The sequence below is a fragment of the Verrucomicrobium sp. BvORR106 genome, from assembly GCF_000739655.1.
Lineage (GTDB): Bacteria > Verrucomicrobiota > Verrucomicrobiia > Verrucomicrobiales > Verrucomicrobiaceae > Verrucomicrobium.
In genome coordinates this window covers 55348-98281 of sequence record NZ_BATR01000016.1, presented here as the reverse complement: position 1 = coordinate 98281, position 42934 = coordinate 55348, and the positions used below count along the sequence as shown (strand labels likewise).

Below are 42934 nucleotides of genomic sequence, written 5' to 3'. Positions count from 1 at the left end.
ATGCTACGCGGTCTGTCTGGCCGATGGCAAGCTGCAGAGGGGCAGGCTGGCGGAGGGGAAGGGGAGGGTCGGCGATGCATCCGGCAGGCGAAAGCGGCGTCGAGCCGCACGCACTCCAAGACGCTGCCGCGTTGATTGGCCATGCCAGGCGGCTCTTGTGAGGTGCTAGAACCGGAAGGCGGCAGCAGCGAGGGTGGGGCTCACCTGGTTTTCAGCCTGCCTCAGCGTGGGAAGGTCCAGCGCGTTTCCTTCTGCCTGAACCCAACCAAAGTCGATGCAGTTGTCGACGTAAGGAGGCACTTATTTCCCGGTCTGTCGCGCTGCGGCGGGGGAGGGGATCAAGGGGCCAAGGTGTGCGCTCGGGCGGGTGGGAGCGGGGCGTTGGGCGTGAGCAGGTCAGTGGCCGGGAGCGGCGGTGCAGACGCTTCAGTTAGTGTCTCCTCACGTCGTCAGCTACATGGGCGTTGGGCGGTTGCCGATCAAATACCAGAGGGTGGACGCACAGGCTTCCGGGCACTACATCATGCTGCCTACGCTTGCGATGGGTTTGGTGTGTTTCCTTCTGTCTGAGCATGAGCATCGCCGGTCGTAGTTGACGACGTGAGGAGACACAAATTTCCCGGTCTGTGGGGATGTGGCGGGGAAGGGGAACAAGGGGCCAAGGTGTGCGCTCGGGCGGATGGGAGCCGGAGCGGGGCGGTGGGTGTGAGGAGGTCAGCGGCGGGAGCGGCGCTGCAGACGCTTCAGCTAGTGCCTCCTCACGTCGACAACTACACTGGCGTTGGAGATGCCTTGGCAGAAGGTGGAGCGCTGACCCCATTGCAAGCTGTGGCAAGCTGATGGCCTGCGGCAAACAGCTTCCAACAGCTCCACGAGCTCAAGTCTTGTGTCTCCCGCAACGCGGGTCACACCGCCCGGTCGTACAATTTCTCAAACACCTTCTCCACTCCTTCGGCGGCGCGCATGGGGTCCACGATGGTGATGCCGTCTGGGCCGAAGCGGGCGGTCACCGGGGCGCCGTTGCCTTCGTTGAGGTACTTGAAGTTAAGGTCACGAACCACGGCGGCGGCGTGCACAATCGCGGTGGTGATGCGGGCGTCCTCGGCGGTGGGATAGATGGGAGCCACTTCATCCAGGGTGGCCTCGTGGAACTTCACACGGCAGATGGCGGCGAGACCGACGGTGAGGCTGTCCACGCCGTAGCCCAGGTAGCCGCTGGTGCCATCGGGGCGGGCGACCTCGCGGGTGAAGTGGTTGTTGCTGGTGCGGGAGCCGCCGCCGGCGTTCCAGAAGCGGAAGCCGCGGTACTGCTGGTCGCTTTCCACCTTGCCATCGGCGCCGACGATTTCGTGGCCCTGGTTCACGGGCGCTTCGAAGTCGGCCGGGGTGATCCAGTTGTTGTGGAAGTTGATGCTCATGCCGTTCTCGAACTCCACGCGCACCTGCACGGCGTCATAGGCATTGATGCCATCACGCACAAGGCGCTTCTTCTGGCCCACGGCGGAGAGGGAGACGGGCTTGCTGCGATAGTAGCTGTAGATCAGGTCCGTCCAGTGCGGGCCCACGTAGCTGAAGGGATCGCTGCTTTCCACCCACTTGAAGGTGCTGGTGCTGACTTCCAGCGGTTCTTCCAGATAAGCGGTGCCGTAGAGCGGAGTGCCGATGCGATTTTGAATGTCGTTCTTGATGCGCAGGTGGTCGGGGTCGTAGCGCTTGTGCATGTCCACCGCGACCACGCAGTTCTTTTCCCGCGCGAGATCGATGATCTGGTCCGCCTCGTGAATGCTCAGGCACATGGGCTTCTCCGTCATCACGTGCACGCCCTTGGCCAGGGCGGCCAGGATAGGCTCGGTATGCAGATGGTCCGGCGTGGCCACGGCCATCACGTCCAGATCCGGGAAGTCGCGCAGGATGTCGTCCCACGGGGCTTCACCGTGATAAGCCTTGGGTTCGTGCCCGGTCATTTCCTTGAAGCTGGCCGCCGCCTTGGCCGCAGAGCCGGGCGAGCGGGTGGCCACGGCCACGAGGTCAAAACGAATGAGGGCAAAGTCGCGGCTCCAGGCATCCAAACCCACGCGGGCGAGCTGGCCGGCGATGCCGAAGCGCTGGAGGTCGGCATAGGCACGGGCATGCACGTCACCGCCGAACATGCCGGCGCCGACCAGGGCGATCTTGATGGTAGTTTCCATGAACGAGAGGGAAAGGCTGCGACCCGGGAGGGGGACGGTTCGGCATCTTCGATGAACTTGTGGCGGATTGCTCCTCGTTTCCTCCCGTCTTCAGATACAATTGTACCAGCCCGTTGTCATGCGGGCTCTTTGGTAAAACCGCAGGCCGGGGGAAATCTGCACGACTTTTTGCATTAGGCCGGGTTTTACCCGCCATGGCCCAGTCGGGCCGCGTTCACCCTCCCTGCCACTTCCATGCACCTCGTCACCTCGCGCACCCTTGCCACCCGTCGGCGTATCCTGGCCCAGCTTGCTGCCGGGGGCGCATTCTCCGCCGTGAGCGGCCTCTTCGCCGAGGCGCTGACGGTCACCGCCAAGTTGACGGAGGGGCCCTACTACCCGGCCAACACCCCGTTCAACAACATCCCGCTCGACAAAGATAATGACATGGTCCTGCTCAACGACAGCCTGACGCCTGCGACGGGTCTGGTCACCCATGTGGCGGGGCGGGTGCTGGATCGCAACGGCAATGCGGTGCGCGGCGCCTTGGTGGAGATCTGGCATGCGGATCACCATGGCGAGTACATCCAGAGCACGACAGCGGTGCGCAATCCCAAGTCCGACCCGAACTTCGCGGGCTTTGGCCAGTTTCTCACCGGCAAGGACGGCGCATACCGCTTCCGCACCATCAAGGCCGGGCTCTATCGCGGTCGCACGCGGCACATTCATGCGGCAGTGACGCTCCCCGGCGAGAAGATCCGTACCTGCACGCAGCTCTTCTGGGATGAGCCTTCCTATGATCTGAATGGGAAGCTCTGGGCCCAGCAGAATGACAACGACGGTGTGCTGCGCGGCGTGCGCGATGCCACACAGCGGGCGGCGCTGATCAGGAAGTTCAGCAAGGTGGCCGGAGCGGCCGGGGACGAGGAAAGCACGGTGTGGGACATCGTCATGGGCAGCGCGACCATGGAGCCATCCTATCCCAACACCCCCGGGGGTGAACTCATTGTTCCCGGTGAAGCCGTGGGTTCGTCGAAATCACGCTGGAAGATCGCCGTGCCCGCCTATCCCGGCTATGCCTATGAAGTCTATGCCAACCCCACGCACGGCACGCTGGGTTACGCGGCCCTGCCCTTTGCCCTGACGGCGGAAGGCAAGGTGGACCGCAACATTACCGTGGCGGAGAAGGAGGGGACGCTGACACTCTATGTGGACAAGCCCTCGGTGAAAGGGGCGTATCTCGTAGGGTATCGAGTTCCCGGAGCCAACCTCGGCACGCCATCAGGGCGCGGCATGGGGCCTGGGGGTGGCAGAGGACCAGGTCAGGGGCAAGGACCTGGGCCTGGGCCGCAGGGTGCCGGAGCCGAGCGTCCGCCGGGACGTCCGGGTGGAGAGGTCGGGGAGCTGTTGTTTGGAAATGGGCCTTTCTAAAGACGCCAGACTGCCAGACGCCAGACATCAGACCTGAGCTGTCGCATGAGAGGACACGCCCAGCGAAGCAGTCAGCAAACGGAGTGAGGGACATTCCTGTCCCGGTCGGTGCCGAGCGTCCCATGATGATGCCGACTCTTTGGCCTCCACCTAGGCGCCAGCTCAGGTCTGACGTCTTGTGTCTTCTAGTCTTGAGTCTCCTGCGAAGCAGGCGGACATTCTTGTCCCGGTTCGGGCCAAGCGTCCGATGACGGTGCATGCGCTTCGTCGCCTCCGTCCGTTGAACAACTTTCACCGAAGGTCACGCTGGGACGTGCGTCGGGACCGGGACTGGAAAGTCCCTCACTCCTGTTACTGATGACCGCGCCGCACTCAACCAAGCACCAAGCACCAAGCACCAACAAACCTTCCCCCTATTTCACCTCGAACGTCCTTCCATCCACGAGGCGATCATCCTGGAAAAGTTCCACCTTGAACTTGCCCTTGGGCAGGCCGTTTTTGGCTTTGAGGGTGGTGCTGATGGATTGATGGATCGTGGAGGGGATGGTGGCGGTGGCGATGACCTGGTCTTTGGCAGAACCAGCCTCGATGGCGGTCCAGACGAAGCGGATGCCTTTCACCATGGTGGGTTGTTTGAGCTCCCAGCCGGCGTGCAGCACCTTGTCCTGCGGGCTGAAGGCGGCTACGGTGGCGCCGGGGCCGCCGCGGCCGTCATCGGAGGAGAGCTTGAAGGAGGTGGTCTCCACCGTCTGCGTGAGGGCGGGGCCGTTCTTGATGGTGAACTTTTCGCGTGAGACCTCTTTGCCGTTCATGAGCAGCACGGCTTCATGCGTGCCAGCAGGCCAGCCGCCGTTGGGGATAAAGGAAAAACGGAAGGGGCAGCCGGTCTTGTTTTCCTTCAGCGTGATGCTGCGGGTGCCTTCGGAGTCGGTCATGCCGCCCAGCACCCAGCCCACTTCGATCCAGGTGGCCAAGCCGAGATCGGCGATGCCGCTGAAGACGACCTTGTCCTTGGTGTCGAACTCCCGCGTCACGTCCACCGGCTGGTTCTTGTCGTCCAGCCCCTTGGAGAGCGTGACAGATTTCAGCTCGCTGACGATGGCGTCCTTGGGCGGGCTCACGCGGAAGGGGAAGGTGCCCAGGGGCTGGCCATCCAGGGTGACCACGGCACTGTAGCAGTCGCCCACCGGCAGGGGCTGGTCATGCGTGAGGTTGAAGCCCGCGAAGGTGTTCTGCCCGGCGGAGAGCAGGATGCCCTTGTTCACCGTGGCCACATCCACCTCCGCCTCGGCGATGACGTTGTCGCGGAAGAGGAACTGCGTGGCCACCTTGCCGGTCTTGGGCCGGCCCTTCAGCTCCACGGAGAGGTAGATCGTCTCGTCCGGGTGGAAGGCTTCTGCCTTGTCTTTGGGAGCTTGTGAATCCAGGAGCCCATGGCAAAACGTAGCTGCTTTGAATGGAGACTCATCCCCAGAGGCGGCACCGGCGGCGCCCCACATCAATATTGCGGCAAGGACGGGCAAAAAGCTGCCATGGAGATTTTTCATGATCCGTTGTAATCACAACTTCGGCCTGCTGACAACTGACAAAGGCTTCTCCAAGTGCCGGAAGCGATTCGGCCCTGGAATTGCTACGACCTACTGAATGAATCCCACGGAAGAACCATCCCCTCCCCAGCCCCGCGTCGTCATCATCGGGGGCGGGTTTGGCGGGCTTGCTGCCGCCAAGGCGCTGGACAAGGCTCCGGTGAAAGTGACCCTGCTGGACCGGACGAACCACCACCTCTTTCAGCCGCTGCTCTACCAGGTGGCCACCGCGGCGCTCTCCCCGGCGAATATCGCCCAGCCGGTGCGCTCCATCCTGCATCACGCCAAGAACACGGAGACCATCATGGCCGATGTCACGGACATCGATGTGGCGCAGAAGGTCGTCACCGCCGGCGGGCAGAAGTTCCCCTTCGACTACCTGATCGTCGCCACCGGGGCCCGGCACTCCTACTTTGGCCACCCGGAGTGGGAGGCCTCCGCCCCCGGGCTGAAGACGCTGGATGATGCCCTGAACATTCGCCGTCGCCTGCTGCTGGCCTTTGAGCAGGCGGAGGTGACCACGGATGCTGCCGAGCGGGAGAAGCTCCTTACCTTCGTGGTGGTGGGCGCCGGTCCCACCGGGGTGGAAATGGCGGGCGCGATCAGCGAGATCGCCCGCGAGACGATGGTGCGCGACTTCCGCCACATCGATCCCCGCGAGGCCAAGGTGATCCTGCTGGATGCGGCGGACCGCGTCCTGCCCGTGTTTGACCCCAAGCTCTCCGGCAAGGCCCTGACCCAACTGCAGGATCTGGGCGTGGAAGTGAAGCTGGGCGTGGCGGTGCAGGGGCTGGATGACAACGGTGTCACCATCCCCGGTGGCTACATCCCCTCCCGCACGGTCATCTGGGCGGCGGGGAATGCGGCGTCTCCGCTGGTGAAACAGCTCCCAGGCGAGTTCGATCGCAGCGGGCGCATCATCGTGCAGCCCGAGCTGAACCTGAAGGAACAGGCGAACGTGTACGTCATCGGCGATACTGCTCACTGTCTGGGCAAGGACGGCAAGCCGCTCCCCGGCGTGTCCCCCGTGGCCATGCAGCAGGGGAAGCTGGCGGCGGCCAATATTCTGGCGCAGATCGCGGGGCAGCCGCTCAAGCAGTTCAAGTACTGGAACCGCGGCAGCATGGCCACCATCGGGAGGCATCGCGCCGTGGCGGATCTGCATTTCCTCAAGTTCAGCGGCTGGGTGGCGTGGATGGCGTGGGTCTTTGTCCACCTCATCTTCCTCATCGGTCTGCGCAGCCGGGTGCATGTCTTCTTCATCTGGGTGTGGTCGTACTTCACCCGGGATCAGGGCGCACGGCTCATCACGGGGCAGAAGAGCGGGGGCACCGGAGTCGATTCCTGATCAGGAAGTCCGGGCGGTGAGGTGAGGTGAGGCGCGAGCGGGACGGAGGAGTCAACACCTGCTGCACTCTGATCGGGGGCGGCAGGCGTAGTCCTTTATGGTAAAGAACCCCCCGCTTCCTGACAGCATGCCTTCCCTTTCTGACCTGCCATTTTCTGTTCTCGATCTCTCACCCGTCCTCCAGGGCGGCACCGTGGCGGAAGCCCTGGGCCGCAGTGCGGATCTAGCCCGTCATGCGGAGGACTGGGGTTTCCAGCGCTACTGGCTGGCGGAGCACCACAACATGCCCGGCATCGCCTCTGCCGCCACGGCGGTCGTGATCGGCCATGTGGCGGCGGCCACCAAGACCATTCGCGTGGGCGCGGGCGGTATCATGCTGGCCAATCATGCCCCGCTGGTGATTGCCGAGCAGTTTGGCACCCTGGACGCGCTTTTCCCAGGGCGGATCGATCTCGGACTGGGCCGTGCGCCTGGCACTGATCAGGTGACGATGCGGGCTCTGCGGCAGAGCCACGGCAGCAATGGTGAAGACTTCCCGCAGGAACTGGAGGTGCTGCGCAGCTTCCTGCGCCCCGTGCTGCCCGGCCAGAAAGTGCGCGCCGTGCCGGGGGCGGGGTCTCACATCCCCCTCTGGCTGCTGGGCTCCGGCGGTTTCAGCGCCCAGCTCGCCGGACAGTTGGGGTTGCCCTTTGGCTCCGCGGGGCATTTCTCTCCGGATAACGTCCTGCCGGGGCTGGAGATCTACCGGAACAACTTCCGTCCTTCTGGCTCGCTGGAGAAGCCGTACGCCCTGGTGTGTGTGAACGTCTTTGCCGCCGATACGGTGGCGGAGGCGGAGCAACTGGCCACGTCCCAGTACCAGGCCCACGTGCATCTGGCGCGGGGCATGCCGATGCAACTGCCTCCGCCGCTGGAGAATCGGGAGGAGGTGGAACTCGTGATGGGCACGCTGCACAGCAATCCCTTCCTGCGCGGGTCCATCATCGGCGATGCGGCCACGGTGAAGGAAAAGCTCATCGAGTACGCGGAGGTCACTCAGGCGGACGAGATCATGGTGCACTCCATGATCTTCAGCCATGAGGCCCGTCTGCGGTCCTACGAGATCGTGCAGCAGATCCGCCAGTCTCTGTGAAAAAAATAGTGCCGCATTGGAGACCCCCTCCAATGCGGCACTTCTCACACAACCGGTAGCTCACAACTACCAGTGATCTTTTTTTGGGCCGGACCAGGTCAAAACTGGCCGACTGGCTGAATTCATCAGTTGGCTTCGCCTTCAGGACGCTGGGGGCGCTGGCGGTTTCCGCCTTCTGCGCCTGCGCCTGCGCCTGCACCGCCAGGGCCACCGGCTCCGCCTTCAGGGCGGCGGAAGCCTTCGCCACGGCCTTCACCGCGCTGTCCGCCTTCGCCACGCTGGCCACCTTCACCGCGGCCACCGCCGAACTGCTCGCGCAGGCGCTGGGCAGCGGCATCCGCTTCTTCTTTGGTTACCTTGCCGTCTTTGTCGGCGTCCAGTTGCTCGAAGCGCTCCATGTTGCCGGCCACGTACTCGTCCTTGGAGACGATGCCGTCCTTGTTGGTGTCCATGCGCAGGAGGAAGTCGCCCATGCCCATGCCACCACGGCCGCCGCGACCCCCACCGGATTCACCGGGGGAGCGCTGACCCTGGCCAGGACCACCTGGGGGGCCGCCTTCGGGGCCACCCTGCGGGCGGCGGAAGCCTTCGGGACGGTCGCCAGGTGCGGGAGGGGCTCCTTCCGGCGGGCGGCCACCTTCAGGGCGGGGGCGGTTGCCTTCTGGGCCTGCTCCGGGGCCACCGGTGCGGCCAGCCTGGCGTTCGCGTTCTTCACGGAGGCGACGTCCGGCCTGCTCGGCCTCTTCTTTCTCCACGGAGCCATCGCTGTTGGCGTCCATCTTGCCGAAGCGGTCTTCCGCTTCCTTCACGGCGTTGGTGGTGAACTCTTCCTTGGAAATCTTGCCGTCGCCGTTGAGGTCCATCTTCTTCCAGGCCTCTTCCAACCGGGCGCGGGAGTCACCACCAGGGGCGCCGGGACCACCAGGACCTCCTGGGCCGCCGGGTCCGCCAGGGGGGCGGCCTTGGCCTTCACCAGCGGGAGGCGGCGGGGGGGCGTCCTGTGCCTGGGCCATCGTGAGGCTGAAGCTGAACGTGCAGCCCACGGCTGCGATCGCACTGAGAAGGATCTGCTTTGTCAGGGTCATCGTCTTCGTTGGTTTGATTTCGGTGTACACGGGGTGAAACAGACCCCCGCAAAAAAAGTTGCACGGGGTTGCGTGAGGTTTTTTGGGAATCGCAGCCCGCGATGCGGTCAGACACAAGATTTAGAGACAGAAGATCCAAGACTTGAGGGGGAGGTGCTTGATTTGGATGAGACGGGTGTCAGGGGAGGGTAGAAGAGCCTTGGGAGGCTGGCGGAAGGGGTGGGGGGCGAGGATGTTCGCCCGGCAGGCGAAAGCGGCGTCGAGCCGCCGGCACTCCAAGACGCTTCGCGACATTCGCCAGCGCTGGGGCAAACAAACCCCGCCTGGCACCTTCGATCCGCACGACAGTGTCTTGGAGTGCCGGTGGCTTGACACCGCTTTGGCACCTCTGGTGATGACCTAGAACCTGAGGACGGAAGCAGCGCGGTTGGGGCGCTTCTGGCTTTTAGCCTGCCTCGGCGGGGAAAGGTTCAGCGTTGTTCCATCTGCCTGAGCGCGCTCATAGCCGGTGTAGTTGACGACGTGAGGAGACACTAATTTCCCGGTCTGTGACGATGTGGCCGGAAAGAGGATCGAGGAGCCAAGATGGGCGCTCGGGCGGATGGGAGCCGGAGCGGGGTGATGGGTAGGTAGGAGGTGCGTGGCGGGATGATCGTTGTAGACGCTTCAGCTAGTGTCTCCTCACGTCGTCAGCTACGAACGGTGTTGGAGGTGGATTGACAGAAGGGGAGATGGTGTTGCCGATGATGGCTTGGGCAGGCTGATGGCGCGGGGACGTGCCTTTGTTTGTAGTTCAAACTTTAGTTTGCTTCAGTCTATGACAGACCTCCTGAGGCAAACTAAAGTTTGAACTACAAACAGCTTCCAGCAGCGTTCCGCTCATCATGAACATGGTCCTCCTATTGCCCTGGCATCTCATTGCCATCATGGGAGAGTCATTTGACGACCCCTCGATGGATGAGCCGTTCTCGCCGATGCTGCTCATGCTTCTGTTCACGCTGTTCCTGGCAATACTCGTCATCCTCGCCCTGGTGATCATCGTTATCGTGGTGACGGCATTGACAGCGCTGGGCATCGTGTCATCCTCGGCGCTGGCGGGTGTTTTTCGCCGCCGCTGGTCAACGGCGTTGCGGGCCTTTCACTATCAGCTTTGCGCGGTGCTTGGCGTGGCCTGCGGGATCGGATTGACCTGGAGTGTGGCCCGGCTGAACAATGTGCAAATCAGCGTGCGTGAGGTGCTCGCTGTAGGGGCTCTCGCAGGCCTGTGCGGCGGCATATTGATGGCATGGGCGATGGACCGGCTGGTCTGCATGATGCACCGCCGGAACTTTCCGGCGATGCCATCCGATGACCGATGAATTGCTGCGCCCAGCGCTGGCGGATCCCGTGATGATCTAGAACCGGAGGGTGCCAGCAGCGCGGGTGGGGCTCACTTGGCTTTTAGCCTGCCTCGGCGGGGAAAGGTTCAGCGTTGTTCCTTCTGCCTGAGTGCGCCCAAAGCCGCTGTAGTTGTCGACGTGAGGAGACACAAATTTCCCGGTCTATGGCGTTGCGGCAGGGCAGGGGATCAAGGGGCCAAGGTGGGCGCTCGGGCGGATGGGAGCGGGGCGTTGGGTAGGTGGGAGGTGCGTGGCGGGATGATCGTTGTAGACGCTTCGCGTGCTTCACACGAGGCACGAGACGCCAGACTTGAGCTGGCGCATAGGTGGATGCCAAAGAGTTGGCCACATCATGGGACGCTTGGGGCGGAGCGGGACAGGAATGTCCCTCGCTCCTTTTAATGACCGCTCCGCTGGGCATGTCCTCTCATGCGACAGCTCAGGTCTGAAGTCTTGTGTCTGGCAGTCTGGCGTCTGCTGCGAAGCAGCTTCAATCCCTCGAACCCGGCGTCAACTTCATCTCGACGGTCTGACCGTTGCGCTGCACCACGATGGTGGTCTGCTCGCCGATCTTCAGCTCGCCCATGATGTAGGTGTAGTCATAGATGTTCTGGATGTCTTTGTGACCCAACTTCACGATGATGTCCCCGGCCTGGACGCCGGCCTTGGCGGCGGGACCGACGGGGGAGACGCCGCTGAGTTTCACGCCTTTGATATCGCCCTGGGCGTAGTCGGGGATGGTGCCGAGATAGACGCGCAGGCCGGTGCGGGTGCCCTGGTTCTTGGGTGCCTCCATGGCGATGTAGTCCGGCACCTCATGCGTGGTGGAGAGGGAGCGGGCGACCAGGCCCATGAACTTGGCAATTTGAGCAGCCTTGTCGTAGTTGATCTTGTCCGCGGTGTCGGTGGGCATGTGGTAGTCCTCATGCGCGCCGGTGAAGGCGTTCAGCGTGGGGATGCCGCGGGTGTAGAAGGTGGTGGAGTCCGTGGCCAGGTGGGCGTCCGACTGGGCGCTGATGGGCAGGCCCAGCGGGGCGTTGCGTTTCTCTATTTCCTTGGTCCACACGCTGCTGCTGCCCACGCCCTGGAGGACGAGCGTCTTGTTGAAGCGGCCGATCATGTCCATGTTCAGGCACGCGGCGATCATGCCGGTGAGCTTGGCATTGGGGTCGCCCTTGATCATCTTGGCCAGGCTTTCCACGAAGTGGCTGGAGCCCAGCAGGCCCAGTTCCTCACCGGACCAGGCGGCGAAGAGGATGTCCCGTTTCATGTCCAGCTTGCCCTGCTTTTTCAGATCGGCCAGCCACTGGGCGATCTCCATCATGCCGGCGGTGCCGGAGGCGTTGTCGTCAGCGCCGAAGTGGACCTTGCGCAGGTCGTCGCCCTTGGCGCGGGAGTTGGAGCCGCCGCCGGAGCCGAGGTGGTCGATGTGCGCGCCGATGATGAGCGGGGCGATGTGGAAGTCGGGCTCGCTGCCCTTGCAGAGCATGCCCAGGACGTTGCGGCCGTTCTTTTTCTCCTGGGCGATGGCGATGTTCACGCCGAGCTTGAAGCCCTCGCAGTTGATGCCGCCCATGAGGTCGCCGGTGTCCAGCTTGTCCTGCAGGGCCTTCAGCGTCTTGCCTGCGCCGGAGAGGAGCTTGTCGCCCAGTGTGTCCGTGATGCTGATGGCGGCGAGGCCGGAGTCTGCCATGGAGGCGTCAAACGTGAGCGGGGCGAGCTGCTCCACCACCTTACTGTTGGGACCGCTCACCACGAGGATGCCGCGCGCGCCTTTTTCACGGGCGGTTAATGCCTTGAACCGCAGGCTGGCGAAGCGCATCAGCTCATTGCGGCGGTCCTGGGCCATGCCCTCGGGCAGGTAGCGGAAGACGAGCACCCATTTGTCCTTCACATCCAGGTGGGCGTAGCTGCTGTAGGTCTCCAGCTTTTTGCCATCGCTGGTGGTGGCGTTGTCCGGGGTCTCGATGCCGTACCCGGCGAAGACGATGTCTGCGGGATCGAACGCACCCGTCTTGGAGAAGGAGAGGGGGCGCCAGTCCTGGTCGGCGGTGAACTCCGTGGGGCCGTCCTTGCCGGTGAGGGTGAACTTGTTGCCCGGGGCCAGGGCCACGCCAGCGGTGAACTCAAAGTTGTCGTACCAGCCTTCTTTGTCGCCAAAGGGGACCAGGCCGATCTTCTGGAACACCTCGGCCACATACTCCGTGGCCAGGCGCTCGCCCTCTGTGCCCGTCATACGGCCGCCCAGCTCGCGGCTGGCCAGGTAGGTCACATGTTGTTTCATATCCTCCGGGCGGATCTCGCCCGTGGTGGTGGAGAGGTCCGGCTTGTTGGCGGGGGCGGGGGCGGCTCCGGCTTCATCCTTGGCGGCGACCGGGGCTTTGTTTCCTAAATCCAGCGCCTTGCGGGCGGCTTCGTCATTCCAGTCGGCCAGGTAGATCTGGCTCGCGCCGCCGGAGGTGCGGCCGCTGGTCCAGCTCAGCTTCTTGCCATCGGGGGCGAAGACGGGCAGGCCGTCGAACCCGTCCGTGGTGGTGATGCGCACCGGCTCGTGCTTGCCCGCCGCATCCACCGCGTACAGCTCGAAGTTGGCAAAGCCGTTCACGTTGTTCGTGAAGATCAGGTAGTCCCCGCTGGGGTGGAAGTACGGGGCCCAGGACATGGCGCCCAGCTTGGTGATCTGCTTCTGGTCGCTGCCATCGGCGTTCATCGTGTAGATCTCCGCGATGTCGCCTTTTTCATTGAACCGGCGCCAGCAGATCTTGCTGCCGTCGTGGCTGAAGAACGGGCCGCCATCATAGCCCGGCGTGCTGGTCAGGCGCTTCACGTCCGTGCCGTCCACGTTCATGGTGTAGATCTCCATGAAGTACTGCTTGTCGATCTTCAGACGCTCCGTGTCGGCGGGGCTGAGGGGCTCGCTGTAGGCGGCGCGGTTCGAGGCAAACACAATGCGTTTCCCGTCCGGGGAGATCGCACCCTCGGCGTCGTAACCCTCCTCCTTGGTGATCTGCTTGAGCGACTTGTCCTTCAGCGAGTAGAGGAAGAGGTCGTAGCGCTGGTCATAGTCCCAGGAGTAGCGGCGCACGCGGCTGCTTTCGCGTTCCTTGTACTCGGCGTCCTGCTTGGCCTTGGACTCCGAGTCGAGGTGCGTGGAGGCGAAGAGGATGTGGTCGTTGTCCGGGTGGATCCAGGCGCAGGTCGTCTTGCCCGAGCCCGGGGAGATGCGCTCCTGGTCGCCGGTCTCCAGGTCCATGAGGTAGATCTGGTAAAAGGGGTTCCCCGGCTCGCGCTCGCTCTGGAAGATCATCTTGGAGCCGTCCGCGTTGAAATAGCCCTCCCCGGAGCGTTTCCCCTCAAACGTGAGCTGCCGGATGTTGGAGACATAGGTGGACTCCGGGATGGCGGGCGGGGCAGGTGCGGCTGGGGCGGCCGGGGGCTGCTGGGCCACGGACAGGGCGGTGGCGGCGAGCGTGGGCAGGAGGACAGCGGGGAAGATTTTTTTCATGCTCGGCATGCCAGGGAGAGGGATAAGGGGAAAGGGAAGAGGAGTAAGGGGGTAGAAGACGGAATCTACTAGTACGCAGAGACAACGATCAACTCCGCGATGTTTGGCCAGAAAAGACGCAAGATTAGAAGACACAAGACGCAAGACATGACCGCTGCGCGGGGACGAAAGGCCGCCAGAGGGAGGATTTCAGGCCTGAGGATCGGGGGGGGCGGGGCAAACTCCGGCGGATTGAGGGGCAAGGCGGGGTTAAGGGAGGGGGCGGTGAGTGTGCGGTGATGTTCAGTGAGGTCCGCACCGCAGACGCTTCAGTTAGTGTCTCCTCACGTCGTCAGCTACATGGGCACTGGGAGACTGGCGATCAAACACCAGAGGGTTCACGTATAGGCCTCAGATCACTACATAGGCTGCCTACGCTCCTTTGGCTCTGCGATCGTCTCCCCTCTGCCTGAGTGCACCCAAAGCCAGTCGTAGCTGACGACGTAAGGAGACACAAATTTTCCTGTATGTGGCGTTGCGGCGGGAAGGGGATCAAGGGGCCAAGGTGTGCGCTCGGGCGGGCGGTGGGTGGCGGGATGATCGCTGTAGACGCTTCAGTAGGCGCGATCTCCTGTGCGTCAGCTCAGGTCTTGCGTCTTGAAGTCTGGTGTCTTCTGTCTCCCGCGCAGCGGGTCAGTCTTGTGTCTTACTACCGCTTCCTTTTCCCGCCAAACGGATCCGCCGGAGCCTCCACCTTCTCCACGCTGGGCAGGAACTCTTGGAGCACCTTCGCCAGTTGCTCGTACCCGGCGGCGCTGAAGTGGGTGCCGTCCAGAGTCAGCCCCAGCCTCCACCGATCCTCGGCATCGACGAACACCTCGTACACGGGCACGTATTTCACGCCCGCAGGCCAGGGGGCGATGGCGAGTTGGGCGTTCACCGCCTGAATGCTCTGGCGAAGTGGGCTCCGGGGCGTTTCTCCGCTGGGCGGAATGCCCAGTACGACCAGGGTCGCCTGCGGAGGCAGCTTGGGTTTGAGCATCGTCACCGCCTTCTGGATGGCCTGAACCACCTTTTCCGGAGGGTCGGGCTTTTCCATGCCGAGATTGTTCGTGCCCATCATGAGGAACAGCCGCTCTGTCCGGGCCCGGTGAAAATCCAGACGCTGGATGCGGAAGAGGATGTTCTCGGTGCGGTCGCCTGCGATGCCCAAGTTCAGAGGCTTGAGCTGACCCACGCTTCTGAACCAGGCAGACGATCCCGTGTGCAGCCAGAACTCCGTCAGCGAGTCGCCGAGGAAGCACACCCGCGCCGTTTGATTGGCCAGTTGCTGCTCCTGCTGCCCCATTCGGCGTTTCCAGTCGGCGTCTGACGGAGGCAGCGGGAGTTCTGGCTTCCGCTCAGGCGGCTGGGGGTAGTATGGATCCAGCGCCCGCAGCGAGAGCGGAAGCAGCAATCCGGCGATGGCAGAGGCTGCCATGCAGGCTCTTCCCAGTGTCAAAATCCATTGGCACCCCTCCCTCATCCCGCCAGTATGCTGGCCCATGCGTTACTGGCTACTCAAATCCGAACCGGACGTTTTCTCATTCGATCACCTCAAAGAACGCCCCAAGCGCACCGAACCCTGGAACGGGGTGCGTAATTATCAGGTGCGCAACATGATGCGCGATAACATGAAAGTGGGAGATCTCGGCTTTTTCTACCACTCGAGCTGCCCGGAGCCCGGGGTGGCGGGCGTGATCAAGATCGCCTCTGAGGCGCGGCCGGATCCCACACAGTTCGAGGTGGGTGGCGAGTACCACGACCCCAAGAGCAAGCCGGAGAATCCCGCGTGGCTGCTGGTGGATGTGGCCTGGGAGGCGGACCTGAAGGAGTTCGTCCACCTGAACGACCTGCGCGAGGAGCCCCGCCTGGCGGACCTGCTCATCCTGCGCCGGGGCAACCGGCTCTCCATCACGGAGGTGAGCAAGAAGGACTTCGACCTCATCTGCAAGATGGGCGGCGGCATCAAGAAATAACTCATCCCGCATGAAACTACCCGGCCTGCTGCTGGTCCTGCTGCTGTCGCTCGCCCTCCCGGCTTGCGACAGCCCGGACCACGCGGAGGCCCTGGCCCCGGGGTGGACGCTCTTTGTCGCCCCGCACCTGGAGCGCTGGCACGAGGCGGAAATGGCCCACAGCGGCGGCTTCACCCGGGAGACGGATGAATTTGTGCTCAAGGCGGGCAGCCCCATGACGGGGATCGTGTACCGCCACTGGAAGGCCGATGACCTGCCGGTGATCGACTACGCCATCAGCTATGAGGCCCGGCGGGTGCAGGGCACGGATTTCTTCGGCACCGTGACCTTCCCGGTCGGCAGCGTGGACCGGTGCGTGAGCTTTGTGCTCGGTGGTTGGGGCGGCTCCCAGGTGGGCATCTCCTCCATCGATGGCTACGATGCCTCCGAGAACCCCACCGGCAGCCGCCAGACCCTGGAGAACGACCACTGGTACCACGTCCGCATCGAGGTCCGGGAAAAATCCCTCCGGGTCTGGCTGGACGGTCGCCCCATCATCAATACCAACATCGCTGGGCGCCAGCTGAGCATGCGAGCAGGGGAGATTGATCGGTGCATGCCCTTTGGGTTCGCGTCGTTCCGGACGGAGGCGCGGCTGAGGAATTTGCGGGTGGAGAAGCTGCCAGTGGGCAGTAGGCAGTAGGCAGGGGTCAGAAGAGCTTCTGTATTCTCACACAAAGGCACGAAGGCACAAAGATCAGCTCCTGACATGGCTGGCGGGGATCTGTTCGTAGTACAAACTTCGACCTGAGCGGGGCTGGGAACCCCGCGCCTCCTTTTACTGACCGCTCCGCTGGGCGCGTTCTGTGACTCACACAGGCTGAAGCCTGGACTCCGTACTGTTTCAGGCCCAAAGCCTTGACGCACTGCCCACTGACGAACTGACGCACTGGTCGGGGGCGCAGACTCCCCCTGCGTCAGCTCAAGTCTTATGTCTTGTGTCTTCCAGTCTTCTGTCTCCCCGCGCAGCGGGGCTAAAAGATTGCACTTTCCCCCCAGCCCTTCCGTGCTAAACTCCCGTCCCCCGGTCCGTCCCGGTCTGGGCCACACACGTACTGAAGCAAATGGGCAAGACACTCTTCCAGAAAGTTTGGGAATCTCACTCCGTCGCTACGCTCTCCAACGGGCAGACGCAGCTCCTTATTGATACCCACCTGATTCACGAGGTCACCAGCCCCCAGGCGTTCGGCATGTTGCGCGATCTCGGCCTGAAGGTGGCCTATCCCCAGCGCACGTTCGCGACCGTGGACCACATCGTCCCCACCGACCAGCGTGAGGAGCCTTTCTCGGACTCCCTGGCGGATGCGATGATCAAGGAGCTCAACCGCAACGCCAAGGAATTCGGCGTCACCTATTTCGATCTGCGCAGCGGCAAGCAGGGCATTGTGCACGTGGTCGGACCGGAGCAGGGCATCACCCAGCCGGGCACCACCATCGCTTGCGGCGACTCCCACACCGCCACGCACGGAGCCTTCGGCGCCATCGCGTTCGGCATCGGCACCACCCAGGTGCGTGACATTCTGGCCACCCAGACCATGGCCCTCAGCCCCATGAAGGTGCGCCGCATCAATGTGGACGGCGAGCTCCGCCCTGGCGTGTATTCCAAGGACGTCATCCTCCACATCATCCGCCTCCTGGGCGCTGGTGGTGGCAAGGGCTACGCGTATGAGTACGGCGGCAGCATCTTCGACGGCTTCACGATGGAAGAGCGCATGACCGTGTGCAACATGTCCATCGAGGGCGGTGCCCGCGCCGGTTACGTCAATCCGGATGAGAAGACCTTTGAGTACCTGAAAGGCCGCCCGTACTCGCCCAAGGGCGAGGAGTGGGACAAGGCCGTCGCCGCCTGGCGCGCTGTCGCCTCCGATGCCGATGCCGTCTATGACGACGTGGTGAACATCCGCGCCGAGGACGTGCCGCCCACCGTGACCTGGGGCGTGAGCCCGGACCAGGCCATCGCCGTGAATGAGCAGGTGCCCACCGTGGAAAGCGGCACCAATCCCGAGCAGCGCATCTCCATTCAGGAAGCGCTGGAGTACATGAAGCTGGAAGGCGGCGCCCCCATCAAGGGCACCAAGATCGATGTCGCCTTCGTCGGCAGCTGCACCAACGGCCGTCTCTCCGACTTCCGCGAGGTGGCCCGCTTCCTGAAGGGCAAGAAAGTCGCTGGCCACGTGAAGGCCATCGCCGTTCCAGGCTCCCAGATTGTGGATGTGTTGGCCCGCCAGGAAGGCATCGACCAGGTCTTCACCGAGGCCGGATTCGAGTGGCGCGGCGCGGGCTGCTCCATGTGCCTCGCGATGAACCCCGACAAGCTCGTGGGCGATCAGCTCTGCGCCAGCTCCAGCAACCGCAACTTCAAGGGCCGCCAGGGCAGCCCCACCGGACGCACCATCCTCATGTCCCCGCTCATGGTGGCCGCCGCCGCCGTCACCGGTGAAGTGGCCGACGCCCGCGAGGTCTTCTCCCTCTCCGCATAAAGTTTGGGCCTTCTCCCTCTTCCCTTACCCCTTTTCCCTCTTTCACCCATGGCCCTTACGAAAGTCACGCAGATCGCCGGCACCGCCGTTCACGTTCCTGGCACCGACATCGATACCGACCGCATCATCCCCGCGCGCTTCATGAAGTGCGTCACCTTTGACGGTCTGGGCGAGTTCGCCTTCTACGACGTGCGGAAGAACCCCGATGGCACGGACAAGCCCCACCCGCTCAATGACGAGCGCTTTACCGGGGCGAACATCCTCCTCTCCGGCGCCAACTTCGGCTGCGGCAGCTCCCGTGAGCACGCCCCCCAGGCCCTCTACCGTTTCGGCTTCCGTGCCGTCATCGCGGAGAGCTTCGCGGAGATCTTCTTTGGCAACTGCACCACCCTCGGCATCCCCTGCGCTGTGGCCGCCCACAATGACATCGTCGCCCTGGCGAAGGAAGTGGAGCGCAACCCGAAGCTGGAAGTGACCGTGGACCTGCTCGAGGGCAAGGTCTTCTTCGAGGACCAGGAGTTCTCCATCATCGTCCCGCACACCGCTCGTGAGGCCCTCACGACCGGCCAGTGGGACCCCATCGCCGAGCTGCTGGAGAACAAGGACGCCGTGGACGCGAAGATCCGCGAGCTGGCCGTGGTGGCGTAGTCCCCACGCCCCTTCTTCTATCCTTTCTCCACGGCAAAGGCGGCATTCAGGCCGCCTTTGCCATTTGATCCGATCCATCCCTTTCTCGCTCCCAGTCTGAGCGGACGCCTCATCAGTCCTCATGAATTCCCTGTCGTCTGCCGAAACCATCCACGTCATTGGGCACCGCAATCCGGATACGGACGCCATCTGCGCCGCCATCGGTTACGCCGCCTTCCTGCGCGCCTCGCGGGATGTGGACGCCCGCCCTGCCTGCTGCGGGGAGATCAACGTGCGGACGAACTGGGTGCTCAGTGAGGCCGGGGTGGAGGCCCCGCGCCTGCTCATGGACGTGCGTCCCACCGCCGCCTCCGTCTGTCGGCGGGAGGTCGTCACCGCCTGCCAGGACGAGACGTTTCTCTCCGTGTACCGGAAGATGGTCGAGCATGGGTTCCGCGGCATCCCCGTGGTGAATCACGAGGGCGTGCTCGCTGGCATGCCCACCCTGCAGGAGCTGGCCCAGCTCTTCATGCCTGCCACGGCCAATGACGACGATGCGAACCGTCATGTCCGCACGAGTGAGGCCAATATGGTCGCCGCGCTCGATGGCGGCTTCCCCAACGGCCGCGCCCCGCTCGAGACCGTGGAGAACCTCATCCTCATGGTCGCCGGGTCCAGCCTGGAGACCTCCTCCACGCGCATGAAGCGCTTCCCCTCCCGCACCGTCATCATGATGGTGGGGGACCGCCCGGACGTGCAGCGCATGGCCATCCTCGCCGGAGTCGGCTGCCTCGTCATCACCGGCGGCTTCTCCGTGGGCGAGGAAATTGGCAAACTCGCCCGGGAGCAGGGCGTGCCTGTCATCGAGACCCGGTATGACACCGCCAGCGCCGCGCAGCTCGTGCGCTTCTCCCGCCCCATCGCCGATGCGTTGGACGAGACCTTCCTGAAGTTCAGCAGCAAGACCCCGCTCAAGGAGCTCATCGCCAGCGTGCATGACTCTCATCAGCCGCTCTTCCCCGTGGTGGAGGACGAGACTGGCAAGCTCCTCGGCGTCTTCTCCAAGTCCGACCTCGTGGACGTGCCGCGCACGAAGCTCGCCCTGGTGGACCACAACGAGTTCTCCCAGGCCGTCACCGGCGCTGATGAGGCGGACATCCTGGAGGTCATCGACCACCACCGCCTCAGCGGGAACCTCCGCAGCAAGGAGCCCATCCGCTTCATCAACGAGCCCGTGGGCAGCACCAGCACCATCGTGGCCATGATGTACCGCCTGCGGAACCTCGCGCCAGATCGCGCCACGGCCATCTGCCTCTGCGCCGGGATGATTTCCGATACGCTGAACCTGACCTCGCCCACCACGACGAATACCGACCGCGAGATCCTCTCCTGGCTCGCGGAGATCGGCGGCATCGATGTCGCCGCCTTCACCGCCGGGTTCTTCGCCGCCGGGTCCATGCTCCGCGATCGCCCCGCTGATCTGGCCCTGGAGTCCGACCGCAAGGAGTTTGAGGAAAACGGCTGGCGTCTCAGCATTTCCCAGATCGAGGAACTCGGCCTCGACGAGTTCTGGAAACAGGAAGCCGCCCTTCAGGAGGCCTTGGAGAAGGTCGTCGTCCAGCGCAAGCTCCACTTCGCCTGCCTCCTCGTGACCGACATCACCGAGCACGACAGCGTCCTCATCACCGCCGGCAACGACCGCGTGGACGACGCCATCGAGTACCCGAGGCTCAAGCAGCATGTCTTCGAGCTCAAGGGCGTGGTGAGCCGGAAGAAGCAACTTTTCCCGTACCTGAGCCGGGTGGTGGGCAAACTGACCGCGCCGACGCTTTAAGCGTCGGGAGTAAAAAGTGGAGAGTAAAAAGTGAAAAGTGGGAGCCCGCTGTGCGGGAGACTCATGCCCTGAATGCTGCCACCGGAGCGCTCAGTAAAAGGAGCGAGGGACATTCCTGTCCCGGTTCCTGCCAAGCGTCCCATGGCGTCGCCTTCCGCCCCAACGTTCAATCCTCCCGGGCTGTAGGCAACCCCTGACAATTCATCCTCACACAAAGGCACGAAGGCACAAAGATCTCCGCCTGCCTAAAGGAGGGGGGTCCCAGCCCCGCTCAGTTCGAAGCTGTTCGTAGTACAAACTTCAGTTTGCTCAGTACGCCTTACCCCAGATGCCCTGAAGCAAACTGAAGTTTGTACTACGAACAGAGCCCCGCCAGCCGCATCTCGAGCCCCTCTTTGTGCCTTCGTGCCTTTGTGTGAGAATCGAGAAGCCGCGCAGCGGGTCCCACTTATCCCTCTTCCCTCGTTTGCCCTTTTCCCTTCACCTTGATTGAATGAACTTCCGCCCAGCGCGTCGAAGTCCCAGAGTAACTCCCTCTTTCCCTCTCCTCTCAGGCCCGTCTAACGTTTAACTCATAACGTCTAACCTCTCACCGAACATGCCCCTCGCTCCCTCCTCGGCACAGGTCCTCGCACTGGCAGCGGCCACGCTGACACTCACGTTCGCGTTCCCCCCAGCCACCGCCTCTGCCCAGAGCAGCAGCCTGGGGGGCCGCTCCCGCCTGGCTGCCAACACGGAGCCCGGGGCCATGTACATCGAGGACATCCTGCCCAAGCCCGTGCGCCTCACCGTCGCGGGTGAGTCCGTCATCTACTACCAGCTCGACCTCCAGCGTCCCCTGGGCGCGATGGCCCCCGGCACCACCGTGCAGCTCGTCGCCATGGCGGAAGATCTCTACAAGGTCCGCGGCCGCGCCCGCCACGGCGATGTCGCCGGTTGGATGAAGATGAGCGACCTCAAGTCCGCCGACCCCAAACTGGCCGAGAAGTTGAAGGCCTTCTTTGAGCGCCAAAAGGCCGTCGATGAGGTCATCGCCAACAAGCAGGTCGCCCTCGGCATGACCGTGGATGAGGTCAAAACCTCCCTCGGCAACCCCACCCGCAAGTCTTCCAAGATCACCGCTGCCGGTCGGGAGGAAGCCCTGGAGTACAGCATCTTCGACCGCGTCCCCCAGATCACCACCGGCCGCGATGCCGAGGGCAACCTCGTCCAGCGCACCATCTATGTGAAAGTCGAGGTCGGCCGCCTCACCGTCAGCTTCAAGGACAACATCGTCACCGAGATCCAGGAGACCATGGGCAATCCCCTGGGGCCAGGGGGAGTGCGGATTATTCCGGGGCCGATTACCGTGTTTTAGCCGGAGTTTGCCGGTCGCGAGGGCGGGGCTCAACCGGAGGTTGCAGTGCGTCAGTCCGTCAGTGGGCAGTGCGTCAAGGCGTTGGGCCCGAAGCTGTACGGAGTCCAGGCTTCAGCCTGAGCCCGCTTCACGGGAGACAGAAGACTGCCAGACTCCAGACGCCAGACCTGAGCTCCCGCAAAGGAGTACCCGTCCGCCGGAGCGGTCATTGGGGAGCGCACGCATCCTGCGTGCTGTTCGCGGCATCTTGCCGCGAACGTCGTTCCCTCTGGCTCAAGCGCCCCGCCTGCCGCGAGCCACCCCTGACTTCCAAGCCCCCGGGGCTCCCTTCTAGGCGTCAGCTCAGGTCTGATGTCTGGAGTCTGGCAGTCTGGTGTCTTTGCTGAACTTTTCCCTTTCTTTTCCCGCCCCCCACGCTACTTTCCCGGCCGCTCTCCCCTTGGGAGTCGCGCATGGCGAGGTAGCAAAGTGGTAATGCACTGGTCTGCAAAACCGGTATGCGCGGGTTCAATTCCCGCCCTCGCCTCCACTCTCAAACTCAACGAGTTACGCTTTTTTTCGAATTGAGTGGCAACAGCAGTGGCAACACTTCAGCCACGTTCACTGAAGTCTAGTATTGTTCGCGAACTGAATTGGCAACTGAAACAGGGTCCGTTTTAAGGTCTCTGGACCTGCACCCGGTGGGCTGGGAAAGACGCCCTACCACTGTCACAGTGAGCCCAACACCGACAATTACTGGGTAGGGCTTCGCCCCATCGCCCGAGAGACATCGCATACCAACCAACTGAAAGGAGGAATAGGGCACCACTACCACTCAGTCGTCTAGAACGAGAAGCAAAACACCAGAGCGAGATTCTTCGCTCACTACTGACCCAGTTCAGGTTCGGAAAACCGGGCTTGAGCCAGGGACCTGCATTGATCATGTGTTCATTAAATCAGCCAAGCAAGCGTTACTTCCGTGGTTGCCAGCATCCCTGCCAGCGCCAGTTGGGTGGAAGCGACGAACTATTGGACGAGGGAATCATGGGTCAACCAGCAGGGGAGTCAGTCAGCTTCTCCTCGCCGTATCCCGGCTACGCGTGGAGTTCTTCTCAAACTTGTTTGATCGATACAATTCACTTTGTATGTGACCGTCCTTTGAAGCCACATGTGGTTTCTGAACTAGATAAAAACGGCATCTACGCTGACGGCGTGTGGAGCATCTCCACGGGATCGAGCTCTGATTGGAGCGGCTGCAAAAAGCAAACGCTTGATGTTCGCCATTCTCAAAGGAAAAAATCGGAGTCCATCGGGGCCAAGGGCAACAAATACACTATTCAGCATGTGAGGGTGGCAGCTCTGCCTCGTATGCTCCGTTCATCAAACGGTCAGTTGTTGCGCAACCAGGAGGAGCTGAGGGAAGCGATGGAAAAGGTTCATCTCGAACTGGATTCTATCGCCGAACGAGGCATTCCCTGGAAGGACACCATCCGGTTGGATGTGGTTCTGAATTTGCCAGTGAGACCAGGTGAATTCCTCAATGCCATGCGCTCGGTTCGTGTACTCGGACTGCATGCTTGGCCGGAGGTTTTCGATGAACTGTCAGTGGATGCCTCCGTGAGAAGCGATCCGCAGACAGTACAATGGAAAGGCAAGGATGTGTGGCTGAGTTGCTACAACAAAGCTCGCAAAGAGGCTAAGACATCGAACCGCATGTACCTTTCAGAGGGGTGCTTGCGAGTGGAAATACGGTTGCTCAGTAAGACCAGAATTGCAAAATTCCTCGGAGACAAAACCAAGAGACCAATGGTCAATTTTGACTATCTGTCCTTGTACCGGTCCCTTCGTCACGTGCTTTGCAAGCTTCCAACGGGTAAGCTTGTTTCACAACCTTGCAACATGGATACTCTGCTCGCCCATTGCCTTCGTCAGGGCATCGAGATTGATGGCCTGCCCGTCATCGATTGGTACCGTGAGAGCGTAGGCCGAAGCTACTTCAATCGAAAATCGAAAGAACTGGCCGCGTTGTCATTGTCGGGCATCAACCTGTGTTGGGAAGACTTGCTACCAAAGTTGGGTCCCCCAACATTGGTGGATGTCGACCAATATGGGAAAATGACTCCGGTTTATGACCCCTCATGGGGACAGCAAATGGTGATCGATCGGGAGGCTGGTCGGTACGTTCTCAAGGCGGCTACCTGTTTGGCCCCCTGAGTCAACCCGGGCGCGGCAGAGGGTCATTGACTCTCTGTCGTGTCCTTGCCGTCTGTAAACTCCTGTGATACCTCCAAATCGTGTAGGTTTAGTTACGTTCCACAGAGAACCGGAATCCTAGTCCACGGCGCTAGCCGTGCCGCTAAGCACCAAGCCGTCGATGGGTCAGCCCGAAGCCGTCTGCGTCCGACGACCGCGAAGCGGGAGGAAGGACCGGACGGCGAGGGATGTACCACATCGGCGCTTGCGCGGCAGCGTTTACAATAGTTGCTACTGTACCCGAGTCCACGCTGCCGGATCCTCGACTTGGGATCTTTGAGCACAGGGAAACCCGTCGTCGCGCGCACGTTCAGCATTGAGCTGCTACTCCGACCCGACCACGGTACAGAATTGGCAATAGAATAAACATCTCGACCTTCAGTCGTTTGTTGATACTCAATGGCTTATAGCTCCCGATTTTCGACATTTCTGTCGTTTTGTGTGGCTAAAACCAGTGAAATCACGATCTTCAGTCGTTTGTTGAGGATGAATGCCATACAATTCAGTTTATGGAAATTGTGTGGCAACAGAACCCAGATTTTGGCAAAAGCCGGTTCTACTGGGTGTTCTCCGCTTCCTGAAAGGACTCCCTCAGGGTAGCGTAAGCCGCATTCCTCCATTGCTTCGTTCGGGCTTCGAAGATCTGAAGGGGAAGGTTGCCAATGCGTGGCCCCGGCAAGACAGGTTTCGGAACCTTTGTCCGCCCTTTGGCGATGCAGACCGATTGCGCTGCCTGCAACGAAGACGCTCAGGGTGTTATATGAACCTGAACGACGCAGGTTATCTGCTGTCATCTCAGTCCCATGTCCCGTCCCCGATACTACATACCTCGGATCTCACGGAACGTGGTATGCGCTCTTTTCCACGAAGCGAAACGCCGGCGCAAGCCGATGACCCGACTCGTGGATGAACTGCTCACGGTTGCCCTCACTGGCACACCCGGCTGGCAGATCGCGCACACTGCATTTTCCGCGATTCAGAAACACCCCCATCCCGGCGAAGGCCCACCCAGGCCGTAGCCGTCCATCACTCCTCCAGCCCTTGATTGACTGACCCGGCCCTTCGCCGGGTTTTGTTGTTTTAGGGCAGGCGGTTCAACTCCAAAGGCAAACTCCAATTTGAGAGGAACACTTCTATGGCAATCACGTTGTCAGCCAACTACAGTAAAAAGCTCGGACTGCCCGCCTTCAGCAGTCACAGCTTCAGCGCCTCGGTTCAGGTCGAACTCACCGACCTTTCCCAGGCCGAAGCCGAATGCCGGAGGCTCTATCAAATGCTGCAGCAATCCGTGGATCGTGAGATCCAACATGTCGGCTTCGTACCCGATCCCTGCACCTACGGCATCGTGGATGGCCGGGCCAGCTTCGGCAACGGTCCAGCTCCCCACAAGAAAGGAAGGCGACTGGTGCCCATTACCAATGGACAGGTCCGTTCATCCCATGGGACGGACGCTCCGTGGCTCTGCACCGAAGGCCAGCGAGGATTCATTCTACGCTTGGTGAGCGACTACCAACTCGACAAACATCTCATTGATGAACTCGCCCTCCAGCTCTTCGGCGTCGGGGTGAGGCAGCTCAACAAGATGCAGGCTTCCCAGCTCATTGATGAGTTGCTAGCTCAGGTTGGCAAACCCCGCCAATCCCGCCTGCGTCATCCGACCCTCAACGGCCACGCTCATGATCGCGCTGCCTGAGGGGCGATCAGCCACGCCCTGCTCTATCGTGAGGTCACTGGTCTCCGGGAGTAGGGGCGTTGAACTGCATCATCTGGTTAAACGCTGGAAGCTGAGCTCTGCGTCATCTCCATCCCGCCGATGAGTCCGGATTAGAAGACCAGGCTGCTTCGGCTCATGGCGGCTACTCGGAAGGACTGGACAGTCTGGACATCATTCCGTCTCCCGGCAGGGGCTGCGAGGCCTTCGATGAGTGTCGCTGGGAAAACCCGATTACTTCTTTCGTCGGGCGCTCTGCTTTCTGGCCCGGGCCGAAGGTGCGGGAGCTTCGTCCTCCCCTGGCAGCAGCAACTGCCACACCTCCAACTGGTGGGCTTTTGCCAGGCGTTCCAGAGTGGAAAGACGCAGGTCCAGTTTCCGCCCTGCTTCTACCGCCTGGTAGTACTTGTAAGAAATCCCTGACTTCTCGGAGAACTCCTCCTGCGTCCAGCCCCGGCCCAGGCGCAACTGCCTGAGCTTGGCCAGCAGACGCTGAATCGTGGAGCCCTCCATTCAACGCAAGCATAGGGCGCTGATTGTACCCTTTACACCTCACTAACGGTAGTGTATTGCGCGACACGTATGTGAACCGCCTTGCACTCTGCGATCCCACTCCAACATATGAAATCTACATTCCAGACATTCCTGCTACATGCCCTGCTTTTGTGCTCGGGGTCTCATGGTGCTGCTGTGGCGGCTCCACTCCCGGAACCCGCCACCGCCCTTGTCATTCTCTCGCGTTCCGGTACCACGGACCAGTACTCATCGGCTTTGGAGATCTCCAAAGTGGAGTTCGAATCTGCCGTGGCGCTGAAAGTGCTGCTGCCTGACGGTCAGTCTTCGAGTATCCCGAAGAACCAAGTTGGCCTCATCTATCGTTATGCTGACCCTATGGTGGTCCTCGCCGGCGCCGGTGACGTTAAGACCCTGTCGGCGAAGCGAGCAGAAGCGGTAGGCCTCGCAAACAGGTTTCCCCGGGCGAAGGTCTACATTGATCGAGTCATTGCCCAACTGGACAGTGACATTCAGAAGCTGTCCTCTGGTCAGGTTAGGTATCGTGGCGTGTGGCAGGCCGCCGCTACGGGTACCGTCCCCGACCGGAGTTCCAGGTCCATCACGGTCAATGGCGTCATTTATGTGAATCCACAGGTCAGCCGTCTTGACAATGGCGGGGTCATGCTCAAACACGATGGCGGAGTTGTACGCGTTAGCTTTTCTGAGGCGACCACAGATTTGCTGCGGCTCGTTCGGGCTAACACGGATCTGTTCGCCGGAATGGAGCCCCTTAAATCTCTGGCTCTTCACGACCGCAAGATTACCGGTGCAATTCTTGTTGGATTACAGGAGAACCGCATGACGGTGCTATGTGACGATGGAGTTCTCCTGCTGGACAGCGACGATCTCACGTCGACGCAAATTGCTGCTCTCACATCCAGCAATCGAACAATTAGTGCGAGAGCCACTGTGACTGCCCGCCCGACCCCCGAAGCCGTTCAGGGAAACCTGCTGCCATTGGGTCCAGGAACTGGAGATCGCGATCCGGAGTTGGGTTGGGCTTGTACCGCAGAAGAGAGAAAAGCGTGGGAACAGGCCGCCGTCGAATTGTTCTCGGAGCCACCTGGCATCAACGCCACCTTTCAGGACCTGATTTCAGGACGTCTGAAACCGGGGCCTGAGATCCCCGCACCTATTCCAAGATACGAGGAAATCACCCAGTTCATCAACAGCAAGATGGACGCAATGACTGTTGGCTACAGCAAGGTCAACAAACGGTTCGTGCTTCGCGGCCGGGTCGATCAATCCGAGGTGGTGTTGGCTGTCTTTGATGCAAAGGACCTAGGTACGCTGGTGACCGCCAAGACGTTCGAAGATGGAGTGTCGGTCGTTCTGGAGGGGCGTGATGGAAAGAATGCCTTTACGAGCTTTACCCAAGTTGATGGTGAAGGCTCCAATCCTGGCAAGCTCTGGAGAGATCAATCCGCTGAAGTATTGCTAAGGGTTCGCAACCCTGAAGATGCCCCGCGAGTTGCCAGGGCGTTCACCACGCTCATCTTCCTGGCCGGCGGGCGTGCTTCACAGTTCTAATTCCGCTCGTTCCCTCATTACTTGAAGCCAGCCATCTGCCTGGCGGATAGCTGGCTTCTTTGTTCTCACTATCAAACCATCATAGCCCCGTGCCGACACCCGTTGGCGCGGGGCTTTTCATTTCAATCCCACCCACTCAATCCAAACCCAAACCTTTAGACCCAATCATGAAATCATCCCTGCTATTGCTATTGAGCATCCTCTTGCTGGCATCCTGCGCCAAGCAACCCGCCGGGACGGTCATCCAGCCTGATGAACAGGCCCGACGTCGCGTCGTGGAACTCGAGCAGCAACTCCAGCTTCAGCGCAAGAACACCGACCGCTGGGAATTCTACACTGGATGCCTGGGTGTCGCCTGCCTGGTCTGCCTTGTTATCGGAACCTCCCTTGGAGCCAAGACCCGCCATGACGCCTGCCTTCAATCCCAACTGTGACGAGGACGACGATCCCTGGCAGGCTTCCGATCAATTGCCTGCCAGGGTTCCAGATCCATCCGAGAAGCTCACCTGGGTGCATCGCACGCGTGGGTTAATCACCACCACGTGGTCTCCACAACCGTTGCCTTCACCCCGGGTGGATCCTGAGCTCTCGCAGTTCTCCGGCGTGGAGCGTTCCGCCGAGGTCTTTCGCTACAACTTCCGTTTGGCGGAATACTGGCTGTCACCGGGCGGGTTCATGCGGCAGTGGATCAGGTTGAATGTCCGCATCGCCCTGGCGCTGCTGGTGCCTTCGGTCCTGGTCGTCCCGCTGGTCACCTACGCGTTGCAACAGTTCAGCGTGTGGACGGAACTCCTAACCACCACCACTTCCAAGATGGTGCTCTTCCCGCTGTCAGCCTTGCTGGTGGTGGGACTCGTCTGGGGTCTGGTCCATCTGGCCCGGTCCTTCCAAGGTCGCCCCCGGCACCGTCATCCCCATCAGTACTACGAGTGAGCCTCGTCGCTTGCTCGGACTCACCTCGCAAACCACGACGCGCATCAGAGCCGTCCGCCGCATCCCGGTGGACGGCTCTTGTGCTTTCAACCCACCTCAAACTCAAACCTCAGAACCGTTCATGGAAACCACTACCCTCTACTGCCGGCTAGGCCCTTCAGACAAAGTGTACAGTGTCAGCCTCAAACCCGAAGGTGACGGCCACGTCGTCCTCTTCGCCTACGGCCGTCGCAATGCCACGCTCAACACGGGGCGCAAGACGCCCCAACCCGTGCCCTACGATCAAGCCAAGGCCTGCTATGACGGACTCATCCGTGAAAAGCTGGCCAAGGGCTATCAGCACGGTGAACCCGGGACGGACTACCAGCCTTCACGGCCCGGCAGGACGTTCACCGGCATCCTGCCCCAGTTGCTCAATCCGGTCGATGCCGACGCCCTGTCCCATCTGCTGGATCATCCGGCATTCTGGATGCAGGAGAAGCACGACGGCCGGCGGCTCCTGCTTCGGCGGCGGTCCGATCTGGTCACCGGCATCAACCGCCTCGGCCTGGAAACATCCGTCCCGATGCCGATGGTAGAAGCGGCCCGGCGCAGTGTTCATGATTTCGTCGTCGATGGCGAAGCCGTGGGCAACTGCCTGTGCACCTTCGACCTGCTGGAGCTCGATGGCGAGGACTTGAGGGGGCTGCCTTATGGGCAGCGTTACCTCAAACTCATCCAGGTGCTTGCTCCGTTGAAAACCGCCAACCTTCACTTCGTGCAGACCGCGTTCCGGCCGCATGAAAAACACCGGATGCTTGAGGAGCTCAGGCAGCAGGGGAGGGAAGGGGTGGTGTTCAAGTCCTGTGATGCGCCGCACTCACCGGGCCGTCCTTTCTCGGGCGGACCGCAGCTCAAGCACAAGTTCTATGAAACGGCCTCCTTCATCGTGGGCCGCATCAATGAACAGCGCAGTGTGGGCCTGTTGCTCTTTGAGGGCGACCGGATCCGTCCAGCAGGCAATGTCACCATCCCTCCCAACCACGATCTGCCCGTCTCCGGTCAGGTGGTGGAGTGCCGCTACCTCTATGCGTTTCGCGAGAGTGGAGCCATCTACCAGCCGGTCTTCCTGGGTGTCCGCGAGGATGTGCTCTCAGCGGAGTGCATCACCAGACAGCTCAAATACAAAAGTGAACCCCTCGGTCAGGCCGCCTGACCACCCGTAAACCCAACCCGCCCTCATCCCGCGCCACGAGCCCCTCGCTTCCCTCCGGAGGCAGGGGCTCGTGGCGTTTTGGGAGGGCTCATTCAGCCCCAACCCATTTTGAAAGGACTTCATCATGACCCCCATCTCTCTGCCTATGGCAGAACTCAAGCCAGCCCTCACCGGGCTGGGCAAGATCATTCACCGGCAGGCCACTTTGCCAGTCCTTCAGTGCCTGCGCATCGAACGCACTGTCGACGGATGGGTGTGCCTGACGGCCACCGATCTGGAGCGCTACGCGACCGTCCGGCTGGAACAACCTGCTGAGGGCGACCCTTGTACACTGCTCGTTCACTTTGACGATCTGGTGCGCGTTGCCAAAGCCTGTGCCCGGCAAGAGAGCATCGGCATTGAGCAAACCTCGTCCAAGTGCGTGAGCGCAAGCTTTGCCCTCGTGGGCAAGATCGGTATGAACAAGCTCCGGTCTCTTCCCGTGGCCGAGTATCCCGACCTGCCCAGAATCACCGGCGAACCTGTTCCTTTACCTGGACCGTTCCGCACCGCGCTGAAGGAGGCGATGGATTGCACCAGCAAGGACCACACCCGGCCAGTGCTGGAGGGCGTCTGCATCGATGTCAGCGTGCCTGATGCCCACTATGTGGTGGGAACGGACGGGAAGCACCTGTACAGCGGCAACTCACTCCAGCTGGCGTTGCCCCAGTCTCTGGTTTTGCCCCGGCACAAGTTTCTGGCGTGGCGTGACTTTCAATCAGATGGCGAGTGGTGGCTCACCAGGGGCGTTCACAACGGTCTGGACCATGTGCAGATCAGTTCCCGCCGCTGGCGGTTCATCACCCGGGTCATCGATCATCCGTACCCCTCCTGGCGGCAGGTGATTCCCGGCGACAAACGGTTCATGACGGCCATCCGATTTGATCCCCTGAAGCTTGATGGCGTCCTCCAAATGCTGGAGCAGATGGAAGAGCAGGAGGATGAATTCCGCACCGTTGGCATCGAATGGCGTGGCGGCAAGGTCCAGTTCCTTCACCATCCTAGCAGCGCCGGCAAAGCCTGGGATGAGGTGGCCGTGCCAGGTGCATCGGGGGAGGGGGTGGAAGTCACGGTCTTCTGCAACCGGCTCCTGCTGCTCAAGGCCCTCAAGTTCGGGCTGCTTGAGCTCGACCTTATTGATGAACTCAGCCCCCTGCGGTTCCGCGAGGGCGGGCGTCGCCTCATCGTCATGCCCGTCCGGGTCAGGACCACGTCCGACCCCGAACCCGGGCCGGTCCCTGTCCCCGTCAATGCCCCAGCGCCACGTCATTTGCCCCCGATCAAAGCCACCCATCCGCATTCAGCCCCCGACATGAACCCCTCCCTCAATTCAACCCCTCTGGCAGATCCCCGATCTCAGCCACCTGCCGAACCGGGCTCACCCCGGCTGGAGGAAGTTCTGGAGTCACTGGATCAGCTGAGGGGTTCCTGCACCAAGAGTCTGTCCCAGATCAAGGACCTCACCGGCAAGCTCCGACTCATCCAGCGGGATCAGCGCTCCTCCCAGCGAGGCCTGCAGACGGTGCGGCACACCTTGCGGTCTCTCCAGGGGATCAGGTTCTAGTCGTCATTCCCACCAGTTCGAAACCATCAACGTGCCAGGCTCACCTTCTCGGGGGGCCTGGCCGCTTTGTTTTCGGACAGCTCTCACCACGTAGCAAACCACCTATCAGCACCCCCATCAGAAATCCCAACCTTCAAACCAAGTATCACGATGAACCAACTCATTGAACCACCGCGCGTGCGTCGCATGCCCAACCTCATGCTCCATTGTGGAGCCCATACCGTCGACATGGAAGACGTCGCCGGCGTCACCACTCCCCGTACTACTTCCACCTGGACGCCCATCCCGCATGCCCAGCTCATCCAGACTGTGCAGCGGGCCCTGGGTGCGGCAGGCTTGCGCATCGGCACCCAGGCTCACAGCCTTAGTCACGAAGGTCAGCGCTACTTTGGTCTCATGGAGATCAACGGCGGCCGGACCAACGAAGACTACTGCTGGGTCCTGGGCCTGCGCAACAGCCACGACAAAACGTTCCCCGCCGGCATTGTCGCTGGAGCCAGCGTTTTTGTTTGCGATAATTTGTCGTTTTCAGGCGAGGTGAAGTTCGCCCGCAAACACACCCGCTACATTGTGCGGGATCTGCCTCTGCTCACTGGGAGGTCCATCGGTCAGTTGATGTCCAAGTGGACGCACCAGGACCGACGGATTGCGGCCTACAAGGAAGCCAGTCTCGACGATGTCACGGCTCACGATCTCATCATCCGCGCCACGGATGTCGGCGTGTGCAGCAACCGGCTCATCCCGTCTGTCCTGGGTGAGTGGCGGGAACCGCGACACGAAGCGTTCCAGCCGCGAAATGCCTGGAGCCTGTTCAATGCGTTCACCGAGTCGCTCAAAGAAGGGAGCCTGGCAGAGCTGCCCAAGCGGACGGAGGCGTTGCACGGGTTGATGGACAGCCAGGTTGGGCTTGGGCTCAACTAGGCTGTTCAGGGGAAAAGTTCTGCTGAAACAGCGGGCCTTTTCTTTAGCTGTTGAGTCGCCACAATGTAAGAGACGATTGAGAGCGCTTGCATCTCTATTGGTGTACATTTGAACATAATTCCCTGCCAGTGGCGACTATAAATTGCTTCGTCTTATGCTGCTGGGTTCAGCCAGTGTGCCCTCGAGAGAACCGGAGGCTTGCAGGATCCGGCTGAGAAAGTCCGGCCACCTTTTTGTTTGGCTGAACTGAACCGAGTCAAGCTTATGCGAGTGTAGGCTCCCATATTTCAAGTGGTCAATTTCGCTGTTGATGCCACTATGAGGAGTCGATTTTGCTTCCAAATTGTGATGGCCAATAGAGAAAGTTTCCACCATGCTACCTACCAATCCATCATTCCGCTACTCGGGACACGAGACCTTCGCCTGTCGGTACGCCTGGCTCCCGAAAGTGGTGCAGGCACTGGGGAAAGATGAAGGGCTTTTCAAAGACGAAGATTCAGCCATGGTATCGCTGGGGGTGGGGAAGAATATGGTTCGATCCGCCAAATTTTGGGCGGAGTCTGCTCAAATCATTGTGGAGTCTCCCGCCGGTCACTTGGTGACACCCTTTGGGCAGCAAGTTCTCGGTTACGATGGGCACGACCCTTATCTAGAGAAAATCCAGACGCTGTGGCTTCTGCACTGGAAGATTTCGACTTCGCAAGAAAGGCCTCTGTTCCACTGGTATCAGATGCTGAACTTTTGGCACCGCGCCGAATTCGCGGAGTCGGAAGCAGTTGGTTTCCTTGAACGCGAACTTCCCAATGACAATAGGGGTCAGAAATCTCGACGTACGCTGGGCGACGGTCTTCGCGTGTTCATCAACTCCTATGTGAATTCGAGAGGGCGCAAGGGAGAGGTGGCTGAAGACAACCTTGACTGTCCTCTGGTCGAGCTGGGTCTGATTCGAATCGCAGGCGAGCGAAAGAGTTCAGATGGGAGCCGTGAAACGCTGTATTCGTTCCATGTGGACTCCAAATCTGAGATCACACCGGAGCTATTTGCGTATTGTGTCCATGACTACTGGCTAAACAGCCCAAGCCGTCAGAGTGATGAATCCTTGAGTTTTAAAGCAATTTCCACCGAGGCAGGCAGTCCAGGACAAGTCTTCAAACTGCCCGAGGCAGCGTTGTCAGCACTTCTGGACACGCTTTCTCTGACCACAGCGGGGGCTCTGTCTTTCGAAGAGTCTCATTCGATGCAGCGCATTTGGCGCACCAATGACCTTCGTCCCGACGACTTGATCCAGAATATCTACGACCCTTCCTGATTCCATTTTTTATATGAGCTTTACGAGCATTCAGGATCTGCTAAAGATCAATTCGCGCTTTCTCCGCTCCGTCAATTTGGAGAGGGACTTCGATGACGCCCAATCGCTGGATGGCTATATCGTAACGGAAGAAACCTCCCGCAACTTGCGCCGGCTGGGAGAAGGGTTCAGACAGCAGTCAGGGCAACGAGCGTGGCGCATCACAGGAGACTTCGGTTCAGGGAAATCAAGCTTCGCTCTAGCCCTCGCTAATCTGGTGGGGCGAAGCCGCAAAGAGCTCCCTGTGGAAATACGCAGTCTGAGAGAGCAACTCAATCTCTCCCGCAATTTCAAAGAGCCACTGACTGTGCTTGTCACCGGTTCGCGAGAGCCCCTTGCCGTGGCCATCTTGCGAGGGATTCAGACGTCGCTCAATCGCACCATCGATGGTAGGAAGAAGCTTTCAGCCAGAGACAAAATCGCGGCTGCCATCGCGTCTGGTCATGTTGCAGACTCTCAAGCTGTCTCGCTGGTGGAGCAGATCTCAAGAGAGCTTGTCTCCAAGGAACTGGCTGGCGGCGTCATTCTCATTGTCGATGAGTTGGGCAAGTTTCTTGAGTACGCGGCTTTGAATCCGGAAAAGCAAGACGTCTATTTCCTGCAACAAATTGCGGAATGCGCTTCTCGGAGCGGTCCTAATCCCATTCATCTTGTGGGGCTGCTGCATCAGGGTTTCACCGACTATGCCGAGAAGCTCTCGGGTACCGCCCAGTTGGAGTGGGCGAAGGTTTCGGAGCGATTTGAAGAGATCAGTTTCTCTCAGCCCTTAGGGCAAGTGGTCACTTTAATAGCTGCGGCGCTCGCTCTGGATTCGGAGAGTGAGCATCTCAGAGGATGGAAAAAACGTTCGAGGGAACTGATGACCGAAGTTCTCGATCTGGGAATGTATGGTCCCACGGCTGCGAGGACGGCGTTGATTCAGGCTGCCTCGGCCTTGTATCCCCTTCATCCGGCCGTCATTCCCGTACTTTCTCGTTTCTTTCGCCGGTTCGGACAGAATGAGCGCTCCCTCTTTAGCTTCCTGCTGTCCTCGGAACCTTACGCACTCCAGGATTTTGCCACGCGTGAGGCCTCTCCTAACGTTGTCTATCGCTTGGCGGACTTTTACGACTTTGCGGCAAATAATTTTAGTCAACGGTTGAGCGGACAGAGCTTTCGCAGCCATTGGAATCATATTGATGCACGTATCCGGAGTGCCGAGAACGAGCCACTGGAGATTCAGCAATTGCTCAAGACAGTTGGCATCTTGAATGTGATCGCTGCGGCGGAGCTATGTCCCACGGAAGCCATCGTCAATGTAGCACTTGGTCAACCAGGGGGAACTACGACTCGTCTCAGGGACTTGGTTAAGCGTGGCATTTTGTTCAACCGGGGCAAGGCAGGTTATTCCCTCTGGCCCCACGCGAGTGTAAACCTTGAACAGCGCATTGAAGAGGCGAGGGAGAAGTTGACGCATGCTTCCCCCATTGCGACGGTCGCGAGAGAAAAACTGGACGCCTGTCCTATTGTTGCCCGTCGGCACTACATCCTCACGGGCAATCTGCGGTACTTTGATGTTCGCTTCGTCACGGCTACCGAGTTCACCGCTGAAGCAAGTGGGATCCGGGCAGTCTATCCAGCCTCCGGAATTGTCATCGTAGTGCTTTGCGAATCGGAAACCGAACGCCAGGCTTCGATTTTGTGGGGCGCGAAAGCGGTCCATAGCGCTGAGCAATTGGTCGCCATCAGCGCACCACTGGATGCCCTCACGAGCAGCGCCCTGGAGTTGGAGCGTTGGGAATGGGTGGAGCGAAACACTCCCGAACTGAAGGATGATCGATTTGCTGCAGAGGAAGTCTCCCGGCAAATTGCCGCTAGCAGGCAGTTGCTCGATGCTGGTCTCCAACAGTTGGTCGGTTTCCGGAATGAGGCTGATGCCAGTTCGGAGACCCCTGGAGTCGCTTGGTATTATGCCGGCCAAGCCGATCCGTCGATCGGGCGCACGGTCAGGCTGCAGTCGTTCCTTTCCGACCTTTGCGATAGACTCTACGATAAAGCACCTTCGGTTCGCAATGAACTGATCAACCGTCACGTCCTTAGCTCCGCGGCAGCATCTGCCCGCCAGAAGCTTTTCAAGGCGATGCTGGAGGATGCGGCGGAGCCCAAATTGAGTCTGCCAGAAGACAAGGCTCCCCCGGAAAAGTCAATCTACTTGTCCGTTCTGGAAGCAGGCAGGCTTCATCGTGAAACCGATGGCATATGGGGCATTGTGTTCCCAAAAGCCGGCAGGACTGGGGATCCTCTGCAATTTCGGCCTGCGCTGGATGCGGTAATGACTCGTTTGGAAAAGGTTCCAGACCAACGCGTGCCGGTCAGTGAGCTCTACGAACTGCTGCGGTCCAGTCCTTACGGTGTGCGCGACGGTCTCATCCCGATTCTGCTCCTGGTAGTTTTCATCGTTCACGAGACGGAGATTGCCGTGTATGAAGACGATGTGTTTCAGCCGGAGATCGAAGAGTATCTCATGATGCGCCTGGTCAAGGCTCCAGAAACGTTCGAATTCCAGCTCTGCCGGATTACCGGCTTACGAAAGACGCTGATCACGGAATTAGCCTCGACCATTGAATCGAAAGAATCGGACAAGTCCCGTCTTCTATCAGTGGTGCGCCCTCTCTACAGTTTTGTTGCAGGGCTTCCTGACTATGTACGAAACACTGACCAGCTCTCTATCGAGACTCTTGCTCTGCGAAAAGCCATTGAGGCGGCTAGGGAGCCTGCGCAATTGATCTTCCGTGACATTCCCAAAGCATTTGGCATTGATCTGGATGCAAAGGAAAAGGTCGACACCGAGTCCTTGGCAAAAAAAATCGGGCTATCCATTGCGGAGCTTCGCCAAAGTTTTGAAGGCCTGCAGAAGCGCATGGCGGAGCTCATCTTGGACGCTTTCCAAGCGAAGGGTCCTCTTGAAGCGTGGCGTTCAGCCATCGCGGGCACAGCGGAGACCCTGCTAGTTGGCCTGGGCGACCCCGATTTCCGGGCGTTCTGTTTGAAGCTTGGTGATGCCGAGCTGGATGAGCCTGAATGGTTGGAATCACTCGGCAGCTTGCTCACGCGCCGCCCACCTAGCCGGTGGAATGACCGCGATGAAGTGGTCTTCCGAGAGCGCATTTATGCCTTTGCAGACCAGTTCAACCGGGTGTTATCCACTTGTTTCCTGAAGGATGGCTCTCTCCCTGAGACAGCGATCCGCCTTGCAGTGACCCCGCGCAGCGGAGTGGAGAAACACCTCGTGTTTTGTCTGACATCAGATCAATCCCGCGAAATGGAGAACCTTCTGTTGGAACTCCGCAAACACATTCCCAAAGACAAATCGCAAATTTCGCTTGCGGCTCTGTCGCGCCTGTTGTGGGATAACCTGTCTAAAGAAAAATGATTCCGCTCACGGTCAAATTCAGCAACGACCTTCCTGTGCGCCACGTCCTTAACGTGTCCGGAGGCAAGGACAGCTCGGCGCTGGCCCTCCTGATGGCCGGTAGAGTCAAGGGGTTGGAGCAATTTCGGCATGACGGTATGGAGTATGTCTTCTGTGACACCCAGAAGGAACTGCCTGAAACCTATGAGTACCTTGCCAGGCTGGAGGCTGAGTTGGGTAAGAAGATCATTCGCCTGAATGCCAAGGCGGGATTTGACCACTGGCACAAGGTCTTCGGGGGTTACCTGCCCTCACCCCAGAATCGCTGGTGCACGAAGATGCTCAAGCTGAAACCGTTTGAGGCTCACGTTGGCAACGACAACGTCGTTAGCTATGTCGGGCTGCGGGCTGATGAGGATCGTGTGGGTTATATTAGCAAGAAGCCAAACATCAAAACTCGCTATCCACTCAAAGAGGCGGGAATCGACTATGATGGTGTCGTCCGCATCTTGGAGGATAGCGGTCTGGGCCTACCTACATTTATGAAGTGGGGGCGCACCAACTCTGGCTGCACTTTTTGCTTTTTCCAGGCTCCCTATGAATGGGTGAAGCTCTTGGAGACGTATCCTGAATACTTTGAAGAAGCTATGAAGTACGAAACCATTGATCCCAATGATCCTAATAAGCGCTTTACCTGGATGGAGGGTGCTCCCTTGAGTTCACTCTTGGATCGAAAGGAGCGGGATCGGGTGCTCTCGGCCGGGATCAGAGAGGCCGCCCCGAAGTCTGACGGGAAGTTATTATCTGTGTTTAGCGGAAAGTCGACCACGCCCACCGAAGCTTGTTTAATGTGCCAAAAATAGGGTATGGCTAAGCATGATCTAACAAATCGTGAAATTTCCTCCGGACGGAATTACCTTCGTCGATTTTGTCTTTGGGAAAAACAGTTCATGGCGTTCAATCCTACCGTAAAGCTTGATTGGAAATCTATTCAGGCAAAGAAACAGAACAAAGGCCAACTTCCCAACGCCCAGGGAGTCTACGCGTTTGTTGTCCGCCCTGATAACGTGAATATTGCGTGGTGTGGATATATCCTTTACGTCGGTAAGACCGAAGCGCAGAGCTTTCAGACACGCTTCCAACAATATTTTGATGAAGTGAACGCATCCAAGCCAAGATTTTGGGTCGGAGAGATGTTAAAGCTTTGGGAGAACAATCTTTACTATTACTTTGCTGCGTTGTCGGAAAAAGATGCAGGAAAGGCAGAGGACGAACTGCTGGAAGCTCTGATGCCTCCGAACAATGAGAGGTTTCCAGGAAAGTTAGGAAAACTGAAAAAAGAAATCTATAGATGAGTGTTTCTAACTTTTCGTCGCCACTGCTACTCCCTTGCTTACGTGGTCAGGTTGAAGATTGGGTGTACTACGTTACTTTAATGCAGTTCAGGCAAATCGCCGATAGATTCAAACCCGCAGAGGAAATACACAAAAATAAGACGTTAAACGAGTTGTTGCAACGGGCGCTGACCGGTAGATCCACGGAAATTAGCGACTATATCCGAAATCAGAAGCAACATTTTTTTAACGCAGTTATCGCAGGGATATACGAAGGGGAGCCCAGATGGATTGAAATCGATTTGGATTCGACAGAACGTTCGCGCTACTCTGAGCCAACTGATTTTGTGAGGAATTCAGTGGGTGTCCTTGAATTGACCGGACAGGAGAAAATTTTTGCAATCGATGGTCAGCATAGAGTCGAGGGAATCAAAGTGGCTCTTCAGAAGGACTCCTTGCACGACAAAGAAGAGTGTGCAGTTATTTTTGTTGCGCATAACGGCAGTTCATCAGGAATTGAGCGGACTCGTCGACTCTTTTCTACTCTCAATAGATATGCTAAGCCTGTGAAGCTCGGAGAGATTATCGCACTCGATGAGGACGACTCTATTGCGATTGTAACTCGTTGGCTCCTGTACCATGATCCTTACCTGAGTCGGAACGAAGTCATTGCTGCGTCCAAAACCAAGAATTTGGCTGTAACTGACAAGAAATCTTTCACAAGTATTCAGGCGCTTTATGATTTTATCGAGCGGGTCTTGCTGGGAGGACGTGGATGGAAGACTAAACAAATGGCATCCTTCAAGATGCTCAGGAAACCTAAAATTGAATTAGATTCGATGTGTAAGGAAATGTCGCAAGTTTTCCAGTTGCTTGCCTTTTCCTTTTCCGAGCTGAAGCAATATTTTAAAGCGCCAGCTGATGCTGGTCCATACCGTGGAGGATTCACGGGAGGATCGCTCATATTTAGGCCTGTTGGAGTGTCAGTACTAGGTGACTGTCTTGCGTACTGCAAGATAAATTCCATCGACTTGAAGGTCGCAGTTCCAGCATTGGCAAAGATCGACAGAACCTTACAGATGTCTCCATGGGCTGGGCTACTATTTGACGCCTCAAATCTCAAGATGCGGCGGGTTACAAAAACCGACCTTACTTGTGCCACATTGATGTGGCTTAAGTTGGCTGGGCTGCTGAAAGCTGGCGACAATGGCAAGCTTGAGCAAGCATTTATGAATGCGCACGAGGTTGATGCAAAAACCGCTGCGGCCAGAATTAAAGCAGGTGGATGATGAGCTTCTCGATGTTCGATAAACTTATAAGCTTAGAGTCGGAAGTTGAGGTCCTTCTCGCGATAGAAACTGATCGCACGATAACCTGGGCTCCCCTAGGAGGGAACGAGAATAATATTGGAGTCATCGAAAATCAGCAATCGTCTCCAATTGCGGCCCTGGTAGAGAAACTCACGAACTCAATCGACGCTATCTTGATGAGGCGTTGCTTGGAGTCGGGAATCAATCCCAAGTCCGAGGTTGCTCCTAATTCTATGCATGAAGCGGTTGGGAGGTTCTTTAGCCCAGAGAATAAAAATTGGCATCTCCAGGCAATCCGCCGCAAGCAGTCTCATGCGATACAAATATTAGCTGCCGGTTCGCGACCCAGACCCTGTCTCACGATCTACGACGACGGGGAGGGGCAGCATCCTGAAGATTTTGAGCGCACATTTCTTTCTCTCCTCAGAGGCAACAAGAACGAAATACCGTTTGTGCAAGGCAAGTACAATATGGGCGGTACTGGTGCCATCGTCTTCTGTGGAGAGCATCGTTACCAACTTATTGGTTCAAAGCGCTTTGACGGATCTGGCGAGTTTGGCTTCACCTTGGTGCGCAAGCATCCCATGACAGCAGAGGAGAAGCAGACGAAGAAGAATACGTGGTATGAGTACCTGAAGATCGATGGCAAGATTCCGAGCTTCCCCATTACGGAGTTGGATATAGGACTGGCAGGGCGCAAGTTCACTACCGGGACCATCATCAAGCTATTTGACTACCAGCTTCCGTCGGGCACTCGAGGGGCTCTTCCTCAGGAGATTCGGCGGGCATTGAATCAGTACCTGTTTGAGCCAGCGTTACCAATCTTTCTCAAGGATAGTCCTGAGAGGTATCCGAACAACAAGGTTTTGGAAGGTGATACTTTCGGACTCAAGAGACGGCTTGATGGCGAAGAGAATCAGTACATTCAGGAGCACTTCACTGAGGAGTTCTCACACAAAGACACCGGAACCATCAAGGCCACCTGCTACATTTTCAAAGCTAAAGTCGAAGGTAAAACTGCCAAGGATACCAAGGAAGCCATTGAAACGGAGTTCTTTCACGATGGCATGTCCGTTCTGTTCTCTCTAAATGGTCAGGTCCATGGTCACATCGGTACACAATTCATTTCCACGACGCTGAAGATGCCGTTGCTGAAGAATCACCTGTTGATTCATGTGGACTGTACTGGGCTGGAGTTCGACTTCCGGACAGAGCTCTTCATGGCTTCTCGGGATAGGTTGAAGTCCGGAGATAAGACTCAAGAACTGCGGAACATGGTAAGGGATCTGCTGATCAAGGGTAGGTTGTCTGAAGTTTACAAGCAGCGGAAGAATACCTTCGATGTAGGGAGTGGAGATGCGAAGGACTTGCTGAGGTCCTTCTCAAAGAATTTGCCCTTCAATAAGGACCTGATGCAGCTGCTGACCCAAACTTTCAAAATCGAAAAGCAGGACGAAGAGAAGAAGAAGCCCGAAAAGCCCGAAAAACCAAAAGAGGCTAAAGTAAAAGCGCCCTTTCACCCGAAGCGATACCCCTCATTCTTCAAACTTAAGTCTGGGAACGGGGACAAGTTTATCTCTATTCCAGATGGAGAGGACCGAACCATTCAGTTCTCAACGGATGTCGAGGACTCCTATTTTGACCGCGGTGATGACCCGGGCGATCTCAAGGTTTCGATTCTCCAGCGCCGCACCAACAGTACCGAAGGTGGCACTCAGGCAGGTGAGGTGGATACCCCTGAGCAATTGTTAGACATTAGCAAATCCAGCCCGAAAGAAGGAACGATCCGAATTGGTCTGGGGGCGACCGGTGAAGTGAAAGTTGGCGAGGAGATCGAGATTCTAGCCACATTGGGAGGGCCGGAAGACCACGAATGTCGATTTTGGGTCAAGATCGTAGACCCTGTTGAGAAGCCTAAAGACGTAAAGAAAGTCGAAGACGAGGCTGAGCCGCCAATGGGATTGCCTGATTATCAGATGGTCTTCGAAACGCCTCCGGCAGATGCACCGGATGCATTGACCTGGTCGAAACTGGAAGAATCAGGACTTGAGATGGGCTGGGGGATTCCGATGCACCCTATGGTGGACGGTGAGGGTAACCTCGAAAAGGTCCTAATCAATATGGATAGCAAGGTTCTGCGAAATTACCTCAGCCGACTGGGCAACATAACGGTGGAACAGAAAAAGCTCGCGGAGAACAAGTACATCTCATCTGTTTACTTCCACACTATCTTCCTCTTCACCATCACAAAGAACAAGAAGTATGAGATCAAGCAGGGAGAGAAGCCCATCGATTTGCAGGACTACCTTCGAGACGTATTCTCAAGTTATTACTCCGAGTTCCTTCTGAACTTTGGCATGGAAGATCTCATCGCCTCACTAGGGGACTAGGCGTTTAGCGTTGCGTAAATCTCCACAGCGTCGACCAAGCGTTGCACCTCCTCATTCGTCGAGGCTGGACCAAGGCTGATGCGAATGGATTCGCTGGCACGTTCGTAGGAGTCTGTCATGGCGAGGATGACATGAGAGGGCGCCAAGGCGCTTTCCAGGCAAGCCGAGCCAGAGGACACTGCGATGCCTTGGGCGTCGAGGTAGGTGACCAAGGCATCGCTATCCATGCCGGGGAAGTACAGGTTGGAGGTGTTGGGCAGCCGAAGTACTGTCACTCCATGGGCTTCTGCCTCCGGGAAGCGTTGGGCGACCCGAACTTCCAGTTGATCTCGCAGTTTAGCCACTCTTTCCCACCGCGTGCGGCCCTGAAGCTTCGACTGCTCAGCGGCAGCTCCTAACGCCACGATATGAGCAACGTTCTCGGTGCCGCCCCGATGACCTTGTTCCTGTTTGCCTCCGTGGAGGAGTGGCATGAATCGCTCGGGGTCGGCGACAATGAGTGCACCGATGCCC

33 protein-coding genes and 1 tRNA gene (1 of these 34 cut by a window edge) are annotated in these 42934 nt (G+C 59.3%); 25 read left to right on the top strand and 9 right to left on the bottom strand.

Annotated elements, in window-relative coordinates; all coding sequences use genetic code 11:
• Nucleotides 1-165: 165 nt before the first annotated feature.
• Both BV106_RS38060 and BV106_RS02910 read right to left on the bottom strand, forming a co-directional pair.
• On the bottom strand, nt 166-300 hold the full coding sequence (locus BV106_RS38060) for a hypothetical protein (RefSeq protein WP_265595282.1): 135 nt from the start codon (nt 298-300) through the stop codon (nt 166-168).
• A 605-nt stretch (nt 301-905) separates the two neighbouring features.
• Nucleotides 906-2189: a Gfo/Idh/MocA family oxidoreductase gene (locus BV106_RS02910; RefSeq protein ID WP_038160176.1), complete on the bottom strand. Its 1284-nt coding sequence runs from the start codon at nt 2187-2189 to the stop codon at nt 906-908.
• A 234-nt stretch (nt 2190-2423) separates the two neighbouring features.
• On the opposite strand from BV106_RS02910, the gene BV106_RS34975 reads away from it, so the two are divergent.
• Nucleotides 2424-3599 carry a hypothetical protein gene (locus BV106_RS34975; protein ID WP_051944872.1) on the top strand — a complete coding sequence of 392 codons (1176 nt, stop codon included), beginning with the start codon at nt 2424-2426 and terminating at the stop codon, nt 3597-3599.
• Between the two features lie 413 nt (nt 3600-4012).
• Here BV106_RS34975 and BV106_RS02900 read toward each other — a convergent pair whose 3' ends face one another.
• Entirely contained in the window at nt 4013-5146 is a 1134-nt protein-coding gene (locus BV106_RS02900) for a hypothetical protein (RefSeq protein WP_265595281.1), read from the bottom strand.
• A 97-nt stretch (nt 5147-5243) separates the two neighbouring features.
• On the opposite strand from BV106_RS02900, the gene BV106_RS02895 reads away from it, so the two are divergent.
• Both BV106_RS02895 and BV106_RS02890 read left to right on the top strand, forming a co-directional pair.
• A complete protein-coding gene (locus tag BV106_RS02895; protein ID WP_038160170.1) occupies nt 5244-6533 on the top strand; it encodes an NAD(P)/FAD-dependent oxidoreductase in 1290 nt (429 codons plus the stop codon).
• Between the two features lie 127 nt (nt 6534-6660).
• Nucleotides 6661-7665: an LLM class flavin-dependent oxidoreductase gene (locus BV106_RS02890; protein WP_038160235.1), complete on the top strand. Its 1005-nt coding sequence runs from the start codon at nt 6661-6663 to the stop codon at nt 7663-7665.
• A gap of 125 nt (nt 7666-7790) precedes the next feature.
• On the opposite strand, the gene BV106_RS02885 is transcribed toward BV106_RS02890, so the two are convergent.
• Nucleotides 7791-8750, bottom strand: coding sequence for an EF-hand domain-containing protein (locus BV106_RS02885; protein ID WP_038160168.1), 960 nt, complete (start codon nt 8748-8750; stop codon nt 7791-7793).
• Nucleotides 8751-9634: 884 nt separating this feature from the next.
• On the opposite strand from BV106_RS02885, the gene BV106_RS02880 reads away from it, so the two are divergent.
• Nucleotides 9635-10108: a hypothetical protein gene (locus BV106_RS02880; protein ID WP_038160165.1), complete on the top strand. Its 474-nt coding sequence runs from the start codon at nt 9635-9637 to the stop codon at nt 10106-10108.
• Nucleotides 10109-10619: 511 nt separating this feature from the next.
• On the opposite strand, the gene BV106_RS02875 is transcribed toward BV106_RS02880, so the two are convergent.
• Together BV106_RS02875 and BV106_RS02870 are read right to left on the bottom strand one after the other, a co-directional pair.
• Nucleotides 10620-13634 carry a M28 family peptidase gene (locus BV106_RS02875; protein WP_051944874.1) on the bottom strand — a complete coding sequence of 1005 codons (3015 nt, stop codon included), beginning with the start codon at nt 13632-13634 and terminating at the stop codon, nt 10620-10622.
• Between the two features lie 688 nt (nt 13635-14322).
• The gene (locus BV106_RS02870) at nt 14323-15093 is read right to left on the bottom strand and encodes a GDSL-type esterase/lipase family protein (protein ID WP_038160163.1); all 771 of its coding nucleotides are present in this window, start codon (nt 15091-15093) and stop codon (nt 14323-14325) included.
• Between the two features lie 64 nt (nt 15094-15157).
• On the opposite strand from BV106_RS02870, the gene BV106_RS02865 reads away from it, so the two are divergent.
• From BV106_RS02865 to BV106_RS02830, 8 genes are all read left to right on the top strand, one after another.
• Nucleotides 15158-15631, top strand: coding sequence for an EVE domain-containing protein (locus BV106_RS02865; RefSeq protein WP_038160161.1), 474 nt, complete (start codon nt 15158-15160; stop codon nt 15629-15631).
• Nucleotides 15632-15641: 10 nt separating this feature from the next.
• Nucleotides 15642-16313 (top strand): family 16 glycoside hydrolase, encoded by a 672-nt coding sequence (locus tag BV106_RS02860; protein ID WP_051944869.1) that lies wholly within the window; start codon nt 15642-15644, stop codon nt 16311-16313.
• 421 nt (nt 16314-16734) lie between these two features.
• Nucleotides 16735-18150 (top strand): 3-isopropylmalate dehydratase large subunit, encoded by a 1416-nt coding sequence (leuC, locus tag BV106_RS02855; RefSeq protein WP_038160159.1) that lies wholly within the window; start codon nt 16735-16737, stop codon nt 18148-18150.
• Nucleotides 18151-18198: 48 nt separating this feature from the next.
• Nucleotides 18199-18798, top strand: coding sequence for a 3-isopropylmalate dehydratase small subunit (leuD, locus tag BV106_RS02850; protein WP_038160157.1), 600 nt, complete (start codon nt 18199-18201; stop codon nt 18796-18798).
• Nucleotides 18799-18919: 121 nt separating this feature from the next.
• On the top strand, nt 18920-20611 hold the full coding sequence (locus BV106_RS02845) for a putative manganese-dependent inorganic diphosphatase (protein ID WP_038160155.1): 1692 nt from the start codon (nt 18920-18922) through the stop codon (nt 20609-20611).
• Nucleotides 20612-21209: 598 nt separating this feature from the next.
• A complete protein-coding gene (locus tag BV106_RS02840) occupies nt 21210-21968 on the top strand; it encodes a hypothetical protein (protein WP_038160153.1) in 759 nt (252 codons plus the stop codon).
• Nucleotides 21969-22422: 454 nt separating this feature from the next.
• Nucleotides 22423-22497 (top strand) — tRNA-Cys (locus tag BV106_RS02835).
• Nucleotides 22498-22889: 392 nt separating this feature from the next.
• Nucleotides 22890-24161 (top strand): hypothetical protein, encoded by a 1272-nt coding sequence (locus tag BV106_RS02830; protein WP_265595280.1) that lies wholly within the window; start codon nt 22890-22892, stop codon nt 24159-24161.
• A 443-nt stretch (nt 24162-24604) separates the two neighbouring features.
• On the opposite strand, the gene BV106_RS38055 is transcribed toward BV106_RS02830, so the two are convergent.
• The gene (locus BV106_RS38055) at nt 24605-24994 is read right to left on the bottom strand and encodes a hypothetical protein (protein ID WP_265595279.1); all 390 of its coding nucleotides are present in this window, start codon (nt 24992-24994) and stop codon (nt 24605-24607) included.
• Between the two features lie 341 nt (nt 24995-25335).
• Here BV106_RS38055 and BV106_RS02825 point away from each other — a divergent pair, with 341 nt between their 5' ends.
• On the top strand, nt 25336-25893 hold the full coding sequence (locus BV106_RS02825) for a hypothetical protein (RefSeq protein ID WP_051944866.1): 558 nt from the start codon (nt 25336-25338) through the stop codon (nt 25891-25893).
• A gap of 252 nt (nt 25894-26145) precedes the next feature.
• On the opposite strand, the gene BV106_RS02820 is transcribed toward BV106_RS02825, so the two are convergent.
• Nucleotides 26146-26424, bottom strand: a complete 279-nt coding sequence (locus BV106_RS02820; protein ID WP_051944863.1) for a helix-turn-helix transcriptional regulator — start codon at nt 26422-26424, stop codon at nt 26146-26148.
• Between the two features lie 108 nt (nt 26425-26532).
• On the opposite strand from BV106_RS02820, the gene BV106_RS02815 reads away from it, so the two are divergent.
• From BV106_RS02815 to BV106_RS02760, 12 genes are all read left to right on the top strand, one after another.
• Nucleotides 26533-27996, top strand: coding sequence for a hypothetical protein (locus BV106_RS02815; RefSeq protein ID WP_038160145.1), 1464 nt, complete (start codon nt 26533-26535; stop codon nt 27994-27996).
• Nucleotides 27997-28163: 167 nt separating this feature from the next.
• Nucleotides 28164-28430 (top strand): hypothetical protein, encoded by a 267-nt coding sequence (locus BV106_RS38050; protein WP_265595278.1) that lies wholly within the window; start codon nt 28164-28166, stop codon nt 28428-28430.
• The gene (locus BV106_RS02805; protein WP_038160139.1) at nt 28402-28929 is read left to right on the top strand and encodes a hypothetical protein; all 528 of its coding nucleotides are present in this window, start codon (nt 28402-28404) and stop codon (nt 28927-28929) included. The genes BV106_RS38050 and BV106_RS02805 overlap by 29 nt, the downstream gene beginning before the upstream one ends.
• A 121-nt stretch (nt 28930-29050) precedes the next feature.
• Entirely contained in the window at nt 29051-30124 is a 1074-nt protein-coding gene (locus tag BV106_RS02800) for a hypothetical protein (protein ID WP_038160136.1), read from the top strand.
• A 124-nt stretch (nt 30125-30248) separates the two neighbouring features.
• Complete coding sequence (locus BV106_RS02795) at nt 30249-31727, top strand: hypothetical protein (RefSeq protein ID WP_038160133.1); 1479 nt, start codon at nt 30249-30251, stop codon at nt 31725-31727.
• A gap of 150 nt (nt 31728-31877) precedes the next feature.
• Nucleotides 31878-32648, top strand: a complete 771-nt coding sequence (locus BV106_RS02790) for a DUF932 domain-containing protein (RefSeq protein WP_265595277.1) — start codon at nt 31878-31880, stop codon at nt 32646-32648.
• Between the two features lie 373 nt (nt 32649-33021).
• A complete protein-coding gene (locus tag BV106_RS02785; protein ID WP_038160130.1) occupies nt 33022-33957 on the top strand; it encodes a DUF4007 family protein in 936 nt (311 codons plus the stop codon).
• Between the two features lie 13 nt (nt 33958-33970).
• Nucleotides 33971-37408, top strand: a complete 3438-nt coding sequence (locus BV106_RS02780) for a hypothetical protein (RefSeq protein ID WP_038160123.1) — start codon at nt 33971-33973, stop codon at nt 37406-37408.
• The gene (locus BV106_RS02775; RefSeq protein ID WP_038160120.1) at nt 37405-38250 is read left to right on the top strand and encodes a phosphoadenosine phosphosulfate reductase family protein; all 846 of its coding nucleotides are present in this window, start codon (nt 37405-37407) and stop codon (nt 38248-38250) included. The genes BV106_RS02780 and BV106_RS02775 overlap by 4 nt, the downstream gene beginning before the upstream one ends.
• An 87-nt stretch (nt 38251-38337) precedes the next feature.
• A complete protein-coding gene (locus BV106_RS02770; RefSeq protein WP_038160117.1) occupies nt 38338-38742 on the top strand; it encodes a hypothetical protein in 405 nt (134 codons plus the stop codon).
• Nucleotides 38739-40010: a DGQHR domain-containing protein gene (locus BV106_RS02765; protein ID WP_081891479.1), complete on the top strand. Its 1272-nt coding sequence runs from the start codon at nt 38739-38741 to the stop codon at nt 40008-40010. Before BV106_RS02770 ends, BV106_RS02765 begins: the two co-directional genes overlap by 4 nt.
• A 254-nt stretch (nt 40011-40264) precedes the next feature.
• On the top strand, nt 40265-42421 hold the full coding sequence (locus tag BV106_RS02760) for a hypothetical protein (protein WP_038160215.1): 2157 nt from the start codon (nt 40265-40267) through the stop codon (nt 42419-42421).
• Here the strand turns inward: BV106_RS02760 and BV106_RS02755 are convergent.
• Nucleotides 42418-42934 carry the 3' end of a cysteine desulfurase family protein gene (locus BV106_RS02755; RefSeq protein WP_038160212.1) on the bottom strand. Its footprint extends 611 nt past the window's final position, so 517 of the gene's 1128 nt are visible here — the last part of the coding sequence; the start codon falls outside the window, past its right edge; its stop codon occupies nt 42418-42420. The genes BV106_RS02760 and BV106_RS02755 overlap by 4 nt on opposite strands.

Bases quoted from the DNA above. Each gene is read 5' to 3' on its own strand.
- BV106_RS02765 (WP_081891479.1), top strand. From the start codon at position 38,739: ATGAGTGTTTCTAACTTTTCGTCGCCACTGCTACTCCCTTGCTTACGT.
- BV106_RS34975 (WP_051944872.1), top strand. From the start codon at position 2,424: ATGCACCTCGTCACCTCGCGCACCCTTGCCACCCGTCGGCGTATCCTG.
- BV106_RS02910 (WP_038160176.1), bottom strand. From the start codon at position 2,189: ATGGAAACTACCATCAAGATCGCCCTGGTCGGCGCCGGCATGTTCGGC.
- BV106_RS02890 (WP_038160235.1), top strand. From the start codon at position 6,661: ATGCCTTCCCTTTCTGACCTGCCATTTTCTGTTCTCGATCTCTCACCC.
- BV106_RS02875 (WP_051944874.1), bottom strand. From the start codon at position 13,634: ATGAAAAAAATCTTCCCCGCTGTCCTCCTGCCCACGCTCGCCGCCACC.
- BV106_RS02820 (WP_051944863.1), bottom strand. From the start codon at position 26,424: ATGGAGGGCTCCACGATTCAGCGTCTGCTGGCCAAGCTCAGGCAGTTG.
- leuC (WP_038160159.1), top strand. From the start codon at position 16,735: ATGGGCAAGACACTCTTCCAGAAAGTTTGGGAATCTCACTCCGTCGCT.
- BV106_RS02880 (WP_038160165.1), top strand. From the start codon at position 9,635: ATGAACATGGTCCTCCTATTGCCCTGGCATCTCATTGCCATCATGGGA.
- BV106_RS38050 (WP_265595278.1), top strand. From the start codon at position 28,164: ATGAAATCATCCCTGCTATTGCTATTGAGCATCCTCTTGCTGGCATCC.
- BV106_RS02900 (WP_265595281.1), bottom strand. From the start codon at position 5,146: ATGAAAAATCTCCATGGCAGCTTTTTGCCCGTCCTTGCCGCAATATTG.
- BV106_RS02805 (WP_038160139.1), top strand. From the start codon at position 28,402: ATGACGCCTGCCTTCAATCCCAACTGTGACGAGGACGACGATCCCTGG.
- BV106_RS02895 (WP_038160170.1), top strand. From the start codon at position 5,244: ATGAATCCCACGGAAGAACCATCCCCTCCCCAGCCCCGCGTCGTCATC.
- BV106_RS02775 (WP_038160120.1), top strand. From the start codon at position 37,405: ATGATTCCGCTCACGGTCAAATTCAGCAACGACCTTCCTGTGCGCCAC.
- BV106_RS02885 (WP_038160168.1), bottom strand. From the start codon at position 8,750: ATGACCCTGACAAAGCAGATCCTTCTCAGTGCGATCGCAGCCGTGGGC.
- BV106_RS02795 (WP_038160133.1), top strand. From the start codon at position 30,249: ATGACCCCCATCTCTCTGCCTATGGCAGAACTCAAGCCAGCCCTCACC.
- BV106_RS02780 (WP_038160123.1), top strand. From the start codon at position 33,971: ATGAGCTTTACGAGCATTCAGGATCTGCTAAAGATCAATTCGCGCTTT.
- BV106_RS02790 (WP_265595277.1), top strand. From the start codon at position 31,878: ATGAACCAACTCATTGAACCACCGCGCGTGCGTCGCATGCCCAACCTC.
- BV106_RS02870 (WP_038160163.1), bottom strand. From the start codon at position 15,093: ATGGCAGCCTCTGCCATCGCCGGATTGCTGCTTCCGCTCTCGCTGCGG.
- BV106_RS02840 (WP_038160153.1), top strand. From the start codon at position 21,210: ATGCCCCTCGCTCCCTCCTCGGCACAGGTCCTCGCACTGGCAGCGGCC.
- BV106_RS02785 (WP_038160130.1), top strand. From the start codon at position 33,022: ATGCTACCTACCAATCCATCATTCCGCTACTCGGGACACGAGACCTTC.
- BV106_RS02800 (WP_038160136.1), top strand. From the start codon at position 29,051: ATGGAAACCACTACCCTCTACTGCCGGCTAGGCCCTTCAGACAAAGTG.
- BV106_RS02845 (WP_038160155.1), top strand. From the start codon at position 18,920: ATGAATTCCCTGTCGTCTGCCGAAACCATCCACGTCATTGGGCACCGC.
- BV106_RS02860 (WP_051944869.1), top strand. From the start codon at position 15,642: ATGAAACTACCCGGCCTGCTGCTGGTCCTGCTGCTGTCGCTCGCCCTC.
- BV106_RS02760 (WP_038160215.1), top strand. From the start codon at position 40,265: ATGCATGAAGCGGTTGGGAGGTTCTTTAGCCCAGAGAATAAAAATTGG.
- BV106_RS02830 (WP_265595280.1), top strand. From the start codon at position 22,890: ATGTGTTCATTAAATCAGCCAAGCAAGCGTTACTTCCGTGGTTGCCAG.
- BV106_RS02825 (WP_051944866.1), top strand. From the start codon at position 25,336: ATGGCAATCACGTTGTCAGCCAACTACAGTAAAAAGCTCGGACTGCCC.
- leuD (WP_038160157.1), top strand. From the start codon at position 18,199: ATGGCCCTTACGAAAGTCACGCAGATCGCCGGCACCGCCGTTCACGTT.
- BV106_RS02815 (WP_038160145.1), top strand. From the start codon at position 26,533: ATGAAATCTACATTCCAGACATTCCTGCTACATGCCCTGCTTTTGTGC.
- BV106_RS02770 (WP_038160117.1), top strand. From the start codon at position 38,338: ATGGCGTTCAATCCTACCGTAAAGCTTGATTGGAAATCTATTCAGGCA.
- BV106_RS38055 (WP_265595279.1), bottom strand. From the start codon at position 24,994: ATGACAGCAGATAACCTGCGTCGTTCAGGTTCATATAACACCCTGAGC.
- BV106_RS02865 (WP_038160161.1), top strand. From the start codon at position 15,158: ATGCGTTACTGGCTACTCAAATCCGAACCGGACGTTTTCTCATTCGAT.